Genomic DNA, 41,182 nt, shown 5'->3' on the forward strand with positions numbered 1-41,182 from the left:
TTGCGGGGCACCGAGCCAAAGGAACAAGCTTAAAAAAGCGGGTTGGTGCGATGATTATCGGGCAAGAGTTTTCTTTGGATGAATAGCAGTCAAAGTATGCTCGTGCCCTGGGATGCATTTAAGCATATTGGAGAAAAGGGAATAGAAGATGCTGAATTGGATTACTATTCGGAATTAAAACACTATAGGTTTGAAGAGCAAGGTGAAACAGTTATTCAGGGTATAAATTTAGATAATGATATTGTGGAAAACGATAAGAAGACCGGCTTGGAAAGATTAAGTAATAAAATAATTATAAAAATTCAAAAGATCAAAAGTGAACTTTGGTTAAAAGAGAGAATTTTCAAAGAGAAAAAAATTGAAAATATTGATCTTCCTGATTTAAAGATAACTCTTGTGTATATTAGGATTCCAGAAGAATATAAGAAAAATAAGGAAATACTTGCTTCAATAGTTGATGTTGATATTCATAATAAAACGCTTTTCATCAATGAGCATTCACTGGTGAATAATGCAGATGCTCTTGGGGAAAAATGCAAGTTTATGAAAAAAATATCAAAACTTTATAATGATTCTTTTTATTTGTTTGATAATGTTGAAAAAGTATGTCTTAGTCGATATCACTCGGATAGAATTCCTAGAATCATCGGTAATCAGAAAATAGATAATATTGAATATGCCTTGGAAGATGAAAATTTAGTGAATAGGGTATGTAATCCGATTGAAACAGTTTTGCCCTATTACTTAGCGCCTAAACAGAATAGTCAGTATGAACATATTTATCTTCAACCGAGGGGAGATGACTTATTGTATTTTGTATCACCATGCAATTCACCTCATCAAACGATTGCAAAAGAGAACTTAATTTATAATATTCTGACTATGGATAAAGAGGGTAAACAGATAAATGCGATGGAACAAAATATTACATCTATTTTCCTACGTTCTTTTACCAGCGATATATTAAGGTTAAGGGAAGTTAGTAAAAGCTCTTTATTTGAGAAAATAGCTAAGATATACATTGAAAACTAGGTGAAAATTAAAAGGTTTTCTCTGAAAAAGCGGAAGGATTATACCGGCGGCACCGAGGCCATGCTAAAAGTCACGGTGCCATCTCTTCCTTCGAAAGGGTACTCCCGCTGACATAAAGCGGGAGGGGAATAACTGGCAAAAGTAGAAACGCAAAATCCAGCGCATACATGCCCGTATCGCCAATATCCGCAAAGATTACCTTCATAAAGTCACGATGACTATCAGCGAAAACCACCAGCAAAAACCACGCAATGATCGTCATTGAGGACTTAAAGGTGAAAAACCTTAGTTTTTACATATTCCTGAACTGATTCAAAACATTTAACAGGATTAACGGGATTTTGAAAATGATTAAAAGAATGGGTTTTGATTTTAATACCATTAGCTAATCTAGTTTTAAACCTGAAAAATAAAATACAGGAAAAACGAGAAAACTGAATGCCAATTTAATGAAAATGGGGAGGATAAATATAGGCTATAAAACGTAAATATCATTCATTAAATCTTTTCTAGCGGTCGTAAAATCCTTTTTATCGGTGATTAGTCAGCTAAGGGGGAAAAACAGATACTCCATTAATGCCAGATTTTTAAAAGGTATAGAGTGATTAAAGATGGCCTATTTACTGCCATAACCATTTAAAAGCACGAATACAGAGAGATTAAATTTTTATATAACAGGTTGATTTAACATAATAAATACCACTTTTTAGCAGAATAGTTAATGATATTTAATCGAAACCTATTAACCATTAACGGAAAGTTGAAAAGAAATCAGCACGATAGGGAAAGTTTTTTAATGAACTGAAAGTGAGATGTTTTCTCACCGTCATTTTAAGACGTAAGCTATAAAAATAATGCAATAAAAAAGAGATAAAACGGTTAATTTGGCAGGATTTAAGCCATGGAAAAGGAGGGTTTATCCGAGAAAACATCAAGAGATATCTTTAATATAGTCAGGCTATTTACTGGCTGATTTATATACCCGTCATCTTTCAAGTTGCCTCTTTGTTGGCTGCACTCACTCACCCCGGTCTCATAGTTATCTATGCTCCCGGGGATTCGCTCCCTTGCCGTCGCGATGCATCTTGAAATCTATAGGGTATATGCAATGATAACACCCCGTATTTTAAATAAATTTGTCAGTAACCTGAGATCCCCGCTCAAAATTAAATAGCCTGAGTCTGGTGGAGTTACTGACTCAGGTATTATTAGCCGCGTAGTGTATGCCTTAACTTTATGAGGTACTTCATATTGATTGGAATTCCATTTCAATTTGCTATAAATTGTATATTATCTGCAATCTGTTGTATCTATTTTTATACTCTCTCCATCAGAGATATTCCGTATTTGCAGAGCAAAATTAGCTCTAATTCTCATGGCTTCAAATGATCGGATTAAATAAAGATTCTCCAATTCATATTCTCCGCAAGCAACGAAAGGAATTTTAGGTATTAAACGATAACCAGATTGAATAGGGCCATTAATTTTGTGCCAAGAATGCGCTAAGGAATATCCAGTTAGGACTTCATAATCTTCCAATATAATTCCACACCATTCATTTATGCTTTCAGCCAGCTTATCAAATAAACCCGTTTCAGGATCGAATGCATAAATACAATCATCTTTTAAACAAAACTGATTTCCAAAGATATCTTCTGCAAAAAAAGAACGTCTTTAGCCATATCTTCATATGAATTAATCCATAGTTCACTGTTATTCCAGTCTATTAGGCCGATTTCTTCGCTCACTGTTTCATATGGAAAAACTCGTAAGGCTGACTCAAACCCATAAAATCCATTTTTTTCGTTAATAGACAACTGCAACAGATACAGATTATCAGCCAGTTGCCCCGCGCTAAGCAGAAGCTGGTTTCAGAGATGTTGGATGCGGTAATTGCACAGGCACAACAGTAAAAGACAGACAGCTAAGAGAAAGGATTTTTTAACGCGGATGGAGCAGGCGGCAACCTGCCACAACCGCTAACCACAACCAACTAAGCAGGAGTTGATTTATGGCTAACCGCGATTGTAATGCAGATTTAGCGATTTCAAAAGCCCGGCGCAGCTATAAGGTGGGGTATGCCCGCACCCGCCACGAAGACCGCAGCACCGGCATGACCCGTTATTACAGCCAGCATCCCAGCCTGCACCTTAAAGGCAACTGGCTGGAAGAAGCGGGCTTTGCCACCGGGCAGGCGGTGAACATCACCGTTGAACGGGGGCAGCTGATTATCCGGCTGGTTGAGAACAGTTGACGGTTAAAAGCAGGAAGCTCCCGGCCACTGACCGGGACGCCTAATTAACAAAAATCCTGTTCTATATTACCTTCCGCTTTTAGGATTGCCAAAAAGCGTTGATAAGCAGTTTCATCTAACTCAAGTAGATCATCCAGCAACTGTTCTTCTATTAATGCCCAATGATGAACACTTTTAGCATCATCATTTGAGAAAAAAACAGTTTTAAAACCTATCGTTGTATCGATAACTGAGACTTCATGAGACTTATATGCCTGTAAACCTCTATAATTTGGTGGTAACCCATAAAAATATGTTTCATCACCAAACCAATATATGGCAAAAACATCAACAATAGAGCCATCTGATTCTTGTATTTTCATTTAACATTATCCTTTATTGAATCTATTACCTTTTTAGGATCCTGTTGGATTCTCTGGGGAGTAGTAATTTTCATGTCATAGGCTTTACCAGCATTTGAGTTGTACTGGTAATGGATAGTTATTGTTTGTCCATTAGGGAGCCTATGTTTTGCTTCCATTTTCTGAAAACCAGCCGCTGTAGGAAAACGGGGATCTTTATTCATACCTAACAATTTACTTCCCTGTGACGGATTTGATTCAACCTGTTTCCAGAAAGTTTGCTCATTCAGATCCCTTGGCGCAGCAACTTGTTGTCCTGGTTTCGCGGTAGATATCTTTTCAGCATTTTTGATAAGCTGTTGATGATAAACAGTATTAGCCGATTTATCACCCAGATTCGTTGTGCCTTGACTGTTTTTCCCAATCTTTTCCAGCGCCGTTTTCTCTGTATTAACAGCCGCGCCTGTGCTTCCTTTTGTTGTTGACGATGATTTCGGCCCTTTGCTGCCCTCAACAATAACAGGCAGCGTCATCGCCATCGCAGCGGCAGTTTCCTGACTCATACCCATCGCTTCAAAGCGTTTTGTCCAGCCGAGTTCGCCTACCTTGCCTGTGGCCGCCTGACCTAACGTATTCACCGCCGACAGGTAATTTCTGAACTCAACCGGCAATGTGCCATCCCGGTCCATATTTTTGAGGGTACGTTCAAACACCGGCCACTGATCAACCAGATAACCATACTTCTGCGCGCACTGGTTCGGGTTGCTGTTACAGGAGTCCATCATGTCCTGCTGATTACGGATATTGGTATCAACCATCTCCTTGATCACTTGTTTGCAGCTCTCCCCTTCACAGGTGCGGGCTTGGTGCGCAAAACTGTCCAACTCATTCACGCTCAGATAGTTATTCTCAACCGCATTCTTCCCGGCCTGGGCCCCGGTGACGGCGCTGCCGGTAGAGTCACCGGCAATGCCGCCGGCCAGCCCCGCAGCCAGGGTAGAAAGAGTACTGATGGTCTGTTTTTCCTCTTCACTTAAGTCACTGACTTTAGCATTTTCTCCGTGAATGTGCTTCATCAGTTCTCGTGCGGCCAGTTCACCGGAAGCCGCTCCTGCCGCTCCTGCCGCTCCCGCCAGCGCATTGTTACCACTGACTTCGGCTGCCACTGCTCCCAGAATGGCATGGGCCAGCGTATTGGTGACGACATCGACTTGATGGGTTTTCGGGTCGGTAGTCAGGTCTTTAATCACTCCAGCCAGATAAGGAGAAGCGCCGCCCGCCAGTGCCTGACCCATATTTCCGCCCGCGAGTCCCTGAATGGCCGCGGTAGCCGCCTGTAAAGCGGTGTGGTATTTTCCACCGGTGCCCAGGCCAGATTCATTCAACGCCTGGTTATAGGCGGTCTTGTAAATCTGGTCTTTAATTTGTTCCGGGGTGATGTCAGTTTTACCTTTATCCTTCAGTACTTTTATGGCCGCTTCTCTATCCGGGTCACTGATGTTTTCCAGTTTGGAGTGGGCCGCTTTGGTGGCGATAATTGCCCCTTCGGTACTGGCGATATCAATCACCTGCGCACTGATTTCGCCAATCAGTTGGGCCTGTTTCATGATCATAAGTAAGATATTTGAAAAGAAACTGAAAGATAATTATGGGAAAAACTTGGACTAAGTGGGAAGTTATGGAGATTCAATTGTAAATCCTTTTCAGTATTTGAAAGGCAGACCGAACGAGAATCATGCTTAGTCTGCCACCTGATTTTACTAAGCTCAATCAGTTTGACCTGCCTATTCAGACTCGTTATCGAATAACTTACCTTGCAGGCGATCTAGTTCCTCCTTTCGAATACGTTTCACTACGCTGTAAATCCATTGAATAGAAACACCAAACTTACGAGCCAGATCATGATGATTTTTACCGTTAAATTCGTTGAAAATCTCACGATCACGGAGGCTGACTTTCCAAATCATGCCCATAGGAAAATAGACATTCTGACCGCCCCAAACCTGCATCATATGGTTAGCAACAGCTTCACCAATTTGTTCGGCTAACGCAGGCTCAACATGGATTATTTCACTGACCGTGCAGGCTGTATGCTGTGCCAGTTCGACTAGCAACTCAGGACCTTTGCTACGAAAGTTATTCACATCATTCATACTTTTTCCTCGTGACGCGGTTCTGCCACTTCTTCAGTTTTTCAATAATGCTGCTGGCTTGGTCTGAATCTAACCACTGTAAACCATCAATATTCGTTTCACGCTTAACCCAGTGAGCTAAGGCTTGTTCAGAACTATTACGAACAATACCTATAGATGCCATTTCCAGCCACAATGCACGTATCTTCTTTGATTGGGGATGTCTATCTAATGGACGTGATTTTTTGGATTTCCTAAAGGATTGAATTTTAAAACCGCGCTTTTTCATAGCTTCCAAAACGCGAGTTAACTGCGGGATATCCATTTCCCGCGTAGAGGCTTTTCCGGTTTCTGAAAGTAACATCTGGCGATACGTATCCTCGTCTAGTTTTAGATCACTACGTGCAATATGAAAGTAAGCTGAATAAGTTTCTGTTTTGCCATCTTATTCATCCTCTGCTATGTACTCTTGAATTAAGTAAACCAGAATAGCCAGCATTAACTTGATACTACTGAGCTTGGCTTTTCGGTATAAGGCCGTTTTATCCATGAGTGGTCTCCAGTGGCTGTAAATCCCATGTTGACACAGATACACCGTATTGCTGACTGCAATGTGGACAAACCAAGATTAAATCAACAACCCACTCACCAAATTCAGGAGTCTGAATAACCTTGGCTTGTTTTAGATTCATTTTTTCAACAGGTTGTTTGCAGTGATTACATGTTATTTTCATAAGTATGTTCCTTACTTAATTTTCTGTTCAAATAGGATAATTGAAAAATCTTCTTTACCTGAATTAATTGATATTTCATTAATATCTTTTACAACAGCTTTATTTACATAATTACGGAGTGTAAGAAGCCGCAGTAGCTTTAAACATAACTTTTCTTTCTACCATATTTAATTATCTGTTACTTAATGAATGTTTTTATTAATACCAATATATTTTCTTCTTTTCCTCAACAAAGAAATTTTTTCAAGTAGATCGACAATGAAATTCCGAACTTAATATTTACAAGACTTCCATTTCTTTGGTTATGGTATGTTCCGCCCTTGTTGTAACCAATTTGAAATTAATAAAATCAGAAATTAGTCGAATCCGCCTTGAATATTTAATTTGTGATAAGGCAGTTTTAATATGAATATTTTCAATATTAATTTCTGAATAGAACTTTTTATCATAATGATATCTTTAGCTAACACTGCGAATAATATTGGCATCAACCATAGGTATCTCATTAATTGCAGCCATGTTCATAGCTGCAATAATCAAGTTTCCGATAGCTAATGGATATAATAAACTAACAGTTTCTTTACCACTATGCCGACTAAGACATAAACGGTCACGGATAGCACCAATAACGCTATTATCTAAAATCTTGTTAGTCTTCATGCCTACGCGACTAAATTTAAAATCCAGAAATGTTTCCAGATAATCATTAAGAGGAAACAAATTAACAACTTCACAACGTTGCACTACTTCACGAACCTCTTGATTACGTTCAGATAGCTTCAATTCCAGTTCAGACTGACCAATCAAAATGATCGATAACAGTTTTTTAAATCCATCTTCCAGTTCAAAGAATCGTTTAAGGTGTTTTAATGTCGGTAAAGGCAACGAGTGTGCTTCTTCTATTATTAACACATGTTGATAGCCAGCGCGTGAACTGTCTTTCAATATCTTGTGCAACTGGCGGAAGCGTGCTTCAGGCGATCGTTTCAAGTTTTCCAATGGCGCTAAGGTATTCACAATAGCTTCAACAATGCTTGATGCTTTCAAGGTCTTACCTTTTATATCATTGTCTTCCATTGCTAATACATAGGGTTCTATAACAATAACGGGGGTATTTTCCCTGTTAATACGGTCAATAAGATCACGACGCAGTGTCGTTTTACCTGAACCTGACTCCCCTGATACTGCCAGAAAACCACCATAGCGGGCTGTTTGATACATGGTTTCCCGTACATAACGGCTATCTGGAGTCACAAAAACATCTTCAGCACTTTGAATTGCACTATCTTCAAATGGATCACGAAATAAACCAAAGTGCTTTTTCGTAGCTGGAAATAACACTTGTTTTTTTAGTAACATGTTTTCCTCCTCAGAAATGAGGGTTGTATTTTTATTATCGGTATAGATATCTGATTTATTGGTTGTTTGTACCACCTCAAAACTTTTTGCGGTATCGATACCTCTTTTTGCCAAGAAATCAGTAATACGCTGACGAATTGCATCTGCGTTCTGTCGTGGCCATATATTGTGATTAACAATTTGAGCCAACGCCGCCGCTGAAATTCCTGCCGCACTTGCTGCTGCACTTTGTGTTAACTGATGTACCTGTAACTGCTGTTTAAACACCAGCATAATAATCCCCCGTTAAGCGGCTATTTTTATTTCTGCATATTCCATTGATAATAAGAGATAGCAACATCATTCCCTGGAAAAACATCCTTTATATTTCTTACGTTATGATGAGTTTCACGAAAACAAACTGGATCACTTTTATAAATAAACCTCAGTTGTATTTTGAGTTGTCAGTGAAAGCAGTGGATCATGAATTTTAATTGCTATTTTTCTTTTCCTTAATATACACCATGAAAAATTAATTACCGTTAACAATATTGCATACAACAGTTGTTGATTTCCCTATGAATTCATCAACCAACTCATCAATTTGATCTGTTGGAACACCATTAGGAAAGCGTTTAACTATTTGCTGATAAAATTCACCACGCCATGTCTTACCATGTAATTGAAACCGTTCACGTAAAATTTTGACAACATCAACGGGGTTCATAAGCTGTTCAATTCGTGGACTATGTACCGTAGAGGCTTGTCCACGTTTTGGCATATACGTTGGTGCATCATTACGTTCAATATCCAAATATGGATCAAACCGACCATTGAGGGGAAGTGTTTTCAATTTACGTGCTATTTCAGTTTCAGCCGTGTTGTTTGTCCCCATGATTTTCTGTTCAACTTCGGCTAAATTACGTTGTGCAATTGTTTGAGGAATGGCTTGGAATTCACTACCAATTACAGGTGCGCCGATGGCAAAGCCGTACTCATCTTTAGTAACTTCATTAACAAGATGGAAAGCCTCAAAGCCATCTTCACCAGTAATGACTACCTGTGCCTCTTCGTCACGCCACGGATTGCGGGTGATCATGATTGAATCACCAACACTCACCCCAGGAACAGTACTGACGTCATACTCACGTCCCCTGAAAGATACTCGCAAGGTTGCTTGTACTTTGCGGCTTTCTGGTGCGCCAATTGCCAATTCACGACAAACGTTAATGGCTGGTGCTTTTACTAACTGTTCTACTGTGATTTTTAGCCAGCAATCTGTACGGGTTTGTCTATGTCGGCTATGTATTGCACCGCGGTTAAATTTCATACGCCATAGCCGTGCCAGACGGTTAAGTTCATCAATATTATCAACCTGTCGAAAGCGTAAACCGGATTCGAAATTGCGTTCGATGATGTCACGTGCTTTTTCAACAGAGCCCGTAGCACGGGCGTTACGGGCCTTGTGTTGTATCATTTGAATGCCTAAGGCCTTACACAAGTTACGTAGTGTAGGTGCTGTCAAAGCAGAACCGGGGTCAGTAAATAAAATTTGGGGTACACCGTGTAATACATCTGCGTCACCACGATCTTGCATTGCGTTAATCAACACAGAAGTAAAATTCTGACTGGTTTCACCGCCAAATAAGTATTCAACATATATCCAGCCACTTGTGTGATCTGTTAATTCAAACGACCAAACGCGATCATTAATGATACGAGCCAGATTTTTCGGCTTATTTTTATTAAATTCAGCCACAGGCATCATGCGTAATCCACTGTCAATCCCATTGTTTTTATTAGGGTTTTTTAGGTAATACAGTACACAAATTGAGGCGTCTAATTCCCAGACATGATTGGGATGCAGGCTAGCCAATTGTAGGCTGGGCGCAGGCACTTTCAACTGTTCAGGATGAAGTTTGTACTGGCGCAATGCACGACTAATAGCGTCAATGGATAACGGAGAAAATTCGCCCGTTTCGGTATCAATATGGCCTGCATTAATCAGGCCATTTGAACGCAGATCATTAACGGCCTGTTCGAGGCTATATAACCGTTTCCCTGTATTACAAGTGGCCTCCATCAATACCCCTGAGATCAAAGTTGCTTCTTCACGTGTCAGCGCGCTATTACCTGCATCAGAACGTTTCTTGCGTGGCTTTTTGCCAGAAACTTCACCAAGTTTTTTAATCAATGTTGAACGTGACATACACAGCTCTTCACAAGCCGCCCGATATATTGCTTCTTTACTGCCATGTCCGGCTTTATGTGCTGCCTGTGCAATAGAAACTAATCGTTCGGTCATTGTGGTATTCATGTTATTGCCCTTATTTCTTCAGTTTCTTTTCAAGCATTTTTTTCAATTCAGATTTATTCATGTGCCTCTTCCTTATCCATCCATTCTGGTCGTTCGAATCTTTCCTCTTCTGCTTCCGCACCTTCTTTAGCCCAATCAGGAACAATGCTGTGTTCTCTGTACTCAGGCAGATTAAAGTGATTACGTAGGTTACGAATTTTGACTTCAAGGTCGTCGAGGACGCCTGCCATAAACCCAACATGACTAATATCGGTTCGTGTGGTATGGTCATTAAGCGTTTCAAATCCATTGAAAAGATTGGTGATAGCTGCATCAATAGCAAAAGACAATGAATTAACCTCTTGTGTCAAAGCTACACCTTCTTCTTCAGGTTTTTCATGATTGATTCGGCGCTGAAGTTTGTGCTGGATTTCAGATTTCTCCTCAATCAAACTACTAACAAGTTCCTTTTTTTCTTGTACCGTCTGGCGTGAAATATCCAGATCAGCACGTGTATCACGCAGGGCTTTACGTAGTTCGCGGACAGACATGCGATCAATATCATCTAATGTCAGACCAGCTACAGTGCCACCTTCAGCCAATTCAGACAGTTCATCATCGTCTTCAAGCATCAATTCATACAGTTTGGAACGTCCCAAAAGCGAAAACGTTTTCGCTTTTGTTTCTAATCCAGGTGAAAGAAATTTGAGTGCAGCTTGTGCCATTTTTTGGGCAATACGGGGTTCCAGACCGAGTTGATCCTTAACGATGTTAACAAACTCGCCATGAGGTTCATTCTCTTTAAGAATAATGAGACGCTTCCCAGCTTCTAACATCGCTTCAGCACTCTGAGCCATGTAGAAACGGGTTTCATGGACGATGCGATCACGTTCATACGGCAAACCATCACCAAACTGTTCCATGATTTGCAGGCGGTGTGTTGTCATAGCGTTGAGATTGACCTGTAGATCGTCAGCAAGTTGAACATCTTCGGCCAGTTTTACTGATGTTGTATTTTTTGAGCGTGCCATTATATAAATCCCCTGTTAATTAATTTCTGCTACCAGCTAGAACGCGCTGATTCATTTCTGTAATTCTGGCCTGTGTGTTAGCCATTTCATTAGAGAACGATTGTGCTATTTGCAGTAATTGCATACCTGGTGCATATCTGCCACTACTCAGTTTTTGCGCCAACCCTTCTTCTATTAATGTATTTAGTGCACGATTAATATTTGCCGGAGATTCCCCCAGTAATTCCGCTAATTCACCATTACTCAGCCCAGACAAGGAATGACCACGTAGAGCCTTAAGAACCCGTAATATGCGCGTACCAGAACTGGAAACGTTAATTTTGCGCATGTCACACTCTCCCTTTTCAATATGTGATAATCTGTTACATAAAGTGATAAAATAGTTAGGCTAAATTTAAATGCCTAAACTTGGCGTTTTCAGACCTAGCTTTACAGCTATTTCATGGGCCTTTCCGTAATTAGCTTTGGATTGTCCATTAAGAACTCGGTATACAGCTTCGCGGGAATACCCGTTCTCCTGTGCCCATTGGGTAATAGTGATGCCGTGTTGATGAAAACGGCTTTTAATTTTCTCGGGTGTCATGCTATGGCCTCCGGTAATGCAATGATGTTTGTACAATACATGACATTATTGTCCCATTAATGGGACTTGTAAAGGGTTTTGGTGACAAAAATGTCTCTTGGTGAGAGATTAAAAAAAGAGCGTGAGCGATTGGGGTTTAGTCAGTCTGATTTCGCGGAGATGGTTGGCGCATCAAGAAAATCACAGATAAGGTGGGAAAAAGATGAATCTGCACCAGGGGCTGACGCTATAAGCCTTTGGGCAAAAGCAGGTCTTGATGTGTTGTACCTAATAACAGGGCAAGTTCAACAGTCAGCCTCTACCGCTTACAAAAACAGTGAGATAGATACAGAATTACTGGGAAAAATTGTTCATAAACTAGATTCGATGGCACAACAGGCTAATCGCCGCTGGACGCCCGATGAACTCGTCCTGCAATCATCAAAAATATATAACTTTTTAATTAAAGAGTCGGTTGTCGATGACAGTAGAATTGACAGAGTATTAAAACTGGTTGTTAATCATTAAAAAATAAAGGATTTGCATGGACAGAAGAGATGAAGAATTACAAACATTAGCAGGACAAGTTTTTGATAGCCTTAAACAACTTCCCCAAGATGGGCAGGAACGACAAATAACCATCAGCGTTGGTGGCAATAATCATGGCTCTATTCATGTAGGTTCAGTCGTCAATATTAACCCTATGCCATCTCGCCCGCGTGAGCTTCATGAAAGGAATAGTCGGGAATTATTTGCTATAAAACGAGAATTACTTATAGAAAATAAAGATGCTAAATGGCGTTATTACATCAATACACCTTGCCTGCTATTACTTAGCCTCGTGCTTATAGCATTCACGTTTGCCCTATGGAACGCTTATATGATATTTTTCGGTGAAGGATTTACTAATGTATTGGTACTTAATGATAAAACATTGATAATCTTTATTTCTTGGGTCGTGTTGATAGCGCTTTGCGGAAAAAAAATGGACAAGCACAGGAAGATAGAAAATAGGATAATAGATGAAAATCAGGATGTTATTGATACCATAGATGTCATCTTGCAACGTAGAAATTCTTAAAAATATAGTTATTTTCTATTTCATATAAGGGTATGGACTGTGCGTAACTTATTAATTCCCACAAATGCCAAACTTCCCAATGATTATATAGCCAATGGGAATAATTGTTTTCTTTACATAGGGGATAACGAAACAGTTTTATCTATATCTAAATCAGCTTGCCAATCTGTTTGTTTAGATCAACAGAATGTACCTGGTGGAACATTGAAATTGAAACTTTAGAAACAAATAGGATATTTATGTCTACTACAAACATAGAAAAGTTTAATGAAATTGTAGGTATTATATTTGGGAAACTATATGAGTCATTTCCTTTAAAGATAGATCTTTTATCTATAGAGGTAATCGGTGAACCCCTTCAATATTCTGATGGAACATACTCTGACGAACTTTGTACTACAGTAGAAGATCATAGATTTTTTCTGGATACAGTGGATTGGCTCATAACGAATGGTTATTTGGCAGGGACTATGAGCTCTGAAGGTTGTCATAGAGCCGTATTAACGGCTGAAGGTTTAGAAGTTCTTAAAGTAATCCCTGACAGCTTAGAAACCCCATTAGGTGATCGTATTAAGGAAACACTGAAGACTGAAAGTAAAGAAGCATTAAGGTCTTTAATTAGCCAAACTCTCGGAATAGGTTTACAGTTTGTATCCCGTTCTATTGGCTTAGGTTAAAGGTAAAAAATGGCAAAGCAAATATATTGCCTTGCCATTCTCGGTTATTAGAAATTACAAATAATCAGCTCTTTACTCTGTTTAGCTTTCCCCGTAACTTTCAAGTTGTAACCGATATTGACTACTTGCATTTTTAATCCTTTGAATGCCTTACGCATTTCTGGAATATCGTTCACCGAAATTACCATTTCCCCTCGGATGGTATGTGCTAGTTCTGCTAATAGATCATAGTTCTCAAGTCCGAAATCTATGCCATATCCTTCGGTCCCCCAATACGGTGGATCACAGTAAAACAGCGTATGTGGCCTGTCGTACCGTTGGACGCATTGTGCCCAGTCCATATTTTCAATGATCGTTCTTGCTAGTCGTAGGTGAGCCATTGATAGCTCTTCTTCTATTCTGAGTAAATTAAATCGCGGTGGGCTGGTGGTGGAAGTACCGAAAGTATGTTCAGCAACCTTACCGCTAAACGCCTGCTTTTGGAGATAGTAAAAACGTGCTGCTCTCTGAATATCGGTTAGCGTTTCTTCGGGGGTAATCTGCAACCATTTATAAATTTGACGACTGACCAATGCCCATTTAAATTGCCGGACAAACTCTTCCAAGTGATGTTTTATTACGCGATAAAGATTCACCAACTCACCATTAAGATCATTAATCACTTCACATTTGCTCGGTACTTTTAGGAAATACAGCGCGGCAGCACCACAGAACGGTTCGACATAACAGGTATGCTCAGGAAATAACGGTAAAATATGTTTTGCTAATCGGCGTTTACCACCAATCCACGGAACGATAGGTAAAGATTGTTCTTTCATTATCCGTAAGCCTTTTCCATTAGCTGAAAATGAGTTAGGCTTTCCCGGTCATCAATAATCAATAGCGGAAAGAGCCTCGGTTGACTCACAGTACATACCTGTGAGTTGATAGCCTACCCAGTATTCGAGTGTTAGGCAGGTCGCTCTTATCCTGTCTTTTACTTTTCTGATGCGCTCTTAACGCCCTTTAAAATCCTTTTCCCGATACATTGGCAAAACTGTTTCCATCAACAACTACGGAGACAGTTCAGTGAAAACTTTCAAATCGTTTGTATCACTTATCAAAAAATTACGCCTCGGTGGCTGGTTGTTAACAGCTGTTCTATTGCTGATCACTATCGGTTTAGTTTCCCCTCAACAAGTCCCTGTCGTGATCTACAAATTGTCGCTTATTGCTCTGGCTGTTGTCTTGGGGTACTGGCTAGACCGCAGTTTATTCCCGAAAGCAAGGCCCGGTCAGTATCTGAAATATGATGAAATACTCATGAAAGAAGGAAAATATCCCGTTCAGACTGGCTACCATATGGTATTTGCTGCCGTTCTGATACGCCGTGCACTGATTGTTGCCGCTACCTGTCTGAGCGTAGCTACAGGGTTGTGATTATGAATTGGCGGCAGATTATCGGAATTGTTTTGTTGTGGTGTAGTGGTATGGTCAGCCTAGCATTGGCTGACGAACTGCCACACCGTTCGCGGCAATACCGCAATGACTTAATACGTGCTTCTCGTGTGATCTGGGGATTGAATGCGCCTGTAGCTGATTTTGCCGCTCAGTTGCATCAGGAGAGTGGTTGGAAATCATGGGCAGTTTCTCCTGTCGGTGCTCAGGGCATGGCTCAATTCATGCCTGCAACCGCAAACTGGATCAGTCAACGTATCCCTGAATTATCTAATAAAGAACCATTCAATCCAACTTGGTCTATGCGGGCGATGGTTCACTATGATCATTGGCTATGGCTACGCATTAAAGCTGTCGATAAGTGCCAAAGAATGGCGATGGTGCTGTCTTCCTATAATGGGGGCTTAGGCTGGTTACTACGGGATAAGAAGAAAACCGAGGTAGTTGGTCTCAATCCGTGGGTCTGGTTCGGCCATGTTGAATCTCAGAATGCTGGACGTAGAGCGTCAGCATGGAAAGAAAATCGACATTATTCCAAACGCATATTACTGGAACTCGCGCCCCGTTATTTGGCTTGGGGAGGTACCAGCTGTGCCAATTAAATTATGGGCTAAACCTGTTGTATTGATTTTGTTGCTAATTGGTATGTTCGCTTTGGCTCACTGGAGAGGCCATACCATAGGCTTTCAGAAAGCAACGGAGACAGGAAACACTGCATTAGCACAGCAGAAAACCGAATTTCTTCTGTTGGAAAAGCAACGGACAGAGCGGGAACTGTCAGTACTCAATGCCTTGCAGCAACGTTACCAAATGCAGGTCAACTCAGCGCATCAGGCAGAAGCCAATTATCTCAACGATATTGAACAACTCCGCACTCAGAACCAACAACTGAAGAGGAAAATTGACCATGTTACCCAGAGTTGGATGGATGAAAAACAACAGTTTCATCCTGTTAATTGTGTGTTTACTCGTGGCTTCATGCAGCAATACAACGCCGCCCTCGGCCTGTCCAGTGAACAAACTCGCTCTGCCTCCGTTACCTCCGGCGCTGATGAAACGTTCCGTGGAAATGAAAGCTCTGATGCCCAACTACGGCCATCTGGTATCACACAACGAGATATCCTTGCCAATATCATCGACAACGGAGAACAGTGTCTTGCATTGAAAGCGCAGGTCAATGGCCTGCTGGATTACATCGAAGGATTACAACAATGACACTACAGATTGAATTTTGGGCTGCCGTAGGTTTTCTGCTCTCTTTCCTTGGTTTCGTTTTTGGTATCGCAAAGTGGTTATTCAGCAAAGCCGAAGAGCGACAGGAGGAAAGACACGCCTCGTTAGAGCAGGCGCTTAAAAATTCCGTAGACAATTGGTCTCAGCTCGAACGTGAGTTTATGCAGTTTAAGGCTGACTTGCCGCTGAATTACGTGCGCCGTGAAGATTATATTCGTGGTCAAACAGTAATTGAAGCCAAGCTGGATGCGCTTTACAGCAAATTAGAGATGGTGCAGCAGCACCGAATTGCCGGAGGTAAAAATGATTGATGTTGCTCGTGTTCGTCGTGAATCATTGCGCTGGAGTCTATTGGTCGCACTGAATAAAACCCGCCCATATACCGCCAGTGAAACGCTGTTATTGGATATATCTCGCGCGATTTATCCTGACGTCACTGCATTGGAATTACGGAAGGAATTGGATTATCTGGCAGACCGTAAATTAATTGACCTCAATAAACAGCCATCGGGTAGCTGGTTTGCTGACTTAACTCGTATTGGTGTTGATGTTGTTGAATATACGGTCGAATGTGGTCTTGGTATTGCTCGTCCTGAAAAGTACTGGAGTGAATAATGGCGCGTCGAAGCACTATCGATAAACTCCCTGAAGACGTTCGGCGTTGGTTGGAACGGGCTTTGACTGAATCAGGATTTAGTGGATACCAGGAACTCGAAACCTTGCTGCGTGATCAAGGTTATGTAATCAGTAAGTCTGCTATTCACCGTTATGGACAAAAAATAGAAAAGCGATACGGTGCAATACGGGCAGCAACAGAAGCAGCACGGATGCTCACAGAAGGTGCCGTGGATGATCAAGATGCACGTTCTGAGGCTGTGATCGCTCTGATTCAAACCGAAATCTTTGAGCACATCGTTAAATTGCAGGAAGCTGATGAGAAGGAAGTAGACCCAGCAGAACGAGTTACCCTGCTATCTAAGGTCGCCAAAAATGTTGCTACTTTAAGTAGGGCCAGCATCAACCTGAAGAAATATCAGTCTGACCTGCGCCAGAAAATCGCTGACAAAATGGAAGCACTGGAGAAAGAAGCCAATACCAATAATACCAATAATGGTGGTCGCATGAGTATTGAAACTTTGCGCCGTGTCCGGGAAGAGATTTATGGGATTGTCAAATGAGTGCAGCCATTCAACTTTACAAGTACCAGCGCACATGGTTTCTAGATCGTTCCCGTTTCAAGATAGGTAAGTTTGCTCGTCAGACGGGGAAAACATTTACCACAACACTGGAACTGACTGATGATTGTTTCGAAGTTGAGGCAACAGGTGGCCGTACACGTTGGGTGATCCTCTCCAGAGGGGAGCGTCAGGCCAGAGAAGCGATAGAAGAAGGCGTGAAAAAACACTGCCAAGCCTACAACATGGTGGCCCGTGAGATTGAAGGCTATTTCAAAGGGGCTTCAGGAGAACGCTATACCATGTTGGAAGCTGAATTGCCGGGCGGCTCCAGAATCACGGCCTTGCCTGCCAATCCAGACACGGCTCGCGGATTCGCATCCAATGTCTTTTTGGATGAGTTCGCCTTTCATCTCGACAGCCGCAAGATTTGGACGGCTTTGTTTCCTGTCATTTCCAACGGCTACAATTTACGAGTGACATCAACCCCCAATGGTAAAGGCAATAAATTCTATGAACTAATGACTGACAAGTCATTGGAACAGATTTGGTCACGGCACATTGTCGATATACATAAGGCTGTACAAGACGGCTTGCCACGGAACATTCAGGAAATGCGGACAGCCCTTAATGATGAAGATGCCTGGGCACAAGAATTTGAACTGAAATGGTTGGATGAAGCCAGTGCATGGCTTTCTTATGAGCTGATTGATGGTGTAGAGAATGACTTGGCTGGGCTGCCAGAACATTATCTGGGAGGCCCCTGTTTTGTTGGCGTTGATATTGGTATCCGCAATGACTTATTCGTTATTTGGGTATTGGAACAAGTTGGCGATGTCTACTGGACTCGTGAAATTATGACTCGCAAACGGGCAACATTCGCTGAACAGGATGCCCTGCTAGATGATGTTTTCTTCCGTTATCGCGTCTTGCGTTGCTGTATGGATCAGACTGGGATGGGCGAAAAGCCCGTCGAAGATGCCAAACGGCGGCATGGTAACAGCCGTGTAGAAGGCGTTATTTTTACCAGTAACAACAAACTGACACTGGCAACTAGGGGTAAAGAGGTGTTTGAAGACAAACAAATTCGCATTCCTCGTGGCGATCAACCCTTGCGGGCAGACTTGCATAAATTACAGAAAATTTTAGGGCCGACAGGCGCACCTCGTTTTGTCGCTGACAGTGATACAGCAGGTCATGCTGACCGAGCATGGGCAGGATTTTTGGCTGTGAATGCGTCAGATGGCCCATCAGGCCCTGTCACCATTTCATCCCGTCGTCAACGTCTGAGTGCTCAATTGTTGGGAGGATACTAATGGCTCGTGGTATCTGGGTTTCACCAACAGAATTTATTAACTTTTCCGAATCAAAGCAGTCATTCACTGAACAAATTGCATCGCGTAGCCGTTCCATTGACTTCTACAGTCTGGGCACATATCTACCTAACCCTGATACTATTCTCAAAGCCCAAGGGCGGGATATTCGTGTCTATCGTGAATTACGTACTGATCCTTTAGTTGGTGGATGTATTCGCCGCCGCAAGGCCGGAGTGAAAGCACTGGAGCGTGGTGTAGAACGTAGTAATGCCCCTGTGCGAGTCTTTAACTTTATCCGTGACATGCTCGCGGACTTGGATATGTCACGTATCATTGGCGAAATGCATGACGCTGTTCTATACGGCTATCAGCCTTGTGAATTGATGTGGAACCAGAATCAATCATGGTCAGTGACGGATATTGTTAGCAAACCGCCTGATTGGTTCCACTATGACCGTGATAACCAACTGCGTTTTCGTGCCCGTGATGCAGGCGTAGAAGGAGAACGGGTTCCTCTCTATAAATTTGTAACACCACGTCAAGATGCTACTTATGACAACCCTTATGGATTTCCAGATTTATCCATGTGCTTCTGGCCCGTCACCTTTAAGAAAGGCGGCATGAAGTTTTGGGTACGCTTTGCTGAGAAGTATGGTTCACCGTGGGTGATTGGAAAACATCCACGAGGTACGCCACAAAGTGAAATTGATCTGTTATTGGATTCGATGGAAGCGATGATTGATGATGCAGTTGCCGCCATTCCTGATGATTCCTCCGTTGAGATTAAAGAGGCAGCAGGTAAATCAGACAGCAGTGATATTTACCAGAACTTAATTACCGTTGCTCGCAGTGAGATCTCTATTGCGTTACTGGGACAAAACCAAACAACCGAAGCAAACAGCAATAAAGCCTCTGCACAAGCGGGATTGGAGGTAACGGATGATATTCGTGATGCTGATGCTGACGTTATCACCAGTGCCATCAATCAGGCTATACGCTGGGTTGTAGAACTGAACTTCGGTAACGTTGAATGTCCGGTCTATCGTCTTTGGGAACAGCAATCGGTAGATGAAACACAGGCTAATCGTGATGTTAAGTTGAGTCAGGCTGGTGTCAGATTTACTCCGCAATACTGGAAACGCGAATATCAATTGCAGGATGGGGATATTGATGAAACAACCTTGTCAACCACGCCTATTCCACCACTCCCACTGGCGTTCTCTGAAGCTGTTCACGCAGATTTAGCAGCACAAGACACCTTAGATGAAGCACTGGATATTTTGATGAATGAAGGATCATTGAATGAATCATTGGAATCTCTGCTGCTTCCTTTGTTCTATCGTGTTCAAAACGGTGTTAATCCCAGCGATCTAACAGGAGAGTTAGCCGAGCTTTATCCACACATGGACGCAGAGGGTTTGCAAGAGCAGCTAGCACGGGTTTTGTTTGTGTCTAACATCTGGGGGCGCTTGCATGAGCATAACCACGCCTGAACTGGCGTATTGCATGACATTACCTCCCAAGCGAGCCATTGGTTATCTGCAATCTAAGGGCTACAAGATAACGTGGGATTGGGAAGAACTTTGGCAAGAGACTCATGCCCGTGCATTCACGGTGGCGAAAGTCACGCGTCTGGATATTCTGGAAGATATTCGCCAGGCGCTACAGCAGGCACTGGATGAAGGCAAGACTGATCGTTGGTTTCGTCAGGAGCTGGAGCCAACATTAAGACGTAAGGGGTGGTGGGGAACGAAAGAAACCGATGACCCCGTTACAGGGGAACGTGTCACTGTTCAGCAAGGTAGCCCGTGGCGCCTTGAGACTATCTTTCGTACCAACATGTCGGTGCTGTACAGTGCAGGCCGTTGGGCCGAACAAATGGAAAATATTGATGACCGACCGTACTGGATGTATACAGGGATCAACGATAACCATACACGCAAGAGCCATCTCGCATTGCATGGTTTGGTATTTCGCTCTGACGACCCTTTTTGGCAAGCCTTCTATCCTCCCAATGGTTGGCGTTGCCGTTGCAGTGTGATTACCCTCAGTCATGATGATGTTCGTGCCAGAGGGGTGAAAGTTATGCATTCAGGTAAAGCAATGGGCTGGGAGTTGAAATTGGTTTCACAAAAAACAGGTGAGATGCAGCCTGTTGCTACATTCAATACCGGCATAACAAAAGTAGCGACTGATGTAGGTTGGTCATATTCGCCGGGGGCAGCATATCGTCCCGATTTATCCAGATATCATGGGGAGCTATCTGGACTGGCCCGTCGCGAACTGGGAAGACAGAATGAGTAATATCACTATCACCATTAATGATGGAGACCTAAGACGTGGACTGCGGGCGTTAGAATTGGCTACTAATGATCTGACACTTGCCATGCGTAAAATTGCTGGAACATTGTCAGCAGAAACCGCTTTTAACTTTGAAGCCGAAGGACGCCCGGCATGGATACCCTCAGTAGCGGCAAAAGAACGTGGTGGTCAGACACTGCAAAAAACTGCTCGTTTGATGCGTTCAGTCAGTACCCGATATGATGCTCACACGGCAATTGTCGGTACAAACTTAGTCTACGGGCGTATTCATCAATTGGGAGGTAAAACTGGCCGCGATCAATCTGTATTGTTACCAGCCCGGCCTTATCTGCCCGTAACAGAACAAGGCGAATTATCACCAGAAGCAGAAAGAGCCGTATTAAATACCATTCAACGACATCTTGAATCAGCGGCACACCGTTAAACGTTGCCTCACTATGCGGGTGATTTATCATTGTCATCCGCAAAAAACTTTATAAAGCGTTTACAGACTCAAATTTTCGGTATCTAATTGCATACAGTTCTCCACTTTTTTATTTCCTTCCGAAGTCTTTTCTAAAGCAGATTAAAAGTAGTTTTTTCTGATTATGGAGAAACTGCCTCTATTAACGTAATAGAGGCAGTGAAATGAAGTCACTTCACATTTTCAAATCCGGTACACATACCGATATGAATGGCAAACAATTGCCGTTCAGCCCCGCAGATTTGCAAGCTTGTGCAAACGCTTATGACTCATCGTTGCATGAAGCACCGATTGTGATTGGGCATCCAAAAGACAATTTGCCCGCCTATGGTTGGGTTAAATCGCTAACGTCTTCCGGTGATGACTTAATTGCGGAGCCTCAACAGGTTGATGTTCAGTTCGCTGAATTGATCGATGCAGGCCGCTATAAAAAAATTTCTGCTTCTTTCTATTTACCTGATTCCCCAAACAACCCCAAACCCGGCGTGCTCTATTTGCGTCATGTCGGCTTTTTGGGTGCGCAGCCACCCGCCATTAAAGGATTGAAACAAGTTGAATTCAGCGAACAAGAATATGGTGTTGTGGAGTTCTCTGATTGGAGTGATATCACCAACGCCTCACTTTGGGGGCGTTTGCGAGAATTTTTGATTAGTAAATTCGGTATGGATGAAGCAGACAAAGCGCTTCCTTCTTGGCAGGTAGATTCATTACGTGAAGAAGCTTATAGCACGGCTCAGCCTGCTCCTGCCTTTCATGAACCCAATAACACACATCAACATGAGGAAAACATCGTGACAAATGAAGAAAAAAAGGCGCTCAAAGATGAAAACACTCGCCTGAAAGAACAGCTTACTGCCCGTGATGCTGCCGACGCAAAGCGCAAACAAACTGAGCAACATGCCGGAAACGTGGCATTTGCCGAAAAGCTGATCACAGACGGCAAATTGGCGCCAGCTGCTCAATCTATCGTGATCGCCTTGCTGGACGCTGTAACCCAAGGAGATTCCCCTGTCGAGTTTGCTGAAGGTGATGTGAAAAAACCATTGGCTACTGCGTTTAAAGATCTGCTGAGTTCTGTCCAGCCTGTTATTGATTTTGGTGAACATGCAACAAAAGACCGGGTAGACCAAAACACATCATCAGATATTGCTGAGTTTTCTGATGCAGATCCTGAACGTCTGGCGTTGCATCAAAAAGCCGTCGCTCTGGTGAAGAAAGAAGGCATCAGTTACGACGTAGCCGTTACCCGCTGCCTGTAACACTAGGGACGTAATTATTGAGGAGAAATAAATGTCTGATTATTTGAAAGGCAAACGTATTGTTGATCCTGTGCTAACCAGTGTTGCTCGTGGTTATAAAAATGCGGCATTCATCGGCGAACATCTTTTCCCCGTCGTCGAAATGGAGAAAGAAGGTGCTAGTGTGCCGACATTTGGCAAAAGTGCTTTTGTGGAATATGACACCACGCGTGCCGTTGGTGCCAACAGTAACGTTTTGATCCGTGAGAAAGGCTCTTCGTTAGATATCGTGCTCAACGAACATGATCTAGCTGCACCTGTTGATTATCGTGAGAAATCGGAATCTTTATTTAATGAAGAAGCAAAGGCAATCCGTCGTTCCACCAATGGCGTGAATCTCAAGCGTGAACTGTATGCCGCTCGATTGGCACAAGACCCTGAAGTTTATCTTAATGACTCGGTGAAGAATCTGACAGCTAATGAACGTTGGGCTGGTGGCAAAGGTAATCCAATCAAAGTCATTGAAGCTGGAGTTGATGTTGTTCGTACTGCCATTGGTGTACGTCCAAACCTCATGACAATGGGGGCTAGCGTGATGTCACTGTTAAAATTTCATCCTGAAATTCAGGCAGCTATTGGAGCCAACGAACGTAAACGTATCACAATAGAAATACTCAAAGACCTTTTCCAAATCCAAAACGTTGTCGTTGGTGAACCTGTTTCTACCCCAAGTATTAAAGAAAATCCCGTTGATATCTGGGCTGATAATTTGATGTTGCATTACGTATCACCTCCGCAGGCAGGAGCAGAAAGCGCTGATGAATATGAACCCTCCTTTGGCTATACATTTCGCCGCAAAGGGATGCCTGTAGCGGATAAATATGAAGGTGTGGGCGGTAAGGTCAATTACTGTCGTTATACCGATATTTATAAAGTTGCGGTTGTTGGCGGTGATGCCGGCTATCTGATTACCAATATTGTGAAGTAAGGGAGACATCATCATGGCAGTAACACAACAATCCGTATTGACGACAACAATTATCGCCAGTGCGAACATCATCCAGCATCGTTTAGTTAGTACTGATAATGCACCGTGTCAGGCTGGAGCCGTTGCACTTGGTATAGCAGAGGTGGATGCGAAGGCTGGAGATGTCGTTCCTGTTAATGTATTGGGCATTATTGCTGTTGAAGCTGGTGGGCCAATAACCCGTGGGCAAGTCGTACAGTCGGATAAGGATGCCTGTGTGGTACCACTGAGTTCGGCTGAAAATGCTGCCGGAACATCTGTCGGGTTTGCGCTGGATGATGCCACAGCGGCAGGTAATATCATTCGCATCTTACGTGGCATATGACATGTATTGCTCACTGAAAGATTTGCAAGAGCAGATACCAACTCAATCATTGATATGGCTGTCTAACGAAGAACCTAATGCTCAGACGATCAATGAGCCTGTGGTTAACAGTGCCATCCGCTATGCTGATGAACTCATCGATGCCCATTTACGTGGGCGTTATATCCTGCCTCTGGCGGAAGTTCCCACGGTATTACGTGATGCCGCCATTACGTTAACACGCTATCGGCTGTATGCCCGCCGTCCAGAGGGTTCTATTCCTGAAGCCGTGATAGATGATTACAAAATTGTTTTGCGCCAACTGGCTGACATCCGAGATGCCAAACTGACACTGGGCCTGCTTTCCACAGGAAAAGATGCCCCTGAATCGGGGGAGTTTCGTGTTCGGGCGCGTCGTCCCACCTTTGGGGGGAGTAAAGGAATGTTGGAGAAATACTGATGGATGTTTCGCCGATCATTGATGCCATTGTCATGAGGCTAAGAGAAAAACTACCTGGCTTACAGGTGGAGTATTTCCCTGAAAGACCAACTGAATTCAGGCTGAACCATCCGGTAGGAGCCATTTTAATCAGCTATCCCGGCTCTCGCTTCGACAAGCCTGAAGATGTTGGGACGGTATTGCAGACACAAACTGTCATGCTCAATGCCACCATTGTTTTTCGTCAGCTTAATGGACGTCACGGTGCCGTTGCCACATTGGATGATGTACGCCGGGTTCTCGGTGGATTCCAACCACCGAACTGCCAACGTAAATGTTGGCTGGTACGGGATACATTTCTCGGTGAGATAGCTGGCTTGTGGCAATACACGCTGGATTTTGCGACTGAAAGTGTATTTATCGAAGACAGTGAGTTACCGGATGGTCCGCTGTTAGCTCAAATCAATTATGAGGGAACTGAACAATGAAATACCTCTATACAGGCCCAGCAAGCGGCGTCACTTTAGCTGATGGCACTGAAGTCTTGCTCTGGTCAGGAAAAACTGTTGATTTACCGGAGCAGCATGATTATGTGAAGACATTGATCGCGCTGCAATATCTTCATCCACTGTCAGATACAGCAAAAAAATATCCTGAAGAAAAAAGAAAAGTCTGAGGAGGTCACTGATGGCCGCTAATTATTTGCATGGCGTCGAAACTATCGAAGTCGAAAAAGGCTCACGTCCTGTCAAGACAGTGAAATCCGCCGTGATCGGCTTAATTGGTACTGCGCCGATAGGGCCAGTAAATGCAGTGACACTTTGTCTGTCAGAAAAAGATTCAGCTCAATTTGGTGCTCAAATGAATGGTTTTACCATCCCACAAGCACTAGATGCTATTTATGATCATGGTGCGGGAACTGTGCTGGTCATTAATGTTCTTGATCCTGAGGTGCATAAAACTAATGTTGCCAGTGAAAGCATTATCTTTGATAAAACCACAGGAACAGCGAAATTGGTTAATCCCGTGGTCAGTAATGTCTTGCTAAAAGCCACCTCTGGTAGTGCACCTTATGTAGAAGGGCAAGATTATTCTCTGGATGCTCAAACAGGCAGCCTCAAGAATATCGGTAAAAACATTGCTGCTGGCGCAACCGTGATTGCCAGCTATGACTTTGCCGACCCTACATTAGTGACGCCTGCTGACATTATTGGCAGCATCAGTGCAGCGGGTAACCGTACAGGTATGAAGTTACTGAATGATACTTATAACCTGTATGGATTCTTTGCCAAGATCTTGCTGGCTCCTGTTTACTGTACCCAGCTAAGTGTGACGACAGAACTGATTGCCCTTGCAACTAAATTGGGTGCCATGACTTATATTGATGCCCCGATAGGTACCACTTTTGTTCAGGCTATCAGTGGCCGCGGCTCGTCTGGCACAATCAATTTTAATACCAGTTCTGATCGTGTCCGGCTGTGTTACCCACACGTCAAAGTCTATGATGCGGAAGGCAATAGCGAGCGTTTGGAACCATTGTCATCTCGTGCGGCAGGGCTGCGTGCCAAGATTGATGCAGACAAAGGTTTTTGGTGGTCATCCTCTAATCAAGAAATTATGGGGATCACGGGTATTGAACGTCAGCTATCCGCCATGATTGACGATCCACAAAGTGAAGTGAACCTGCTCAATGAACAAGGCATTACTACAGTGTTCAATAATTATGGCTCTGGTTTGCGCTTATGGGGCAACCGTACCGCCGCATGGCCAACTGTGACACACATGCGTAACTTCGAGAACGTGCGCAGAACGGGAGACGTGATTAATGAATCCCTGCGTTACTTCAGCCAGCAATATATCGATATGCCGATCACACCAGCGCTGATAGATGCCCTGACAGAATCTGTGAATGCCTATGGTCGTAAATTGATTGCCGATGGTGCTTTGTTGGGATTCAAATGTTGGTTTGATCCGACCCATAACGAAGAAACGGAGCTGACATTAGGTCATCTGTTACTCAGTTATAAGTACACACCGCCACCACCACTGGAACGGCTGACATTTGAGACCGAAATTACCTCTGAATATTTGCTGAACTTAAAGGGAAATAATTAATGGCCGGAAAAATAGAGATTAACCGCATCACCAACGCCAATATTTATATTAACGGCAATAACCTGTTGGGACGTGCTGAAGAAGTGAAACTGCCAGACGTTTCCATGACCATGCAGGAGCATAAGGCGCTGGGGATGGTCGGTAAAGTGGAGCTACCGGCAGGCTTCGATAAACTGGAAGGCGAGATCAAGTGGAACAGTTTCTACCGTGACGCCATGTTATCTGCTGCCAATCCCTATAAATCTCTGGCATTGCAGTGCCGTTCCAGCGTCCAGAAATTCAGTTCACAGGGGCGCATTGATGAAGTGCCATTGGTGACATATCTGACCATTTTATTTAAGAAGAATCCGCTGGGCACATTTAAGCAACATGAAAATGCTGATTTTTCCAGTAGCTTTACCAGTACCTATATTAAGCAGGTACTGGATGGTGAGGAGCTGTTAGAACTGGATTATCTGGCCAATATCTTCCGTGTTGGCGGCATTGATCAACTGACCGATTATCGCATCAATATTGGAGGTTAAACTAAATCATGACTGCACTCGCGCCAAAGCCAGAAAGCTTGCCAACTTGATTGATAAGTGGACTCCTCCGGAAGGTTGGTTTTCCGATATCGGTGCAGCGAAAGGGAAAGAATATCTGATAGACTTTTTCCGTAACTGTAAAGGCTTTCGCACTCACTAATGACAGGGGCATCAGCCCCTTTCTTCTTTAATCCCCTTTAATATTTCCGTTTCCATACATGAATGATACTGAATGAAACTTACAGAGGAGTATCATCATGTCAACCACGACTTACCATCTTCAATTTCCCTATACCACAGCTGCTGGCGTTCGCATTGAAGAGCTTCAGTTATCACGTTTGAAAGTTAAAGATATCAAGGCTGCCCGGCGAGCCAGCGAAAATCCTACTGACTGGGATGATATTTTGATAGCACGTTCGACAGGATTGTTACCAGAAGATATCGAACAGATGGATGCCGCTGATTATCTGGCACTACAGAAACGATTTCAGCAAGTTATCGGATTGGATCAGGGAAATAAAAACAGTGTGGCAAGCATCGGCGATGTTGGCACGATGGTTCCGGTTCCAGCCGAGCGAGATTGATAATCTGGCGCTGGATGAATTTGAATGTTGGTTGAATGAGGCCAACACTCAAATCAAACGCGAGAATGGAGGCAGTTAATTCGTGTCAACAGAATTTTCCATTGGTGTCATTATTGGTGGAGCCATTAGTAGTGCGTTCAGTTCTGCCATGTCTGGTACACGCCGTACTCTAGGAACACTGGGAGAAACGACTCGCCGACTGGAGAACCGACAGCAGGCATTAAACCGTGCTATTGAACGTTACGGTCAACTTGGTTCCCGCAGTGCCCAGAGTTTGAATGCGGATCTACAACGCATCAGTCGAACGCTGGAACAGTTGAACCGCCAGCAACAGCGCTTACAGTCTGCTGCTAGCATGAGTGATGCAGCCAAAGCGAATCGTATGGCGCTATATGCACAGGGAGCCGAAACTTATGCATTAACTCGCACGATATCCTCTCCCGTTGTTCAGTCCGTAACAAAGTATGCCTCTTTTGAATCAGGATTAAGGGATATAGCTGTCACAGGCAATCTGTCTCCGAAAGAAGAGCAAAAAATCGGAATCATCTTGCGCCAGAACGCCAAGCAAACAAACCAATTACAAGAAACCCTGCTGGAAGGTGTTGGTACATTGGTTGCCGCCGGAAAATCTCCCATGAAATCGACTGATATGAGTGGATTATTGGGCCGCGTCGCCACGGCATCTAAAGCTAATATTAATGACTTAGCCAAAATGGCTCTGTCCTTTGAGTCCCTGAAAATTGAAGGTGATCAAGCGCTCAAAGAAGCCTTTAACCGAGCTGTTTTCGGTGCTAAATCGGGTCGTTTTGAATTAAAAGATCTCGCCCAATACTTTCCAGAAATGGCGCAGCAATTTGCTGGTAAGGGAATATATGGTCAGGAGGCAGTTTCACAGATTATAGCCAGCTTGGAAGTTGGCCGTGAAGGCGCAGGAACGGAAGGTGAAGCAGCTACCAATATGAGGAATTGGCTAGCTTCAATGGGACGTGGTGATATTGCCAAAAGATACGCTGAAGCTGACGTCGATTATCAAACCTCAATGAGCAGATATGTTTCTTCGGGGTACTCACAATATGAAGCCTCAATCATGATCGCAGACCGCTTTATCAAGAGTAAAGGCGCTGATCTCATGAAAGAGTGGAAAAAAGCGGGAGCCAGAGGTGATGAAGATGCACAGCGTATGCTCATGGAATCCTTCGGGCTATCCTCTATTTTCACCGACGTACAGACAGTCAACCATCTCTTGTCCATGCGGCAACGTTGGGGAGATTATCAGCGTATCAAAACAGGCATGGGGACTGATTCGGCTCAAAAATCTGTTGATACCGACTTTGATAAACAAAACGATACCTTAGAAGCACAGTGGCGGCGTACTCAAATTGAGTTTAATGATTCGGCTATTAGCATTGGTCAGTCGCTGCGTCCAGCATTAATACAGTTAGCTGAAACCTTTATTCCATTGATGGACAAGACCGGAAAATGGCTGGCCGCTAATCCTGAACTTATCAGCAATGTTGTCACGTTGGTCGGCGGGTTCTTGGCATTCAAAGCAGCTTCAATCGGTGTCAGATTAGGTCTTAATATTTTGCTTTCCCCTATAACTGATATCTGGAAAGGCGCAATGTTAATGCGCACTCGGTGGTTACTGTTTCGAATGGCTATCGGTAGTGGCGGCAGATTCAGTGTCGTTGCAAACATCTTGGGGAAAATAGCCGGAGCAGCTCTCTGGTTGGGCAGAACCCTTGGTAGTGCTCTCTATAAGGGCTTGATGGTAGCTGGCAGAGCTATTTTGTGGATTGGACGCGTACTATTAATGAATCCTATCGGATTGATCATCATTGGTATTGCAGTGGCCGCTTATCTTATCTATCGCTATTGGAAGCCCATCAGTAATTTCTTTAAACGGCTTTGGGTCTTAGTGAAATTCGCTTTCCAAATGGGATGGCAGGGAATCAAAAATATTTGGTCTAACGTCAAAGGTTGGTTTACAGCTCGATGGAATGACATTACTAATGCGTTTGATGGCGGAATATTTGAGGCCAGTAAATTAATTTTAAATTGGTCGCCATTGGGATTGTTCTATAAAACATTTGCTGACGTTATGAAATGGTTTGGCATTGATATACCCAATAATTTTACTGATTTTGGTAAAAATATGGTTAATGGGTTGGTTAATGGTATTTCTAATATGCTGACCACGGCTAAGGACACCATTAAAAACTTTGGTGGCAAAGTTTCTAGCTGGTTTAAAGAAGCGTTGGGTATTCAATCCCCCAGTCGGATATTTATGGGATTTGGCGATAATATTGTGCAAGGTGCGGTTGTTGGTATTGATCGTACTACGCCGTTAGCTGCTCGTGCCACTCAGCGTCTAGCTGAGGGAATGACCCCTGATGTCCCACAAATTTCACCTCCTGAGATGATGTCAGGCAATCCGGTCAGACGAACAGGTTATAAAGATGCCAGCAACAACAATAACGGTTTTTCTATCTCTTTCGCCCCGCAAATATACATTGGTGATAAACAACAAACGGCTATACCCGATATTAGTCAAGCCTTAAACCTGAGTATGCGTGAATTAGAAAAACTGCTGGAACGTATTGTTATTCAGAGAGAACGCCGGAGGTACGGATAATGTTTGCAGTATTAGGTGATATCGAATTTGAGCTTATCACATATTGGGATGGTTTTGATGTAACGTTTGGTGTTGATTATGCCGAACATGCACGAATTCAAGGTAAACCCGGCTTGCAGTTCGTGGGTGAGAAACTGGATGAAATTCAAATTAGTCTGGTCTTTCATCAACATTATTGTGCGCCGGATGTTGAATTGAATCGGCTGCGTGAAGCAATGCGGAAACATCAAGCACTCGCGCTAGTATTCGGAAATGGTGATTACCGTGGCTGGTTTGTTATTACTGATGTGACAGCCACCAGTGAACAAACGGATTCAGTAGGTAATGTATTTGCCCTCAATGCCTCGGTGACATTACGTGAATATATCGGTGATCCTAAAAAATCGCTGAAACCACCTGCCATTAAATCCCATGTTCCGAATACAAAGGCGTTGTCTAATGCAATACCGAAACCATCAGGTATGGCTAAAAAAGTCAGGGATGGCGTGAATTATGCCAAACAAGCACAATCAGCACTGCAAACGACTATCAGTGCGGTACGTATTGCACAGAAGATGAAAGACAACCCGGCCGTAGCGTTAACCCGCGTACCAGGTCTTCTTACCGGACTCAACAATATTGTTGGGCCATTAGGGAAAAGCTATCCGGCTTTTCAATCACTCGGTAACTCATTGCCAGATGCAATTCAATTGACCAGAGCAACGGGACAAGCAGCAACATTTGTTAACAATGCTCAATCGTCATTAAGCCGTGCAGATAGCCGTAATATCGCGGCTGCATTGGACTCTGTATCAGCTCAACTTGAATCGGCAAGTTCAACATTTACATCAATATCACCCGCGATCAGTAAGATGGCAGCGCAAATTACCACAAGGGCACTTTGATCATGTTTCTTGAACACATAACGAAAGATGGCGATAGATGGGATTTATTGGCTCACTATTATTATGGTGACCCTTTAGGTTACGCTCGCATAATTGCTGCTAATCCGCACGTTGCAGTTACACCTATATTGCCATCAGGTGTCGTATTGTTGATCCCTATCATTGACGCTGACAATGTAGTAACTGCCGAGGATACACCACCGTGGCTGAGATAATTGATCCCAAGCAAACACCATCTATAACGGGTGTCTCAGAGGTTTTAAGTCCGACATTCACGTTACGATATTTGCAAAAAGATATCACAAATGACATCACTCCTTATGTCACTCGTGTCAGCTATACCGACAACATCAAAAGCGAATCCGATGAAATAGAGGTAGAGTTGGATGATACTGATGGTCGCTGGCTGGATAAATGGTATCCGGGCAAAGGTGATACATTAACATTGAAGTTGGGCTATTTCGGCGAACGGTTACTGAATTGTGGCTCATTCTATATTGATGAAATTGAAGTCAGCATCCCTCCTTCTATTGTATCTGTCCGAGGTGTAGCAACGTCCATTAATACGGCATTGCGTACCAAATCTAACCGTGGATTTGAGAATACAACTCTGGCAGCTATTGCTAACCGCATCGCCAAGAAACATCAGTTAAAGCTGATCGGTAGTATCGAAATCATCAAGATTGACAGGGTGACGCAATATTCAGAAACTGACGTGGCGTTCCTGAAGCGGTTAGCCAATGAATATGGTTATGCCGTTAAGATTGTCAGTGAACAGCTAATTTTCTCCCACTTGGCTACTTTGCGCAGCCAAAAAACCATAAAAAAATTATACCCTCGCGATGTCGCTCAATTTTCGCTGCGGGACACGATTAATAAAGTCTATAAAAAAGCCAAAGTGAAACACCAAAAGGCTGATGATAAAAAGTTGATTGTCTATGAAGCTGATGGCCCGACCAGTGTAAGTCATCAGTCCAATTCAAAAGGCAAGAGTAGTGGTAAAGAAACCAGCGTAGATACCTTAAAAGTAAACAGCCGAGCTGCTAACAAGGATAACGCTGAAATAAAGGCCAAATCAGCACTGGATTCATATAATGAGTACCAGCAGAACGGCTCACTTTCATTGATGGGTGCCCCTCAGCTAACCGCCGGAAATAAAATTGAGTTAATTGAATTTGGCAAGTTATCTGGGCAATGGTTAATTACTTCAGCTCACCACTCTTTTGATCGCAACAGCGGATATATAACCGAACTTGAAGTTGCTCGTGGCCCTGTTACATCAAGTAGATCCAAGAAAGATAAAAAGGGTAAGACTCAGAAATTGGTTGTCTATAAGCCCGATGGTTCTTCCGACATGATAATCAAGGAGAAATCCAAATGAGCAGCGTAACTCGTCAAGTCGGCACGATTAGCGCCGTAGATCCTGCTACTGTTCGTGCCCGCGTACGATTGCCTGAATGCGATAATATGCGTACTAACTGGCTGAATGTGTTGCAGCGTAATACCCAGAATAACAAGGACTATTGGTTGCCTGATGTTGGAGAACAGGTTGAAGTACTATTGGATGCCAATGGTGAAGATGGTGTTATTTTAGGTGCTATCTATTCCAGTATTGATAAACCGCCACCAACTAACAATAAAGACGTTCGTGGTATGACTTATGCAGATGATGCAGCTTTTTACTATGATCGTACCTCACACACCCTGACTATTAATGGTGGCATTCAGCACATTAAGATCGCGGTGGGAGCCAATGTTGTTATTCATGCACAGCAGGCAACTATTGATGCGCCGGAAACAATCGTAACCGGAAATATGTTAGTGAAAGGTCAATTAACTTATCAAAATGGACTGTCGGGTTCTGGTGGTAATGGAGCTGCTGCGACCATTCAGGGCAATGTCAGCGTTAATGGCAACATCCATGCAACGGGCAACATCATGGATGAAGGTAGTAACTCAAATCATCATCTTCATTAGTTTCTTTAAACATCTTTAATATTAGATATGCCTACAGGGGATGATACTGTTCCCCATGAATACGAACTCACACTCTGTTTTTTGGCAACTCGCTCTCCAGAACTCAGGCAAAATTGCCTGTGGGCTGGATGATATCGCCCAAGCAATACGCATTATTCTACGTACACCACGTGGCAGTGACCCACATCGACCTGAATTTGGCAGTAATTTACACCTTTATATGGATTATCCAATAGACCGCGCGATTCCTCACGTTGTCAGGGAGTCTATTGACGCTATTACTCGTTGGGAACCTCGTTGTCAGTTGTTATCGGTGAAACCAAATGTTGAGGCAGAGCACCTGACTTTGCGCGTGAATTGGAAAGCAGTTGATGGCATCACACAATCTACGGAGTTGCTATGGCGCTGACAGAACCTGATTTTATCGAGCGTGATGTAGAGAAAATCACAACCGAAATGATCGCAAAGTATGAGGCTGATGTAGGTAAGACTTTGTACCCAGCACAGGCAGAACGCCTGCTGATCAATTTATTTGCATACCGTGAAGCACTGACCCGAATGCGGGTTCAGGAAGCCGCCAAGCAGAATTTGGTCGAGTTTGCCCGTGCGCCCATTTTGGACTACTTAGGGGAATTGGTCGGAGTATATCGGCTACCCGCCCAACCGGCGCATACAATACTGCAATTTAGTGTTGATGAAGCATTAGAGCAAGATGTACTCATTCCAGTTGGAACTCGTGTTAATGCATCGGACAGTATTACTTTTGCTACTAATACAGATGCTGTTCTGAAAGCAGATACACGTTTCGTTAATGTCACAGCTACTTGTACAGATGCTGGATTATCAGGGAATAGCTGGCAACCAGCACAAGTCAATACATTGTTGGATGAAATCGACGACATTGACCTGCAAGTGACCAACACAATAGTGAGTAGTGGTGGTTCGGCAGAGGAAAGTGACGAGAGGCTACGTGTACGAATCAAGATGGCCCCTGAATCGTTTACTAATGCGGGCAGTCGTCAGGCTTATCACTTTCATGCCATGCGTGCTCACCCCAATATTGTTGATGTTGCAGTCAGGTCTCCCATTCCGGGTGTTGTTGAACTGTTTCCACTATTGGCGACGGGGCTGCCAGATGAAAGCATTTTAACGCTGGTGAAAAGTTTTTGTTCTGATGAAAAAATCCGCCCGTTGACTGACACTGTATATGCAAAACCTCCCGTGAAGGTTGATTATACCATCAAGGCGAAACTGACCTTGTACAGTGGCGTTAATGCACCTGATATTCAATCAGCAGCAAAACAAGCCATACAAGCATGGGTAGCTGCACGAGCAACAACGTTAGGGAAAGATATTGTTCCCAGCCAAATCATCTCAACATTGTCTGTTTCTGGCGTCTATCAAGTCGTACTGGAGTCTCCCACGTTTCAGGTTGTAGGTGAAAATGAATGGGCGAACTGTATCGGTATCACTGTTGTGGTCACTGGAGTCGCTGATGGTTAAGTTACATCTAGCACCTCCACTAGAAGCTGATATCAGTATGCGTGCATTAGGTCAGTTGGCCTCCCGTTTTGATGATATCGATTTAACTCAATTAATGGTTTATCTCATTGATACTGTCGATAGCAGCGCACTGCATTGGCTGGCAAATCAATTCTCCCTATTTGGCGATGGTTGGGAGCTTGTCGAATCAGACAATGCTCGCCGTACGTTAATCAAGTCAGCTATAGAATTGCATCGATATAAAGGCACACCGTGGTCAATTCGTGAAATTATCCGTCGTTTTGGGTTTGGTGAAATTGATTTAATTGAAGGCACTGGTCAAATCAATTATGACGGACATGCCAACCATAACGGTAATTATGTTCATGGAGATTCAACATCCTGGGCAAATTATCGCGTCATACTTCAGCAACCTATTACCAATGATCAAGCCTCGCTATTGCGTACCACATTGGCAGCGTTTGCGCCAGCACGCTGCCACCTTGCCAGTTTGGAATATCAGTCTGTATCAATTCGTTACAATAATACTGTCAGTTATGACGGTAGTTACAATTATGGGAGCAGTTAAAATGGCTAATTTGCTGGAAACCCCACAGTGGTCAGAGGGAGTGTATCAAATAGAAACCTCAGATCCCGTGTTAGGCGGGCCTGATGGTATTTCCAATCGGCAGGCTAAACAGTTGGTCAACCGCACAAGTTATCTTAAACAGAAACTAGAACAAAATGGGAATGAGTTGAGGGAACATTCTGAGGTGCAAGATCCGCATACTCAGTATGCACCGAAAGCCAGTCCCATTTTCACAGGAACGCCAATCGCCCCCACACCTGCTAAAAACGTTAATAATACTCAGATTGCAACAACAGCATTTGTGCAATCACTGACGAATACGGCGAATCAAAGTGCTGTAGCTGCAAATAACAACGCTAATAGCCGAGTACCGTCCATTCGTAAAGTGAATGGAAAAGCGTTGTCATCTGATATTTCATTGAATGCCGGAGATGTGGGAAGTTATGCTAAATCTGAGAGCGATAATACTTTCTTGCGCATTTCTAGCGATAAAACCGCAACCGTTGGTAGTTTATTGATTGATAGTAAAACTCCTTTTCCTGAGCTACGTTTCAAATCGAAAGATGGGTATGTGGTAGGAATTAATAGTTCGGAAGGAAAATTGTTACATATTTATTCTAACGATCCGAGCAATCAGCGACGTTATAATATATTAACACCTGAGCGAAGCGGTACACTCGCATTACAAAATGCAGCTATAAAATCTGAAAATGGCTGGTGGCAATGCGGGGATACGGGAATAATGATTCAATGGGTTAAAGTTGCATCAAACCAACAGTCATGGGTAAAAGTCAATTATCCAATTTCTTTTAAAAATCAGTTTATTGGATATGTCGCAAGCATGTCGAGTATAAATACATCAACAGGTCACACATTAGTACGTAATGCAACATTATCGACGTTTGAATATCAGGCTGGCACTCCCAACAACAATGAAAATCCAGGTAAAGTTGTTCATATATTATTTTGGGGGGTATAAATGGTTTATTTCTCCAGAAAAGAAGGCGCTTTTTATAGTGAAGCCCATGAAGAATGCGTTGAAATAACAGCAGAGAAACACAATGAATTACTAACAGGGCAGTCACACGGTTTGTCAATTGTCAGTAATAAAGAGGGTTATCCAGTGCTTACTGAACGTGCTCCGTCCGTTTATCATAAATACGATGGTGAAAAATGGATAATATCAGAAAGCGGTGTGATAAAACTTAGGCAGGAACAGCAGCAGCAAGCAGAACAGAAGAAACAGCAACTTATGTTCACTGTAAGTAAACAGATAGCTCCGTTACAAGATGCTGTAGATTTGGGGATGGCGAGTGATGAGGAAAATTCTCGGTTGACCGCTTTGAAAAAATATAGGGTATTGCTGAACCGTGTTGATGCTAGCTTAGCACCAGATATTTATTGGCCCGAAAAACCCAGAGTAATAGAATAAGGGCTGCAATAAACTCGCCCCAATAGTTAGACAGTCTAAGCAGCTAATATGGTCTAGGTTCGATATTATACCGAACTTAGACCATTTAGTTGAGAATTAGTCACCTGGAGGAATTACTTCGGATAACTCGTTCAATAGGTTGTCCATTCTCGTCAAAATATCGGCTTGGCCAAATTTCTGAGGGATGTACTCCGAGATTGTTCGCAATAATCCACTCTCCTTTAGGCCAAGGTCGTGATAGAGCATTAGCTAATGTAGATGAGCTAAGTCCCTCCTTACGTGATACCGCTGCTAAGGTAGTGCCGAGCTTACGTAAGGCAGCGATAATGTCGGCGGTATGCCAATCTTTTTTATTCATTTCCTTTATATCTCCATATAACAAACGCAATAAATTATCCTATTTTGGGATATTTAAGTAAATGGTTGATATTCGATTTTGGGATATTAATCAAGGTTAAAGAAATGGCATCGATTTATTCATATGAATATCAATTGGTTATAAACACTCTTCGTAAAGCTAGGATAGAAAAAGGTATTACTCAAAAAAGCTTGGCTCAAGCCTTAGATCGACCTCAATCATTTATTGCTAAAATTGAAAATGGTGAAAGAAGGTTGGATGTGGTTGAATTTGTGCATATAGCACACTTGCTATCTGTCGATTATGTGCTAATTTTAGAAAAAATTTTGTTCAAAAAACAACCTAAAAAGTTAAAATGATCGGAGCTTATAAAATAAAAAATCCCATTTTGGTATAAATCAACAATCGATTGATATTTAATCCTAAATGCTTAGTAGGATTAAATATATGGTTTCAATTTACTCTGATGAATATCAAATAGTTATCAAAGCACTCCGTGAGGCTCGTATAGCAAAGGGGGTCACGCAAGAGAATTTAGCTCAAGCGCTAGATCGCCCTCAATCGTTTATTGCGAAAGTTGAGAATGGTGAAAGAAGATTGGATGTTGTGGAATTTGTTCATATAGCACATTTGTTATCATTAGAACCAAGTGTTCTCATAAAAAGAATCCCAAGAAAATATTCCTCGATATGCTGATAACTTTCTATCTACGCTAGTTTCATCAGATAGCGTAGCTAAAGAGGGATTCACATAGTTAACTATATTAACTATGTGGTAGAACAATTAGGGTTTAATATCCCTAAAGTTGTTTTTTATACTCCGTGTTATGCAGTATCTATACACATTTTACTCGGCTAACACTTAATTGGAGCTATCTGCGCTCTTTTTGCGCAGATAGATGTAACTAAACCGGTTCCGCTCTAGGCTGGAGGGGGCTGGTTTATGAGATCATGAGGTCGGCCTTTTCAGCTATAGCGATTTCCCCAATTTTCGGAGCTTCGGCTCCTTTAATTTGACCAACGATTTTTACGCATTGCGTATTGCTAATTTATATGCTGAATTCCGAAAATGACTTCACGTTTTTCCTGTCTATACGCTCATTCTTCTCGTTCGGTTAGGTAAATTTGTCAGGCGCTTCTTAATAACTTCTTAGTCTCAAGATAGAGGTTTATAAGGCTAAGATAGCTTTACATTAGAGGTAGGTTCAAGTTCAGCTAAGATCATAGCTGAATGCATTCCAATCATTTTCATTTGGTTTCTGTACTGTGCATTATGATAGGGGTGTTAACCCCATTTTAATAAGTGCAGAATATACCGCCTAACTGTTCGGAATTGGTTACCGTGCTACAGATTTAAAGGAAAAATGGGTAAATTGAATAAATTACAGTCATATTTACGACGCTAGTTGTGTAAAAAATTTTCAATAGATGAAACGCAATTGTCGCTTTATTTATCGAGCGGATAAGTGAAATTTATCGCGCGCGGCGTCAGTTTCAGTCGTTGTTGCTCTTTCTCTTTGTCAAAGATAGGACTGAGAGCATTGTTGGCATGGTCGGTATCCCGGCTCAGGGTGGTGATATCTTGCTGCTGGTTGTCTTTGTCCCGGATAATCAGGGCACCGTCACTGACCGCGGCATGGGTGGTGCTTTGGGCATGGCCTTCCCGGTTAGCGCCGCCCAGGGTATTGGCCACCATATTACTGAGAATCATGCCGCCTGCTGAGCCGCCCGTGCTGATACTCACGCTATGGTGTTCGGTTTTAAAATCCGCTTTGTTTGGTCTTACCGATGGTGAAACCGATCACCAACACCAGCGAGGCCGGACAGTTGATTATCCGGCTCGTTGAGAACAGCTGACGGCTAAAGAGAAAATCCCAGCGCCTTGGCTGGGATCTCTTTTAGGTTAGTTTTCGTATTTGAAGTCTATATTGAGCTTCATTTGTTCTACATCAATAGTGACTATACAACCCGACCAATGAGGTTTTTTCTCTGAATGAACATTTTCTATAAAAAATTGTCTTAATGTAACTAATAGTTCCCTCAATCTATGATCTATTATCCCGTCTTCAGGTAAAAACCAGCGCATTTCATCGTTGGAATCGATGTAATCATATTTAAATTGACAACAATCACCTTCAGGAGATAATTCCGTATCCATAATAATTTTTTTCGCATTATCAGGAGCTGCGTTATATAACAATTGGCCGATCTCAGCATATATTTTATCATCTAGACTCATTTCTTGCCCCCAGGAACATTATCTATGTTTAATCTTATTGGCCTTTCATTATCTACCTTATAGGTAACATTAAAACTGACAGGGCGGTTACTATTATCACTATATATAGGTTGTATTTTCACATCAACTGTCTTACCAGCTTTTAATTCTTTAGCCCAAGAATTCTCCATCTGTTTCCAGGCACCTTTATTTAAGTTTCCATCCATAGGAACAACATTTAGTCGCTCGCCTGGGCCACCAAAAATACTGGCGATTAAATGCCCGCCTTCATCTCCCGGATTACCACATTTACCGGCTTTACATTGCTGATAAGTATTACGGTCACTCTTGGATAAATGTAGTGAAGTTTCGATATGGACTGGCCTGCTTAATTCATCTGTATGATAAATTTTCTCCCCGCTTGCATGTTTTACATGATAAATTTTATTGGGTTCAGGCTTATTCAGTACCTTACTCCAACCACCTTTCTTACCTTGTTCAATAAGTACAACTTCTTTCTCTGCTGTAGTTAAATTTGATTTATTAACTTGCTGATTATGATCAGTGTTAGCGCCTTTTGTACTCGTATTGCCAGTGTCTTTTGTCGCAGGCTTCTTCCCGGCTATCCCCAGCCCAATCATCCCGCTACTGCCCACTTTCGGCATTACACCAAACTGCTCCGCGAACTCCTTGCCTTCAACAACCTTCTTTACCACATCTGGCAGCGACTGGTAAATCGCTTGGGCACTTTCTGCATTCTCTGCCTGTACAAAGCGGTTTAACTGTGCCGTCTCCTCACTACTGAGACTGGAGAAGAATGAAGTCCGGTTCAGGCCACTGGCGGCGTCTGTTCCCGAGTTCATCATTTCCCAAACGGACACCACACAGCCCGGATTATGGGAGCAGTCATCTGCCTCGCTTTCCTGACGGTTTTTCTCGCTACGTTCTTTAAACTTGTCGTAAATCGCTTGCTTATTTGCGCCCGTCTTTTCTGCTTCCAGTAGTTCTTCTTTCAGTTCGTGGACATCTTTGGCCGTCAGGAAGTTGTTTTCCACCGCATTCTTCCCGGCTTGGGCCCCGGTGACGGCGCTTCCGGTGGAGTCACCGGTAATGCCGCCGGCCAGGCCAGCTGCCAGGGTGGAGAGGGTGCTGATGGTCTGTTTTTCCTCTTCACTTAAGTCACTGACTTTAACATTTTCACCATGAATATGCTTCATCAGTTCTCGTGCGGCCAGTTCACCGCCCGCCGCTCCTGCCGCACCGGCTAGCGCATTGTTACCACTGACTTCGGCGGCTACTGCCCCCAGAATGGCATGGGCCAGAGTATTGGTGACGACATCGACTTGATGGGTTTTCGGGTCGGTAGTCAGGTCTTTAATCACTCCAGCCAGATAAGGAGAAGCGCCGCCTGCCAGTGCCTGACCCATATTTCCGCCCGCGAGTCCCTGAATGGCCGCGGTAGCCGCCTGTAAAGCGGTGTGGTATTTTCCACCGGTGCCCAGGCCAGATTCATTCAATGCCTGGTTATAGGCGGTCTTGTAAATCTGGTCTTTAATTTGTTCCGGGGTGATATCGGTTTTACCTTTATCCTTCAGTACTTTTATGGCCGCTTCTCTATCCGGGTCACTGATGTTTTCCAGTTTGGCGTGGGCCGCTTTGGTGGCGATAATTGCCCCTTCGGTACTGGCGATATCAATCACCTGCGCGCTGATTTCGCCAATCAGTTGGGCCTGTTTCAGCCGTTGTTGCTCTTTCTCTTTGTCAAAGATAGGGCTGAGAGCATTGTTGGCATGGTCGGTATCCCGGCTCAGGGTGGTGATATCTTGCTGCTGGTTATCTTTGTCCCGGATAATCAGGGCACCGTCACTGACCGCGGCATGGGTGGTGCTTTGGGCATGGCCTTCCCGGTTAGCGCCGCCCAGGGTATTGGCCGCCATATTACTGAGAATCATG

Annotated in this window: 51 protein-coding genes and 5 pseudogenes; 39 read left to right on the forward strand and 17 right to left on the reverse strand. The window is 43.2% G+C overall.

What is annotated here, in order from left to right; translation table 11 throughout:
- Nucleotides 1-78: 78 nt before the first annotated feature.
- Both ACGF49_RS20015 and ACGF49_RS20020 read left to right on the forward strand, forming a co-directional pair.
- A complete protein-coding gene (locus ACGF49_RS20015) occupies nucleotides 79-1,032 on the forward strand; it encodes a hypothetical protein (protein ID WP_387492434.1) in 954 nt (317 codons plus the stop codon).
- Between the two features lie 127 nt (nucleotides 1,033-1,159).
- A pseudogene (locus ACGF49_RS20020) lies at nucleotides 1,160-1,322 on the forward strand (transposase); the annotation flags it as partial.
- 604 nt (nucleotides 1,323-1,926) lie between these two features.
- On the opposite strand, the gene ACGF49_RS20025 reads toward ACGF49_RS20020, so the two are convergent.
- Nucleotides 1,927-2,058: a hypothetical protein gene (locus ACGF49_RS20025; protein WP_262405182.1), complete on the reverse strand. Its 132-nt coding sequence runs from the start codon at nucleotides 2,056-2,058 to the stop codon at nucleotides 1,927-1,929.
- A gap of 264 nt (nucleotides 2,059-2,322) precedes the next feature.
- Nucleotides 2,323-2,571 (reverse strand): hypothetical protein, encoded by a 249-nt coding sequence (locus tag ACGF49_RS20030; RefSeq protein WP_271859545.1) that lies wholly within the window; start codon nucleotides 2,569-2,571, stop codon nucleotides 2,323-2,325.
- 269 nt (nucleotides 2,572-2,840) lie between these two features.
- Here ACGF49_RS20030 and ACGF49_RS20035 point away from each other — a divergent pair.
- Nucleotides 2,841-2,945: pseudogene (locus tag ACGF49_RS20035) on the forward strand (transcriptional regulator); the annotation flags it as partial.
- A 98-nt stretch (nucleotides 2,946-3,043) separates the two neighbouring features.
- A complete protein-coding gene (locus tag ACGF49_RS20040) occupies nucleotides 3,044-3,286 on the forward strand; it encodes a SymE family type I addiction module toxin (protein WP_271859544.1) in 243 nt (80 codons plus the stop codon).
- Between the two features lie 44 nt (nucleotides 3,287-3,330).
- On the opposite strand, the gene ACGF49_RS20045 is transcribed toward ACGF49_RS20040, so the two are convergent.
- From ACGF49_RS20045 to ACGF49_RS20090, 10 genes and pseudogenes are all read right to left on the reverse strand, one after another.
- Nucleotides 3,331-3,648: a hypothetical protein gene (locus ACGF49_RS20045; protein ID WP_271859543.1), complete on the reverse strand. Its 318-nt coding sequence runs from the start codon at nucleotides 3,646-3,648 to the stop codon at nucleotides 3,331-3,333.
- 872 nt (nucleotides 3,649-4,520) lie between these two features.
- Nucleotides 4,521-5,234: pseudogene (locus ACGF49_RS20050) on the reverse strand (VENN motif pre-toxin domain-containing protein); the annotation flags it as partial.
- Between the two features lie 177 nt (nucleotides 5,235-5,411).
- Nucleotides 5,412-5,780 (reverse strand): Mor transcription activator family protein, encoded by a 369-nt coding sequence (locus tag ACGF49_RS20055; protein ID WP_112896822.1) that lies wholly within the window; start codon nucleotides 5,778-5,780, stop codon nucleotides 5,412-5,414.
- Nucleotides 5,773-6,203 (reverse strand): annotated as a pseudogene (locus ACGF49_RS20060) (gp16 family protein). The gene ACGF49_RS20055 and the pseudogene ACGF49_RS20060 overlap by 8 nt, the downstream one beginning before the upstream one ends.
- 98 nt (nucleotides 6,204-6,301) lie before the next feature.
- Nucleotides 6,302-6,493, reverse strand: coding sequence for a hypothetical protein (locus tag ACGF49_RS20065; protein WP_040153038.1), 192 nt, complete (start codon nucleotides 6,491-6,493; stop codon nucleotides 6,302-6,304).
- 459 nt (nucleotides 6,494-6,952) lie between these two features.
- Nucleotides 6,953-8,125: an ExeA family protein gene (locus ACGF49_RS20070; RefSeq protein WP_387492441.1), complete on the reverse strand. Its 1,173-nt coding sequence runs from the start codon at nucleotides 8,123-8,125 to the stop codon at nucleotides 6,953-6,955.
- 238 nt (nucleotides 8,126-8,363) lie between these two features.
- On the reverse strand, nucleotides 8,364-10,148 hold the full coding sequence (locus ACGF49_RS20075; protein WP_387492444.1) for an integrase: 1,785 nt from the start codon (nucleotides 10,146-10,148) through the stop codon (nucleotides 8,364-8,366).
- 53 nt (nucleotides 10,149-10,201) lie between these two features.
- A complete protein-coding gene (locus ACGF49_RS20080; protein ID WP_262977552.1) occupies nucleotides 10,202-11,158 on the reverse strand; it encodes a DUF3102 domain-containing protein in 957 nt (318 codons plus the stop codon).
- Nucleotides 11,159-11,177: 19 nt separating this feature from the next.
- Nucleotides 11,178-11,486, reverse strand: coding sequence for a helix-turn-helix domain-containing protein (locus ACGF49_RS20085; RefSeq protein ID WP_040153029.1), 309 nt, complete (start codon nucleotides 11,484-11,486; stop codon nucleotides 11,178-11,180).
- 66 nt (nucleotides 11,487-11,552) lie between these two features.
- Nucleotides 11,553-11,741 carry a DNA-binding protein gene (locus ACGF49_RS20090; RefSeq protein ID WP_036777229.1) on the reverse strand — a complete coding sequence of 63 codons (189 nt, stop codon included), beginning with the start codon at nucleotides 11,739-11,741 and terminating at the stop codon, nucleotides 11,553-11,555.
- A gap of 90 nt (nucleotides 11,742-11,831) precedes the next feature.
- On the opposite strand from ACGF49_RS20090, the gene ACGF49_RS20095 reads away from it, so the two are divergent.
- From ACGF49_RS20095 to ACGF49_RS20105, 3 genes are all read left to right on the forward strand, one after another.
- Nucleotides 11,832-12,248, forward strand: coding sequence for a helix-turn-helix domain-containing protein (locus ACGF49_RS20095; protein ID WP_082303644.1), 417 nt, complete (start codon nucleotides 11,832-11,834; stop codon nucleotides 12,246-12,248).
- A gap of 16 nt (nucleotides 12,249-12,264) precedes the next feature.
- Nucleotides 12,265-12,801, forward strand: coding sequence for a hypothetical protein (locus ACGF49_RS20100; RefSeq protein ID WP_262977553.1), 537 nt, complete (start codon nucleotides 12,265-12,267; stop codon nucleotides 12,799-12,801).
- A gap of 239 nt (nucleotides 12,802-13,040) precedes the next feature.
- The gene (locus tag ACGF49_RS20105) at nucleotides 13,041-13,478 is read left to right on the forward strand and encodes a hypothetical protein (RefSeq protein ID WP_011147632.1); all 438 of its coding nucleotides are present in this window, start codon (nucleotides 13,041-13,043) and stop codon (nucleotides 13,476-13,478) included.
- A 47-nt stretch (nucleotides 13,479-13,525) separates the two neighbouring features.
- Here ACGF49_RS20105 and ACGF49_RS20110 read toward each other — a convergent pair whose 3' ends face one another.
- Entirely contained in the window at nucleotides 13,526-14,296 is a 771-nt protein-coding gene (locus ACGF49_RS20110; RefSeq protein ID WP_262977554.1) for a DNA adenine methylase, read from the reverse strand.
- Nucleotides 14,297-14,546: 250 nt separating this feature from the next.
- On the opposite strand from ACGF49_RS20110, the gene ACGF49_RS20115 reads away from it, so the two are divergent.
- From ACGF49_RS20115 to ACGF49_RS20260, 30 genes are all read left to right on the forward strand, one after another.
- Complete coding sequence (locus ACGF49_RS20115; protein ID WP_011147630.1) at nucleotides 14,547-14,897, forward strand: putative holin; 351 nt, start codon at nucleotides 14,547-14,549, stop codon at nucleotides 14,895-14,897.
- 2 nt (nucleotides 14,898-14,899) lie between these two features.
- Complete coding sequence (locus tag ACGF49_RS20120) at nucleotides 14,900-15,517, forward strand: transglycosylase SLT domain-containing protein (RefSeq protein ID WP_262977555.1); 618 nt, start codon at nucleotides 14,900-14,902, stop codon at nucleotides 15,515-15,517.
- Complete coding sequence (locus tag ACGF49_RS20125) at nucleotides 15,507-16,130, forward strand: hypothetical protein (protein ID WP_271858936.1); 624 nt, start codon at nucleotides 15,507-15,509, stop codon at nucleotides 16,128-16,130. The genes ACGF49_RS20120 and ACGF49_RS20125 overlap by 11 nt, the downstream gene beginning before the upstream one ends.
- Nucleotides 16,127-16,459, forward strand: a complete 333-nt coding sequence (locus ACGF49_RS20130; protein WP_011147627.1) for a hypothetical protein — start codon at nucleotides 16,127-16,129, stop codon at nucleotides 16,457-16,459. Before ACGF49_RS20125 ends, ACGF49_RS20130 begins: the two co-directional genes overlap by 4 nt.
- The gene (locus ACGF49_RS20135; protein ID WP_112896738.1) at nucleotides 16,452-16,763 is read left to right on the forward strand and encodes a hypothetical protein; all 312 of its coding nucleotides are present in this window, start codon (nucleotides 16,452-16,454) and stop codon (nucleotides 16,761-16,763) included. The genes ACGF49_RS20130 and ACGF49_RS20135 overlap by 8 nt, the downstream gene beginning before the upstream one ends.
- Nucleotides 16,763-17,326, forward strand: a complete 564-nt coding sequence (locus tag ACGF49_RS20140) for a DUF3486 family protein (RefSeq protein WP_113044106.1) — start codon at nucleotides 16,763-16,765, stop codon at nucleotides 17,324-17,326. Before ACGF49_RS20135 ends, ACGF49_RS20140 begins: the two co-directional genes overlap by 1 nt.
- A complete protein-coding gene (locus tag ACGF49_RS20145; protein ID WP_113044105.1) occupies nucleotides 17,323-18,639 on the forward strand; it encodes a terminase large subunit domain-containing protein in 1,317 nt (438 codons plus the stop codon). The genes ACGF49_RS20140 and ACGF49_RS20145 overlap by 4 nt, the downstream gene beginning before the upstream one ends.
- Complete coding sequence (locus ACGF49_RS20150; protein ID WP_113044104.1) at nucleotides 18,639-20,132, forward strand: DUF935 domain-containing protein; 1,494 nt, start codon at nucleotides 18,639-18,641, stop codon at nucleotides 20,130-20,132. The genes ACGF49_RS20145 and ACGF49_RS20150 overlap by 1 nt, the downstream gene beginning before the upstream one ends.
- Complete coding sequence (locus ACGF49_RS20155) at nucleotides 20,113-20,943, forward strand: phage minor head protein (protein WP_113044103.1); 831 nt, start codon at nucleotides 20,113-20,115, stop codon at nucleotides 20,941-20,943. The genes ACGF49_RS20150 and ACGF49_RS20155 overlap by 20 nt, the downstream gene beginning before the upstream one ends.
- Nucleotides 20,936-21,385, forward strand: coding sequence for a phage virion morphogenesis protein (locus ACGF49_RS20160; RefSeq protein ID WP_113044102.1), 450 nt, complete (start codon nucleotides 20,936-20,938; stop codon nucleotides 21,383-21,385). Before ACGF49_RS20155 ends, ACGF49_RS20160 begins: the two co-directional genes overlap by 8 nt.
- Before the next feature lie 203 nt (nucleotides 21,386-21,588).
- Nucleotides 21,589-22,683, forward strand: coding sequence for a peptidase (locus tag ACGF49_RS20165; protein WP_113044101.1), 1,095 nt, complete (start codon nucleotides 21,589-21,591; stop codon nucleotides 22,681-22,683).
- Nucleotides 22,684-22,714: 31 nt separating this feature from the next.
- Nucleotides 22,715-23,650, forward strand: coding sequence for a hypothetical protein (locus ACGF49_RS20170; RefSeq protein WP_113044100.1), 936 nt, complete (start codon nucleotides 22,715-22,717; stop codon nucleotides 23,648-23,650).
- Between the two features lie 13 nt (nucleotides 23,651-23,663).
- Entirely contained in the window at nucleotides 23,664-24,014 is a 351-nt protein-coding gene (locus ACGF49_RS20175; protein ID WP_011147618.1) for a DUF2190 family protein, read from the forward strand.
- Nucleotide 24,015: 1 nt separating this feature from the next.
- On the forward strand, nucleotides 24,016-24,453 hold the full coding sequence (locus ACGF49_RS20180) for a gp436 family protein (protein ID WP_387492459.1): 438 nt from the start codon (nucleotides 24,016-24,018) through the stop codon (nucleotides 24,451-24,453).
- The gene (locus tag ACGF49_RS20185; RefSeq protein ID WP_046975937.1) at nucleotides 24,453-24,920 is read left to right on the forward strand and encodes a Gp37 family protein; all 468 of its coding nucleotides are present in this window, start codon (nucleotides 24,453-24,455) and stop codon (nucleotides 24,918-24,920) included. Before ACGF49_RS20180 ends, ACGF49_RS20185 begins: the two co-directional genes overlap by 1 nt.
- Nucleotides 24,917-25,108 carry a hypothetical protein gene (locus tag ACGF49_RS20190; RefSeq protein WP_046975938.1) on the forward strand — a complete coding sequence of 64 codons (192 nt, stop codon included), beginning with the start codon at nucleotides 24,917-24,919 and terminating at the stop codon, nucleotides 25,106-25,108. Before ACGF49_RS20185 ends, ACGF49_RS20190 begins: the two co-directional genes overlap by 4 nt.
- 11 nt (nucleotides 25,109-25,119) lie before the next feature.
- Nucleotides 25,120-26,547, forward strand: a complete 1,428-nt coding sequence (locus ACGF49_RS20195) for a phage tail sheath subtilisin-like domain-containing protein (RefSeq protein WP_387492463.1) — start codon at nucleotides 25,120-25,122, stop codon at nucleotides 26,545-26,547.
- A complete protein-coding gene (locus tag ACGF49_RS20200; protein ID WP_387492466.1) occupies nucleotides 26,547-27,071 on the forward strand; it encodes a phage major tail tube protein in 525 nt (174 codons plus the stop codon). Before ACGF49_RS20195 ends, ACGF49_RS20200 begins: the two co-directional genes overlap by 1 nt.
- 257 nt (nucleotides 27,072-27,328) lie before the next feature.
- Nucleotides 27,329-27,655, forward strand: a complete 327-nt coding sequence (locus ACGF49_RS20205) for a phage tail assembly protein (RefSeq protein WP_387492470.1) — start codon at nucleotides 27,329-27,331, stop codon at nucleotides 27,653-27,655.
- Complete coding sequence (locus ACGF49_RS20210) at nucleotides 27,615-27,734, forward strand: GpE family phage tail protein (RefSeq protein ID WP_105395088.1); 120 nt, start codon at nucleotides 27,615-27,617, stop codon at nucleotides 27,732-27,734. The genes ACGF49_RS20205 and ACGF49_RS20210 overlap by 41 nt, the downstream gene beginning before the upstream one ends.
- A gap of 3 nt (nucleotides 27,735-27,737) precedes the next feature.
- Nucleotides 27,738-30,290 (forward strand): phage tail tape measure protein, encoded by a 2,553-nt coding sequence (locus ACGF49_RS20215; protein WP_387492472.1) that lies wholly within the window; start codon nucleotides 27,738-27,740, stop codon nucleotides 30,288-30,290.
- Complete coding sequence (locus ACGF49_RS20220) at nucleotides 30,290-31,174, forward strand: phage tail protein (RefSeq protein WP_046975940.1); 885 nt, start codon at nucleotides 30,290-30,292, stop codon at nucleotides 31,172-31,174. The genes ACGF49_RS20215 and ACGF49_RS20220 overlap by 1 nt, the downstream gene beginning before the upstream one ends.
- A gap of 2 nt (nucleotides 31,175-31,176) precedes the next feature.
- Nucleotides 31,177-31,389 (forward strand): tail protein X, encoded by a 213-nt coding sequence (locus tag ACGF49_RS20225; protein ID WP_046975941.1) that lies wholly within the window; start codon nucleotides 31,177-31,179, stop codon nucleotides 31,387-31,389.
- Nucleotides 31,377-32,555: a phage late control D family protein gene (locus ACGF49_RS20230; protein WP_046975942.1), complete on the forward strand. Its 1,179-nt coding sequence runs from the start codon at nucleotides 31,377-31,379 to the stop codon at nucleotides 32,553-32,555. Before ACGF49_RS20225 ends, ACGF49_RS20230 begins: the two co-directional genes overlap by 13 nt.
- The gene (locus ACGF49_RS20235) at nucleotides 32,552-33,151 is read left to right on the forward strand and encodes a phage baseplate assembly protein V (RefSeq protein WP_046975943.1); all 600 of its coding nucleotides are present in this window, start codon (nucleotides 32,552-32,554) and stop codon (nucleotides 33,149-33,151) included. Before ACGF49_RS20230 ends, ACGF49_RS20235 begins: the two co-directional genes overlap by 4 nt.
- A 55-nt stretch (nucleotides 33,152-33,206) precedes the next feature.
- Complete coding sequence (locus tag ACGF49_RS20240) at nucleotides 33,207-33,560, forward strand: GPW/gp25 family protein (protein ID WP_046975944.1); 354 nt, start codon at nucleotides 33,207-33,209, stop codon at nucleotides 33,558-33,560.
- Entirely contained in the window at nucleotides 33,551-34,654 is a 1,104-nt protein-coding gene (locus ACGF49_RS20245; protein WP_046975945.1) for a baseplate J/gp47 family protein, read from the forward strand. The genes ACGF49_RS20240 and ACGF49_RS20245 overlap by 10 nt, the downstream gene beginning before the upstream one ends.
- Entirely contained in the window at nucleotides 34,647-35,222 is a 576-nt protein-coding gene (locus ACGF49_RS20250; RefSeq protein WP_046975946.1) for a phage tail protein I, read from the forward strand. Before ACGF49_RS20245 ends, ACGF49_RS20250 begins: the two co-directional genes overlap by 8 nt.
- A 1-nt stretch (nucleotide 35,223) precedes the next feature.
- Nucleotides 35,224-36,201, forward strand: a complete 978-nt coding sequence (locus ACGF49_RS20255; RefSeq protein ID WP_238591492.1) for a hypothetical protein — start codon at nucleotides 35,224-35,226, stop codon at nucleotides 36,199-36,201.
- Nucleotides 36,202-36,654, forward strand: a complete 453-nt coding sequence (locus ACGF49_RS20260; protein ID WP_271858945.1) for a tail fiber assembly protein — start codon at nucleotides 36,202-36,204, stop codon at nucleotides 36,652-36,654.
- A 100-nt stretch (nucleotides 36,655-36,754) separates the two neighbouring features.
- Here ACGF49_RS20260 and ACGF49_RS20265 read toward each other — a convergent pair whose 3' ends face one another.
- Nucleotides 36,755-37,012: a helix-turn-helix transcriptional regulator gene (locus ACGF49_RS20265; RefSeq protein ID WP_011147602.1), complete on the reverse strand. Its 258-nt coding sequence runs from the start codon at nucleotides 37,010-37,012 to the stop codon at nucleotides 36,755-36,757.
- 104 nt (nucleotides 37,013-37,116) lie between these two features.
- Between ACGF49_RS20265 and ACGF49_RS20270 the strand changes: the two genes are divergently transcribed.
- Together ACGF49_RS20270 and ACGF49_RS20275 are read left to right on the forward strand one after the other, a co-directional pair.
- Entirely contained in the window at nucleotides 37,117-37,371 is a 255-nt protein-coding gene (locus ACGF49_RS20270) for a helix-turn-helix domain-containing protein (protein ID WP_041380249.1), read from the forward strand.
- Nucleotides 37,372-37,459: 88 nt separating this feature from the next.
- Entirely contained in the window at nucleotides 37,460-37,708 is a 249-nt protein-coding gene (locus ACGF49_RS20275; protein ID WP_011147600.1) for a helix-turn-helix domain-containing protein, read from the forward strand.
- Between the two features lie 795 nt (nucleotides 37,709-38,503).
- On the opposite strand, the pseudogene ACGF49_RS20280 reads toward ACGF49_RS20275, so the two are convergent.
- From ACGF49_RS20280 to ACGF49_RS20290, 3 genes and pseudogenes are all read right to left on the reverse strand, one after another.
- Nucleotides 38,504-38,788 (reverse strand): annotated as a pseudogene (locus ACGF49_RS20280) (adhesin); the annotation flags it as partial.
- 126 nt (nucleotides 38,789-38,914) lie between these two features.
- Nucleotides 38,915-39,250 carry a hypothetical protein gene (locus ACGF49_RS20285; RefSeq protein ID WP_113041498.1) on the reverse strand — a complete coding sequence of 112 codons (336 nt, stop codon included), beginning with the start codon at nucleotides 39,248-39,250 and terminating at the stop codon, nucleotides 38,915-38,917.
- A partial coding sequence (locus ACGF49_RS20290) for a DNA/RNA non-specific endonuclease (RefSeq protein ID WP_387492482.1) occupies nucleotides 39,247-41,182 on the reverse strand: 1,936 nt, incomplete at its 5' end. The genes ACGF49_RS20290 and ACGF49_RS20285, both read right to left, overlap by 4 nt.

It is taken from the genome of Photorhabdus sp. RM96S (assembly GCF_042879335.1).
GTDB lineage: Bacteria > Pseudomonadota > Gammaproteobacteria > Enterobacterales > Enterobacteriaceae > Photorhabdus > Photorhabdus kayaii.

What these genes read in the sequence shown, in the direction of transcription:
- ACGF49_RS20130 (WP_011147627.1), top strand. Translation starts at nt 16,127, where the DNA reads ATGACACTACAGATTGAATTTTGGGCTGCCGTAGGTTTTCTGCTCTCT.
- ACGF49_RS20080 (WP_262977552.1), bottom strand. Translation starts at nt 11,158, where the DNA reads ATGGCACGCTCAAAAAATACAACATCAGTAAAACTGGCCGAAGATGTT.
- ACGF49_RS20205 (WP_387492470.1), top strand. Translation starts at nt 27,329, where the DNA reads ATGTCAACCACGACTTACCATCTTCAATTTCCCTATACCACAGCTGCT.
- ACGF49_RS20285 (WP_113041498.1), bottom strand. Translation starts at nt 39,250, where the DNA reads ATGAGTCTAGATGATAAAATATATGCTGAGATCGGCCAATTGTTATAT.
- ACGF49_RS20110 (WP_262977554.1), bottom strand. Translation starts at nt 14,296, where the DNA reads ATGAAAGAACAATCTTTACCTATCGTTCCGTGGATTGGTGGTAAACGC.
- ACGF49_RS20065 (WP_040153038.1), bottom strand. Translation starts at nt 6,493, where the DNA reads ATGAAAATAACATGTAATCACTGCAAACAACCTGTTGAAAAAATGAAT.
- ACGF49_RS20235 (WP_046975943.1), top strand. Translation starts at nt 32,552, where the DNA reads ATGAGCAGCGTAACTCGTCAAGTCGGCACGATTAGCGCCGTAGATCCT.
- ACGF49_RS20045 (WP_271859543.1), bottom strand. Translation starts at nt 3,648, where the DNA reads ATGAAAATACAAGAATCAGATGGCTCTATTGTTGATGTTTTTGCCATA.
- ACGF49_RS20245 (WP_046975945.1), top strand. Translation starts at nt 33,551, where the DNA reads ATGGCGCTGACAGAACCTGATTTTATCGAGCGTGATGTAGAGAAAATC.
- ACGF49_RS20240 (WP_046975944.1), top strand. Translation starts at nt 33,207, where the DNA reads ATGAATACGAACTCACACTCTGTTTTTTGGCAACTCGCTCTCCAGAAC.
- ACGF49_RS20070 (WP_387492441.1), bottom strand. Translation starts at nt 8,125, where the DNA reads ATGCTGGTGTTTAAACAGCAGTTACAGGTACATCAGTTAACACAAAGT.
- ACGF49_RS20040 (WP_271859544.1), top strand. Translation starts at nt 3,044, where the DNA reads ATGGCTAACCGCGATTGTAATGCAGATTTAGCGATTTCAAAAGCCCGG.
- ACGF49_RS20145 (WP_113044105.1), top strand. Translation starts at nt 17,323, where the DNA reads ATGAGTGCAGCCATTCAACTTTACAAGTACCAGCGCACATGGTTTCTA.
- ACGF49_RS20255 (WP_238591492.1), top strand. Translation starts at nt 35,224, where the DNA reads ATGGCTAATTTGCTGGAAACCCCACAGTGGTCAGAGGGAGTGTATCAA.
- ACGF49_RS20165 (WP_113044101.1), top strand. Translation starts at nt 21,589, where the DNA reads ATGAAGTCACTTCACATTTTCAAATCCGGTACACATACCGATATGAAT.
- ACGF49_RS20095 (WP_082303644.1), top strand. Translation starts at nt 11,832, where the DNA reads ATGTCTCTTGGTGAGAGATTAAAAAAAGAGCGTGAGCGATTGGGGTTT.
- ACGF49_RS20120 (WP_262977555.1), top strand. Translation starts at nt 14,900, where the DNA reads ATGAATTGGCGGCAGATTATCGGAATTGTTTTGTTGTGGTGTAGTGGT.
- ACGF49_RS20275 (WP_011147600.1), top strand. Translation starts at nt 37,460, where the DNA reads ATGGTTTCAATTTACTCTGATGAATATCAAATAGTTATCAAAGCACTC.
- ACGF49_RS20105 (WP_011147632.1), top strand. Translation starts at nt 13,041, where the DNA reads ATGTCTACTACAAACATAGAAAAGTTTAATGAAATTGTAGGTATTATA.
- ACGF49_RS20170 (WP_113044100.1), top strand. Translation starts at nt 22,715, where the DNA reads ATGTCTGATTATTTGAAAGGCAAACGTATTGTTGATCCTGTGCTAACC.
- ACGF49_RS20100 (WP_262977553.1), top strand. Translation starts at nt 12,265, where the DNA reads ATGGACAGAAGAGATGAAGAATTACAAACATTAGCAGGACAAGTTTTT.
- ACGF49_RS20075 (WP_387492444.1), bottom strand. Translation starts at nt 10,148, where the DNA reads ATGAATACCACAATGACCGAACGATTAGTTTCTATTGCACAGGCAGCA.
- ACGF49_RS20195 (WP_387492463.1), top strand. Translation starts at nt 25,120, where the DNA reads ATGGCCGCTAATTATTTGCATGGCGTCGAAACTATCGAAGTCGAAAAA.
- ACGF49_RS20015 (WP_387492434.1), top strand. Translation starts at nt 79, where the DNA reads ATGAATAGCAGTCAAAGTATGCTCGTGCCCTGGGATGCATTTAAGCAT.
- ACGF49_RS20140 (WP_113044106.1), top strand. Translation starts at nt 16,763, where the DNA reads ATGGCGCGTCGAAGCACTATCGATAAACTCCCTGAAGACGTTCGGCGT.
- ACGF49_RS20085 (WP_040153029.1), bottom strand. Translation starts at nt 11,486, where the DNA reads ATGCGCAAAATTAACGTTTCCAGTTCTGGTACGCGCATATTACGGGTT.
- ACGF49_RS20160 (WP_113044102.1), top strand. Translation starts at nt 20,936, where the DNA reads ATGAGTAATATCACTATCACCATTAATGATGGAGACCTAAGACGTGGA.
- ACGF49_RS20270 (WP_041380249.1), top strand. Translation starts at nt 37,117, where the DNA reads ATGGCATCGATTTATTCATATGAATATCAATTGGTTATAAACACTCTT.
- ACGF49_RS20190 (WP_046975938.1), top strand. Translation starts at nt 24,917, where the DNA reads ATGAAATACCTCTATACAGGCCCAGCAAGCGGCGTCACTTTAGCTGAT.
- ACGF49_RS20180 (WP_387492459.1), top strand. Translation starts at nt 24,016, where the DNA reads ATGTATTGCTCACTGAAAGATTTGCAAGAGCAGATACCAACTCAATCA.
- ACGF49_RS20265 (WP_011147602.1), bottom strand. Translation starts at nt 37,012, where the DNA reads ATGAATAAAAAAGATTGGCATACCGCCGACATTATCGCTGCCTTACGT.
- ACGF49_RS20155 (WP_113044103.1), top strand. Translation starts at nt 20,113, where the DNA reads ATGAGCATAACCACGCCTGAACTGGCGTATTGCATGACATTACCTCCC.
- ACGF49_RS20055 (WP_112896822.1), bottom strand. Translation starts at nt 5,780, where the DNA reads ATGAATGATGTGAATAACTTTCGTAGCAAAGGTCCTGAGTTGCTAGTC.
- ACGF49_RS20175 (WP_011147618.1), top strand. Translation starts at nt 23,664, where the DNA reads ATGGCAGTAACACAACAATCCGTATTGACGACAACAATTATCGCCAGT.
- ACGF49_RS20260 (WP_271858945.1), top strand. Translation starts at nt 36,202, where the DNA reads ATGGTTTATTTCTCCAGAAAAGAAGGCGCTTTTTATAGTGAAGCCCAT.
- ACGF49_RS20135 (WP_112896738.1), top strand. Translation starts at nt 16,452, where the DNA reads ATGATTGATGTTGCTCGTGTTCGTCGTGAATCATTGCGCTGGAGTCTA.
- ACGF49_RS20225 (WP_046975941.1), top strand. Translation starts at nt 31,177, where the DNA reads ATGTTTCTTGAACACATAACGAAAGATGGCGATAGATGGGATTTATTG.
- ACGF49_RS20150 (WP_113044104.1), top strand. Translation starts at nt 18,639, where the DNA reads ATGGCTCGTGGTATCTGGGTTTCACCAACAGAATTTATTAACTTTTCC.
- ACGF49_RS20090 (WP_036777229.1), bottom strand. Translation starts at nt 11,741, where the DNA reads ATGACACCCGAGAAAATTAAAAGCCGTTTTCATCAACACGGCATCACT.
- ACGF49_RS20185 (WP_046975937.1), top strand. Translation starts at nt 24,453, where the DNA reads ATGGATGTTTCGCCGATCATTGATGCCATTGTCATGAGGCTAAGAGAA.
- ACGF49_RS20250 (WP_046975946.1), top strand. Translation starts at nt 34,647, where the DNA reads ATGGTTAAGTTACATCTAGCACCTCCACTAGAAGCTGATATCAGTATG.
- ACGF49_RS20210 (WP_105395088.1), top strand. Translation starts at nt 27,615, where the DNA reads ATGTTGGCACGATGGTTCCGGTTCCAGCCGAGCGAGATTGATAATCTG.
- ACGF49_RS20220 (WP_046975940.1), top strand. Translation starts at nt 30,290, where the DNA reads ATGTTTGCAGTATTAGGTGATATCGAATTTGAGCTTATCACATATTGG.
- ACGF49_RS20200 (WP_387492466.1), top strand. Translation starts at nt 26,547, where the DNA reads ATGGCCGGAAAAATAGAGATTAACCGCATCACCAACGCCAATATTTAT.